We start from the raw sequence: 46,416 nt of genomic DNA, 5'->3' as shown, positions 1-46,416 counted from the left end.
CTTGACATGGGTGCCAGTTTAAAGTGGACATTGCTTTTTTAGTCTACTAAAGGCATTTTATTTTCATCGAGTGTGAAACCTTCTCCATGGACATCATGGACAATTGTGATGGAGACAAATGCATGGGGATCAACGGAAGTAATTACATTTTTCAAACGGACTATTTCATTTTTTGCGACAACACAATATAAGACTTCACGCTCACTTTTAGTGTAAGAGCCGTATCCCTTTAGGACTGTTACTCCTCGGTCCATTTCTTCCATAATCTTAGAGGCAATTTGCTCGTTCTTTTCCGAAATAATCATAGCTCCTCGCGCTGAATAAGCACCTTCTAACATGAAATCAATTACTCTAGCGCCAATAAACACAGCTACGAGTGTGTACATTGCTTGTTTATAATTTAAGTATGTTACCAAAGATAAAGCGATAACACATGCATCAAACAAGAACATTGTTTTTCCCATATTCCAGCCTGCATATTTTTGGACAAGCCTAGCAATAATATCGACTCCTCCTGTAGTTCCTCCATAACGGAAGATCACGCCTAAACCAATGCCTGTAAAAACTCCTGCAAATAATGCAGCTAATGTTAAATCACTTTGAAGTGGCATATCAATGGAATAGCGTTGAAATATCCATAAAAAAATGGACACCCCGACTGTCCCTAATATCGTATATAAAAATGTATTACGTCCTAACAATTTCCACCCAATAAAAAAAAGTGGAATATTTAAGAATAGATTTGAATAGGATGGATCCCATTTAAACAAGAAATAAAATAGAAGTGCGATGCCTGTGAAGCCGCCTTCTGCCAGTTTGTTTTGCATATTAAAATTGACAAGGCCAAACGACATTATCGCTGCTCCCAATAGGATAAATAATATGTTTTTTACTTTAAGACCATGTAACATTAATAACCCCCCTCTACCATAAATTCTCTTATATGGCGGTTTTTATTATATCGAATAAAAAATGTTAGAGCAATGAGTAGAGAAAAAGAGGGTAATATAAATGAAAACATTTGTAAATCGGCGTTAATTTAGCTAACATAAACAATAGAATAGGGATATGAACATAATTAGCAGTCTTATTGATGAGGTGATATACATGGCCAAAGAAAAGACGATGAAAGACCTTCAGCAAGAAGTAGATTTGTACATTAGTCAATTTAAAGAGGGGTATTTCAGTCCGCTTGCGATGCTAGCAAGACTTACAGAAGAACTAGGGGAATTTGCTAGAGAAGTAAACCATTATTATGGTGAGAAACCCAAAAAAACAAGTGAAACTGAAAAAGCCATCGAAGAAGAACTTGGTGATCTTTTATTTGTATTAATTTGTTTTGCTAACTCTTTAAATATCAGCTTAGAAGATGCACATAATTATGTAATGGAAAAATTTAAGACAAGAGACCAAAATCGGTGGACAAGAATTAATGAAGAAAAAATGGAGTGAACTTTATGGAACAAATTAAAATTATCATCGCTGGTCCCCGCGGCCGAATGGGCAGTGAAGCAGTGAAGTTAGTAACGAATATTGATCATTTTGAACTTTTAGCTGTTGTGGATCATAAATATGATGGAATGATGCTTAGCGACTTGGAAGGCTTTCATTCAATACATAACGTACCCGTTTATACAAATATCGAAACATGCCTGGAAAATGTCCATGCAGATGTCTTGATTGATCTAACCACACCTGAGGTGGGCATGCATCACGCAAAAACTGCACTCACAAACAATGTTCGACCGGTGGTTGGAACAACAGGTTTTACTGCAAGAGATTTAGAGGAATTAGAACAAATTTGTCATGAGAAAAAACTGGGATGTATTATTGCTCCGAATTTTGCCATTGGTGCTGTGTTAATGATGAAATTCTCACAAATGGCTGCAAAATATTTTAACGATATAGAAATTATTGAATTGCATCACGATCAAAAACTGGATGCTCCTTCAGGAACAGCTGTAAAAACAGCAGAAATGATTTCTGCAGTTCGTGAGGAAAAAAATCAGGGGCACCCAAATGAAAAAGAAACGATTCAAGGTGCGCGGGGTGCAACGTTCGATGGAATGCATATTCACTCGGTACGCTTGCCTGGACTTGTTGCCCACCAACAGGTGTTATTTGGTTCTGATGGTCAGACTCTAACAATAAGGCATGATTCATACCATCGCGGCTCTTTTATGTCGGGTGTAAAAGTGGCAGTAGAAACTGTAATGACACATAATACTTTTGTTTATGGACTAGAAAATATTTTAGAATAGGGAGTAAATATATGAATATCGCCTTAATAGCTCATGATAAAAAGAAAAATGATTTGGTTCAGTTCGCGACTGCTTATCAAAATATATTTTCGAAGCATACATTATTCGCGACTGGTACAACTGGACAGCGAATTAGTGAGGCAACGGGTCTAAGTATAACTCGTTTTCAATCTGGACCCCTTGGTGGTGACCAGCAAATCGGAGCAATGATTGCCCAAAATAAAATGGATGCTGTTTTCTTCTTCCGTGACCCATTAACATCACAGCCACATGAACCAGATGTAACAGCATTGGTTAGACTATGTGATGTATACTCGATTCCACTTGCTACTAATATGGGAACTGCAGAATTATTAATAAGAGGCCTAGAACTGGGGCTTATTGAGTGGAGAAATCTAAATAAAGAGAATGGTGCAATCAATGATTAATCAGCACCTTCATGTCCTTGCATTTGGCGCACATGCGGACGATGTCGAGATTGGCATGGCTGGAACGATTGCTAAATTGACCTCCCAAGGGAAACAAGTTGGTATCTGTGACTTAACAGATGCCGACCTTTCTTCAAATGGGAATGTACCCCTAAGAAAAGAGGAGGCGGCAAAGGCTGCAGGGATATTAAACGTCTCTATGCGTACATCACTGGGTTTTCCAGATAGAGGATTATTTCTTAAAGACGAGTACATAAGAGAGATTGCAAGGATTATTAGAACATACAAGCCTCAGATTGTGTTTGCACCTTATTTTGAAGACCGCCATCCTGACCATGGTCATTGTGCTAGTTTAGTGGAGGAAGCTGTTTTTTCATCTGCCATAAGAAAATATGTAACAGAAGGTAATGAACCTGCACATCGGGTGGAAAGAGTTTATTTTTATATGATTAATGGTTTTCATAAACCAGATTTCACCATTGATATTACTCAATATATGGATAAAAAACTCCAAGCATTGAGGGAGTACAAAAGCCAATTCGAGCAAACAGAAGAAAGCTATAGTACTCCGCTTGTAAATGGGTATATTGAAACTGTTGAGTCAAGGGAAAGAATGTTTGGTAAGTTGGTTGGTGTTACATTTGCTGAAGGGTTCAAAACGAAAGTTCCAATCCTTTTGAATCGTGATTTGATAGGAGAATAAACATGAGGAAACTTAAAATTGGTATTACTTGCTATCCGACAGTAGGTGGTTCAGGTGTAGTAGCGACTGAATTAGGGAAAATGCTTGCTGAAAAGGGACATGAAATTCATTTCATCTCATCAAGTATCCCATTTAGATTAAATAAAATGTACCATAATATCTATTATCATCAGGTTGAAGTGAATCAATATTCCGTATTTCAGTACCCACCTTACGATATTGCCTTAGCAAGTAAAATGGCGGAAGTGGCTAATCGGGAAAAATTAGATCTGCTCCACGTCCACTATGCTATTCCTCACGCTGTATGTGCAATACTAGCAAAGCAAATGAGCCATCGAGATATTAAAATTGTCACGACATTACATGGTACCGATATAACGGTTTTGGGTTATGATCCATCTTTGACAGATGCGATTAAATTTGGAATTGAAAAATCAGATGTTGTAACAGCAGTTTCCAAGGCTCTAGTGGACCAGACGTATGAGTTAATCAATCCAGATAAACAAATTGAAACAGTGTATAACTTTATTGATGACCGCATTTATAAAAAAAGTGATGCACGTGCTTTAAAGTCAGAATTTGAGATAAAAGAAGATGAAAAGGTAATTATTCACGTTTCCAATTTCCGTCCGGTAAAACGGGTACAAGATGTGGTAAAGTCCTTTGCAAAGATTGCATCTGTAATGCCAGCCAAGCTACTATTGGTCGGTGATGGCCCTGAAATGACCATCATCTGTAAACTTGTCAGAGAGTTTGGACTAGAAGATCAAGTCATTTTCTTAGGTAAACAAGAGAGCCTGGAGGAATTGTACTCCATCAGTGATTTAATGCTGTTATTATCGGAAAAGGAAAGCTTTGGACTTGTTGCATTAGAGGCGATGGCATGTGGAGTTCCTTGTGTCGGTACGAATGTTGGTGGTGTACCAGAAGTTATTAATCATGGAATGAATGGATTTATTTGTGAAGTAGGCGACATCGACGATATCTCTAATAAGTCATTAGCCATTTTAGTTGATCAGGACCTTTATCAGCAATTTTCCAAACAATCTGTGGAGACAGCAAAAACTAAATTTAAGGCTGACCAAATTGTTGAACAATATGAACAAATATATTTTAATTTACTGAATTAAGGTGAAGTAAATGATTGACCCATTTTTAGCAGCAAGTCCTGTATTAAAAAAACTGGAGGATGCTGGCTTTGAAGCCTATTTTGTTGGTGGCTCCGTTAGAGATTTTTTGTTAAAACGAGAGATTAATGACGTTGATATTGCAACAAGCGCAACCCCCGATGAAGTGAAAAGGATTTTTCCGAAAACAGTGGATATTGGAATCGAACATGGAACAGTTCTCGTTCTTGTAAATGATGGAGGATATGAAATTACCACCTTTAGGACCGAATCAGACTATCAAGATTATCGAAGACCCAAAGAGGTTACCTTTATCCGCAACTTAAACGAGGATTTACAGCGCAGAGATTTTACAATGAATGCTATCGCGATGGACAGAAATAGAAAATTAATTGACCCATTTAATGGATTTATAGCCATTCAAGATAGAATAATTCAAACAGTTGGAAGTCCGAATGACCGATTCCAAGAAGACGCCTTAAGAATGATGAGAGCAGTTAGGTTTGTAAGCCAACTCTCTTTTCAAATCGAAAGCGGTACGGTTCAAGCATTAGCAAAGCTTGTTCACTTGCTTGATAACATTGCTGTAGAGAGAAAAAGAGCGGAGTTTGAGAAACTCTTAATTGGTAAAAATAAGACTAAAGCGTTGAATATTCTCCTTGAAGCAAATATTTATTCTTATTTACCAGGTTTGAAAGGAAAGAGGCAGCAATTAGAGGAGTTCCGTAGTTTTAACAGTGGGAATCTTAATAAAAATGAAATGTGGTCACTCTTAATTTTCTGTATAAATTTAAAAGAAAAAGAGATAGAGTTATTTTTAAAAGAGTGGCGGCTTGCACTTAAGGAAATAAGAGAGATTCAACAAGTTGTTCATTTCCTTACAAAAAGACTTGAACAAGATTGGACCATATATGACCTATATTCTGCTGGTCGTGATCATATCCTATCAACGGAAAAGCTCTACCATGTTATTAATGGGACCAACGAAGTTGAATCGATTGAACATTGGATTAAACTGTATGAAACCCTGCCGATAAAAGACCGTTCAGAAATGAATGTGACTGGAAATGACGTAATGGATTGGTTCAATAAAAGAGGTGGACCATGGCTTAAGGAGACGCTTTTAACCATTGAAGAAAATATCCTAGCCGGAAATCTAGATAACGACAAAGAAAAGATCAAGGAGTGGCTAATGAAGTGCAATCAGAAATAAGAAAAGAATTACTTGATGCCTTTACAACTGCAGGTGACACCTTTTTATCAGGGCAGCATCTAGCAGAACTCATTGGCTGCTCAAGGACGGCAGTATGGAAGCATATTGAGGAATTAAGGAAGGAAGGATTTGAATTAGAAGCCGTTAGAAACAAAGGTTACCGGATTCTAAAAACTCCTGAAAAAGTGACTGCAGATGAGGTAAGGTTTGGCTTAACCACAAACTTTATAGGGAGAAATATCCATTATGTAGAAAGTGTGGAGTCTACCCAAAAGCTTGCCCATCACTTTGCTTCAGAAGATGCCCCGGAAGGCACGGTCATCATCGCTGAAGAGCAGTTGTCTGGCAGGGGTAGAATGGCCCGAAAATGGCATTCGCCAAAATATACAGGTATATGGATGAGTATGATTATACGTCCAAATATACCCCTAAGCAATGCGCCACAATTGACATTGCTCGCAGCAGTTGCGATTGTTCAAGCCATTGAAGAAATGACAGACCTTATTCCGGAAATAAAATGGCCGAATGATATTCTTATTAACGGAAAGAAAGTAACGGGAATATTAACGGAATTACAAGCGGAGGCCGACCTTATTCATTCAATTATCATAGGAATTGGTATAAATGTGAATCAGAAGAAAGAAGATTTCCCGTTAGAACTTCAAGAAATAGCTACTTCCCTATTTATCGAGGATGGAGAAACTGTCTCGAGAGCAGAGTTAATTAGATCTATTTTCAAACACTTTGAAAAATTATATACGCTGTATCTAGAACAAGGATTTCTTCCAATAAAGCTTTTATGGGAGGGTTATGCCGGCAATATCGGTAAATACATAAAAGCTAGAACACTTACGAATACGATTGAAGGAAAAGCACTAGGAATAACCAATGATGGAGTGCTGCAGTTAGAGGATTTGACCGGTACGATTCATCATATCTATTCTGCGGATATTGAGTTTTAAAAGCTTGAACTTTTCGTAGAATTTGTTATAATTCTATCCAATGGGCAGTATCCACTGAGAACTGCACCTTTACGAAACTAACAATTAATAAGGTTTCTGCCTAGATCCGTATAGCGGACCGGGACAGAGGGATGAAGCATGTTAAAAGTGTAACTGGGATCCTCTGCCTTCAGAAGGATCTTTTTATTTGCTCTTTTAAAATCTTTTTATCCCCTCTCCCATATAAAAGGAGGGAAAATTGATGAAGCAAACATCAGATTTCTTGAAAATGAAGGAAAATAATGAAAAAATCGTTATGTTAACCGCGTATGATTACCCTTCGGCTAAGCAAGCTGAAGAGGGCGGAGTTGACGTTATATTGGTGGGAGACTCTCTTGGGATGGTAGTCCTTGGTTATGACTCAACCATACCAGTAACGCTTGACGACATGATACATCATACAAAAGCTGTAAAACGTGGAGCAAAAGATACCTTTATTCTCGCTGATATGCCGTTTCTAACTTATCATTTATCCGTTCGGGATACATTATTAAATGCTGCCAGACTAATACAAGAAACGGGTGCACATGCGGTTAAACTAGAAGGTGCAGATGATGTTATTGAAAAAATTACTGCTTTAACTAGAGCCGGTATTCCTGTCTGTGCCCATTTGGGGTTAACCCCTCAATCTGTAGGTGTATTAGGTGGATATAGAGTGCAAGGGAAAGATGCCCAAGCAGCAAGGAAATTGCTCCAAGATGCAAAGAAATGTGAAGAAGCCGGTGCCTTTGCTATCGTTCTTGAATGTGTACCAAAACAACTGGCCGAGGAAGTTGCCCATATGATTTCTATTCCAGTTATTGGTATTGGGGCCGGAGTTGCTGTCGATGGTCAAGTTCTCGTTTATCATGATATTCTAGGCTATGGCGTTAATCGCGTACCGAAGTTCGTCAAACAATATCATGCTGTCAATCCATTTATGATTGAATCAATTCAAGCCTATGCAGCTGACGTTAAAAATGAACGGTTTCCTGAAGAAAAACATTCTTTCACAATGAAGGAACAGGAACTGAAAGGGCTTTATGGAGGTACGAAATGAAGGTAATCACAACCATTATGGAAATGCAGGCAATAATAAATAAACATAAGCTCCAAGAAAAATCGATTGGCTTTGTACCAACAATGGGATTTCTGCATGAAGGTCATTTAACACTTTTAAATAGAGCAAGACAAGATAATGATATCGTTGTCCTAAGCATTTTTGTTAACCCATTACAATTTGGACCAAAAGAGGATTATGCTGAATACCCGCGTGATCTTGATCGTGATCGCGCCTTGGCTGAAAGTGAAATGGTCGATTTTCTTTTCCATCCATCCGTTGAGGAAATGTATCCAAACGAACCTTCGGTAAAAGTTAACGTCCGTGATCGCACGGATGTTTTATGTGGGAAATCACGCCCAGGCCATTTTGATGGCGTCGCTACAGTAATAACAAAACTCTTTAACATTATCATGCCAACAAGAGCTTATTTTGGAAAAAAAGATGCCCAGCAGGTGGCAGTTCTTGAGGGGTTAGTTTCTGATTTTAATATTCCTGTGGAACTTATTGCAGTCGATATCGTTCGTGAAAATGACGGACTTGCTAAGAGTTCTCGGAATGTTAATCTTCTGCCAAAGGAAAGACAAGAAGCTCCTGTTCTGTATCATAGCCTTCAAGCTGCAGTGGCAGCAATTAATGAAGGTGAGCGGAATTCAGCGAAATTAATTAGTATGATTAGTGAAATGATTACCAATGAATCAACGGGTACAATTGATTATGTCCAAATCTACTCCTATCCACAATTAAAGCAACTGGAAAAATTAGAGGGTACAATTATTATTGCACTGGCTGTAAAATTTACGAAGGTACGATTAATAGACAATTACATTACGAATATAGATTGATAGAAAAAAGAGAACGGGGGAGGAATATAATGTTTCGCAACATGATGAACGGAAAAATCCATCGAGCAACTGTTACAGAGGCTAATCTAAATTATGTAGGCAGTATCACGATTGATGAAGACTTATTAGATGCAGTTGGAATGATTGCAAATGAAAAGGTGCAAATTGTTAACAATAACAATGGTGCGCGTCTAGAGACCTATATTATTCCTGGCGAGAGAGGTAGTGGTGTCATTTGTTTAAATGGTGCAGCTGCCCGCTTGGTTCAAAAAGGTGATATCGTTATTATCATTTCCTACGCCCTTATTGCTGAAGAAAAGGTAGCAACACATAAACCTAAAGTAGCGATCATGGATGAAGACAATCGGATTAAAGAACTGATCAATGCAGAACCAGCCCTAACCATCATGTAATCCCCAATTTCGGGGATTTTTTTTTTTTACGACTGTTTTATATAATAAATATAAAAAAGATCGTAAAGATAATGGTAGAATGGGAAGCATCCTAGTAGTGTTTACTTTTTCTTTTGAAGATAATGTGATACCGTTTTAATGAACGAAGGTTTGGGGTGTTAATGAAATGATAAATAAATTCGTCGTAATTGATTTGGAAACAACGGGAAACATTCCAAAAAAGGGTGACAAAATCATCCAATTTGCTGCTGTGGTCATTGAAAATGGAAAAATCACAGAAAAATTTTCGTCATTAATAAATCCGAAAAAATCCATTCCAATATTTATTGAAGAATTGACCGGCTTAAATGATGACATGGTGAAGGATGCTCCCCTATTTTCGGAAATAGCAGAAAAGGTCATGACTTTACTGGATGGGGCTTATTTTGTTGCACATAATGTGTTATTTGACTTGTCTTTTCTTCAGGAAGAATTAATCCAATCGGGTCAAGAAGGGTTCTTTGGCCCTGTTCTTGATACGGTGGAAATGGCAAGAATACTTTATCCGACAGCTGATGGTTATAAGTTATCTGATTTAGCAGAGAAAGAAAATCTTAATCATGATCGCCCCCACCAAGCTGATAGTGATGCCCAGGTAACTGCTGAGCTTTTCTTAATTCTTTTAGATCGTTTGACATCCTTACCTAGAGTAACGCTAAAACAGCTTGCACATCTTTCTGGCGGTCTCAAAAGTGATCTACAGCAGTTTCTTGATGAAATACTCGTAAACAAAGATGACACGATTGAACAATTTTCGGAGTCGTTCGAGATTTTTAAGGGGATAGCCTTAAAAAGGCTTCCTGAGCAGTCAGGAACGATGGATGAAGGTAAAGAATATCAATATCCTGCAAGTGAGGATGAAAAAACCGAGTTGGTAAAACAAGCCTTTGCAGCCTTTGAGAAGAGGACAGGCCAATTTACCATGATGGATACTGTGTATCAATCCTTTCAAAATGAAAATCATACATTGATTGAAGCTGGAACCGGTGTCGGAAAATCACTTGGGTACCTGCTGCCGATTGCCTACTTTTCAAAGCAAAAGGAGCTTCCTATTGTTGTAAGCACGCATACCATTCATTTACAAGAACAAATTCTAAAAAATGAAATCCCGATCTTAGATAAAATTTTGCCCTTTAAGCTTAACTCTGTTCTCCTAAAGGGGAGGAATCATTATATTAGTTTAGAAAAGTTTAATCAGACACTTGTAGATGATAATGATAATTACGATACAGGGTTAACCAAAATGCAAATTCTTGTTTGGCTGATTGAAACTGAAACAGGTGATCGGGATGAGTTAAACCTATCAAGCGGCGGGCAAATATTCTGGAATAAAATTAAGAACGAACCCGCTATGTTTATGCAGAACCAAGCTTGGCAAGAAAGAGATTTTTATTTGAAGGCCAAAAGAAATGCGCAAACTGCCGATATAATTATTACCAATCACTCTTTGCTATTAAGTGATATTAAAGGAGAAGGCACAATTTTGCCCGATTTTTCTTTCGCTATCATTGATGAAGGACATCATTTTGAAAAAGTAGCAAGTCAGTTTTTTGGTCATACATTAGATTACTTATCCACCCGGCTCTTATTGGGTCAATTTGGTGTTTTAGAACAAAAACAGCTCTTTTATGAATTGGAGAAGCTAATTGCTTCTGTACCAAGGAAACCTGAGATGATGGCACCTGCAACTAAGTTAAATCAAATAAATGTTGACCTTGCTTTTGAAACAGACGAATTTTTTCAATTGATTGCTATTTTTGCAAAAGCCAAGCTTACAAATAAAAGAGGAATTAACCGTGCCAAGGTGCGCTTTTCTCTTCAAGACGAGGTAAAAGAAAAAAAGGCACTTGTACACAGTGCAGAAAGGTTTGCCTTTTTACTTAAGGATCTTCATTCAGTCATTATTGAACGACTCGAATGGATCAAAAGGGAAAGTAATTCGTTAACACGTTCCCAAGAAAATAAAATGGAAGAAATCCAAACCTTTCTAAATGATCTATCGGAATTAAGAGACACGGTTATTCATTCCTTTATTAAAAAAACGAATGATGTAAAATGGATTGAAATAGATATTCGTTCACCGCAAAATGTTACAACCTTTATAGCTCAGCCAGCATCTGTGGCCGACCAACTAAAAGCACAATTTTTTCAACTTAAAAAAGCGGTAGTAATCACTTCTGCTACTTTGACTGTGAATAAATCATTTGACTATATCATGAAGGAAATTGGACTTGATCCCGTTTCAACGATACAGTTGAACATTCCTTCGCCATTTGAATATAATCAACAGGTTCAACTCTTAATACCAGAAGACCTACCAGAAATAAACACGGTATCGTTAGAAGATTATGTCATTTCAATTACTGAGCATATCATCACAATTGCAGAGGCAACAAAAGGAAGAATGCTGATTCTATTTACCGCCTATGACATGCTAAAGAAAACCTATGAACTAATTAAAGAAAGTGGTTTTTTGCATGACTATGCAATGATTGCCCAAGGGATAACCAGTGGCAGCCGAACTAGGCTAACTAGAAATTTCCAGAGATATGATAAGGCATTATTGCTAGGGACAAGCAGTTTCTGGGAAGGGGTAGATATACCTGGTGAGGACTTATCGTGCCTTGTAATTGTTAGGCTACCATTTAGCCCCCCTGATGAACCTTTAACAGAGGCAAAATGTCAGTTAATCGAAAAACGCGGGGGAAATGCTTTTTCTGAATACTCTCTACCAGAAGCGGTCCTTAGATTTAAACAAGGATTTGGTCGGTTAATTCGTACGGAAAATGACCGTGGAATTATTGTGGTTTTTGATAAAAGAATTGTAACGACCAAGTATGGTAAGGCCTTTTTGAAATCAATTCCCAATGTTCCCATAAAAAAGGGTAAGATGGATGATTTAGCTGAAATTATTGACTCTTGGTTATAATAAATCAGTCAGACCAATTGTTTAATATACTGGATAATATTTGGTAAAAAACACATCCTATATTATGGGAGGTGTGTCATGAGAACCTTACTATTATTACTGTCCATATTCATTCAAACGACACTCATGGTTGAGGCATCAAAGACGACTACTTTAAATAATATTGAAAACATTGACTTAAATATTAAGGATCATGAAGTTGCTGTTACTTTTTTAGGCCTGTCTGAAGGTGATTCAACCCTTATTCAAGGCTCAAATGGTGAAAATATCTTGGTAAATGCCGGCGGGAAAGAGACGGATGCAGAATTGGAAGGATGGCTTTATCTTTATGATGTGAAGAAAATTTCGAAGCTAATTCTTACAAAGAACGAACTAGAGCTTTCAGAAAAACAAATCAATAGGCTAATAACGAAGTATAGTATAAAAGAAATTATCACAACACCGGAGTTATCTGCCCAAATAACAAACAAACTAAGCTTACTAAATAAACCTGCAGTCGTCACCTGGGGTGAGGGCACAAAAAAAACCATTCTTCCGGAGTTGACTGCAGTGGTCCAATTTGTTGGAAATGAACCCAATGAGGGCATGGATTTGACACTGGATTTTTTTAATCACCGCATTTTCCTGATGACTTCGTTTACACCACATGCGGAGGAAACCTTGATGAAGAAGAATTTGGAAAATATTAATGTTTTTAAGATTCCTAATTGTGCAATGGAGGACTCTTTATCTGAAAAATTAATCCAGTATTTAAATCCGCAAATTTCGATTCTATTTGCACCAGAAGAAGAGGAGCATGACCCAGATATTCTTGTCGATCTCCATGAAACTTGGTCAGAAATCTATACTACCAAAAAACATGGTACCGTCACGATAAAATTCACCGATTCAAACTATGAAGTTATAACGATCCCTGTCGAAGAGGATAACTAAGAAAAAATTAGAAAAATTCATATAATCACAGACCCACTTTTTGCTTCCACCTGTTATAATAATGGTTGAGATTTATCAATTATTGTAGAGAAATAGGCAAATATTGGAGGAAAACGGATGGAAAGTAAAATTGAAGTGTTATCAACAGTAAAAATCCAGCACAGTCCGGATTTGTATAAAATTGTTGATGCTCTTAATCGAACCTTGAAGCAAAAAGATCTTATGTTTGGATTGGCACTTGATCAAGAAGATAAAAATACAGCGATTTTTACCATTTATCGTACATAAAGAAGTGAGTGCTTATGAAAAAGTGGATTATATTTATAGTAATATTTATAGTAGTGATTTTTGGTTTATTAATAAAAGTGTATTTCACATCTGTGGAACCTGTTAAATCTGCAGAGAAAAAAGCGGTTGCACTAGCCAACAAGGAAATATCTATAAAAGAAGTTGAGGATTTTCATATATATAATGGCATAGAAACTGTAAATGTCATTGAGGGAAAAAGTAATAAAGGTGAAAAAATTATTGTTTGGATTCCTGAAAAAAGTAAAAAAGTTTACGTGGAAAAAGCAAAGGATGGTTTATCGAAAGAAGAAGCCATTCAGAAACTTTTACAAGAAAAAAGTCCTAAAAAGGTTATTTCAGTGAGACTTGGCATGGAAAAAAATATCCCTTTGTGGGAAATATATTATCGTTCTAATAATAATTTAATAAATTATTACTATGTTCACTTTGACACAGGTGAATGGCTAAAGAAAATCGAAAACCTATAGATGTAATGGAGAATGGAGGAAATATTTATGGTAGTGGAATTAGCAAATCGAGTGAAGGCACTTACACCTTCAACAACATTAGCAATTACTGCAAAAGCAAAGGAATTAAAGGAACAAGGTGAAGACGTTATCGGTTTGGGAGCAGGTGAACCTGACTTTAATACTCCACAATATATTTTAGATGCTGCGTCACAATCCATGAATGAAGGGCATACGAAGTATACCCCATCAGCAGGCTTACCTGCATTAAAAAAAGCAATTATTAAGAAATTTGAAGCGGACCAAGGGTTAACATATAAACTGAATGAAATCATTGTAGGAAATGGAGCTAAACACGTTCTTTATACATTATTTCAAGTCCTATTAAATGATGGTGATGAGGTTATAATCCCTACTCCATATTGGGTCAGCTATCCAGAGCAAGTCAAATTAGCAGGCGGCGTTCCTGTGTATATCGAAGGATTAGAGCAAAATCAATTTAAAGTAACCCCAGAGCAATTAAAGAGCGCCATTACGAAAAATACGAAAGCTGTTATAATAAATTCACCTAGCAATCCAACGGGTGTGTTGTATACAGCAGAAGAACTTTATGAGTTAGGCAAAGTTTGTCTTGAGGAAAATATTCTCATTGTTTCAGATGAAATTTATGAAAAGCTAGTTTATGGGGAAAATAAACATGTTTCGATCGCACAACTTTCTCCTGAACATAAAGACCAAACCATTGTAATTAATGGCGTTTCTAAATCACATTCGATGACAGGTTGGAGAATCGGGTACGCGGCTGGAAATAAAGTAATTATTGATGCGATGACAAACCTCGCAAGTCATAGTACATCTAATCCGACAACAACAGCCCAGTATGCAGCAATCGCTGCTTACAATGGCTCTCAACAGCCAGTAGAAGATATGCGCCAGGCATTTGAAAAAAGATTATCAATTATTTTTGATAAACTAGTAGCGATTCCCGGTGTAACATGTGTGAAACCGCAAGGAGCATTTTACCTTTATCCAAATGTAAGGAAAGCTGCTGAATTGACAGGATATCAAAATGTTGATGCTTTTGTTGAAGCCTTGCTGGTCGATGCTAAAGTCGCTGTTATCCCAGGTTCAGGCTTTGGAACTCCTGACAATATTCGACTCTCCTATGCAACTTCTTTAGAATTATTGGAAAAAGCAGTGGTGAGAATCCACCAATTTGTTACATCCAAATCAAGCATTGTCAATAATTAAAAACGTAAAAAGTCTGCTAAGGTCTGCAGGCTTTTTGCTTTTAGTTACCAAAGATGGATGCCTAAAACTCTTACTCGGATAATTTGTTCGTGGTATACTTAACTGGAGGTGTCCTAATGATGAAAACAAACTTTTTAGCATGGATTCAAGAAGGTAATATCACCGTTCCAACATTATTATTTTCTGAATACCGTAATCTAAATTTAAATGAATATGAACTTGTTCTTTTATTAAATATACTAACCTTTTTAGAAAAGGGGCATGAATTCCCTACACCAGATGAGTTATCGGCACGAATGACGATTTCCATTTCGGAATGTAATGAAATGCTTAGAAGGTTGATTCAAAGAGGTTTTATCGAAATTACCGATGAATATACGAATGAAGGTATCCGATATGAAAAGTATTCTGTCATCCCTTTATGGGAAAGACTTGTTGAACATTTCTTGACAAATATTAAAAGTAATAAGGAATCAGATAAGAAAGCAGACGAAACCGATCTTTATACTTGTTTTGAGAAGGAATTTGGCCGACCGTTATCTCCATTTGAATGTGAATCCCTAGCCATGTGGATGGATGATGATCATCACGACCCAATCATTATCAAAGCAGCTTTACGGGAAGCGGTAATGTCTGGAAAATTAAACTTCCGGTATATTGATAGAATTCTTTTTGAGTGGAAGAAAAATGGGATAAAAACGATAGAGCAAGCGAAAACCCATGGACTTAAATTTCGTCAAAAGCAAACACCTAAAGGAACTGTGAAGGGTGAAACACATCAACCAACTGTGCCCTTTTACAATTGGTTAGAACAATAGTCTTGATTAACGAGGGAGTTATCTCTCGTTTTATTCATTTTAATAGTAGTAGGTGATAGATATGTTGAATAATACCCAAATCCGTTATTGCCTTGATCAAATGGGTGCGATGTTTCCAGAGGCACACTGTGAATTAAATCATTCAAATCCATTCGAACTAGTCATTGCTGTGGCCTTATCGGCACAATGTACCGATGTGCTCGTAAATAAAGTGACTAAATCGTTATTTGAAAAATACAAAACACCTGAGGATTATCTTGAGGTTTCACTAGAAGAATTACAAAACGACATACGTTCGATTGGCCTTTACCGAAATAAAGCTAAAAACATTCAAAGCCTTTCCCGAATGGTATTAGAAGAGTATAAAGGTGAAATCCCAATGGATCGTGATGAGTTAACAAAGCTGCCTGGTGTGGGCAGGAAAACAGCAAATGTAGTTGTGTCCGTTGCTTTTAATGTACCTGCTATAGCAGTAGATACTCACGTTGAAAGAGTGAGTAAGCGTCTAGGGATTTGCCGTTGGAAGGATTCTGTACTCGAAGTGGAAAAAACATTAATGAGGAAGATTCCAAAAGACGAATGGTCAGTTACACATCATCGCTTGATATTTTTCGGCCGCTATCATTGTAAAGCCCAAAATCCACAATGTCCAAGCTGCCCACTAGTAGGGCTATGCAGGGAGGGTAAAAAGCGGATGAAAGGTCAGGTATCTATCAATGGATAAAAAGGTTGAGAACATTTCCAGCCTACTGAAGGAATGGGAAAATAGTAAGGTCCAACTCGAAGCATTATTTCGTGAACGAGACTATGAAAACGCAAAAGTGCTGATGGAAAAGGGAATTTTAATGTTTATTCAGTTCATGTCTTGGTCAAATGAATTGCCTGCAACTCTGGATGAACCTTTTAACTCTAAACAATTTGAGTTTAAACCTGTCAATGTGGAAGAACGGTTAGGTTTTATCATGTCTAGACCAAATCTATATCATTCATATCGCCAGTTATCAGAGTTAATGGTTGAGCAAGAAAAGCTGTATTCGAAAAGAAGTATACTAAAAAAAGCGTCTAAACCTAAAGGTTAGACGCTTTTTTACTATTCATTTTAGTTAGGGTAATGTTGTAGTTGTACCTGAATTTGCTCCATTAACTGTCCCATTGTCGACTGGGGTATCTGGTGGAGTAGTAACGCCGTCATCTTGGTTGTCAGTACCTGTGCCATTACCAGTACCGTTACCATCGCTAGTACCAGTACCAGTACCAGTACCAGTACCAGTACCAGTACCAGTACCAGTACCAGTACCAGTACCAGTACCAGTACCGTTGCCATTACCATTCCCATTTCCATTTCCATTACCTGGATTAGTACCATTACCTGGATTAGTACCATTACCTGGATTAGTATTACCTGGGTTTTCTTCTTGAATAGGTAGTGGTATGTCAATTGCAGCAGTTGCTGGATTACTAGTTCGATCACCACTGATTGCCACAATCGTGAAAGAATATTTAGTACCAGGTACTGCAGGTATGCTTAAAGCTGTTTCTGCTTGATTATATTGCTTTTGACCGGTCCCGCTATTTACCGTTACGGAGAAAGTAACATTTGCCTCTTTGGAATTATTGTAATCCCATGTTAAGGTAATATTTTTATTTACTTCATCATATTTGGCATTTAGTTTTTTCGGAGCATTCAGTTTGTCATACCTTTGGGAGACACGTTTAGGTGCATGACCTTTCACAGCATACTCAGTAATAACTTGACTTCCAGGGGTATATTTACTTGCCAATACCGGCGGCATCGAACCTCTTTCAATACTTACTTCTTGAACGCTGTTTGGCATAGTAAAGTCAGGTGTATCGATATCCTTTGATACATGTTCCATTAAGTTTTTAAAAATTAATTGGGCTAAACGTTGATTATTTCCGACCGCGTTGATAGGTGTACTTCGGTTTTTGTATCCTGTCCAAATAGACGCAGTGTAATTAGTTGTATATCCAGTAAACCAGGCATCAGGAACGGACCTGCTGCTCGGAATACCCCATTTTTGTATTTCCTCATCTGTATAATTCGTTGTACCGGTCTTGCCGGCGATTGGAAGTCCGGGAACTTTCGCCCTTGTTCCTGTCCCAGGAGATACGAGGACACTTTTTAACATATCGGTAATCATAAAAGCGGTCGAATCTTTCATCACCACTTTTGGTTCAGGTTCTGTGCTAATAAAGGTTCCATCACGCAACTTGATTTTTCTAATAGCATGTGGTTTTGTATAAATGCCATTATTGCCAAAGGCGCTATAGGCACCAGCCATTTCAAGTGGGGAAACCCCCGTTTTAAAACCGCCAATTGCGTAGGATTCAAAAATTTCTTTTAAAGGAATACCTAAACCAACTGCAAAGTCTTTCGCTTTATCAAGACCAACTTGCTGTAGAGCCTGAACGGCTGGTGAGTTTCGTGATAATTGCAGTGCGGTTCTAATTGTCATCGGTCCTTTATAGCTTTGGTCCCAGTTCCCAAACTTTTTCCCGGATGAATAGGTTATTGGTTTATCCTCAATCATTTCAAAGGTTCCCCAATTTAAATATTCAATCGCGGGACCATAATCAAGCACAGGCTTGATTGTTGAACCTGGTTGACGTTGTGTATCGATGGCATAGTTAAACCCACGTTTTACTTTTTGGTTCCTTCCGCCTCCAATTGCCCGAATTTCTCCAGTTTTTGTATCAAGGAGAGCAACCCCAGCTTGAAATTCATCATCTGGATAATCAATAATGTCTGATTTATTAAGAATGTCTTCTACATATGATTGCGCATCTGGATCTAGAGTCGTATGGATTGTTAAACCATCTGTAAAGATATCAAAATCAGATGTTTCTTTCACTTCATCAATAACTGCATCCACAAATGAATCAAAGGGTTTTTCATTAACTTTACGTTGTTGTTCATTTAGAACGGTCGACTTAACTGAAACCTTTTTCGCATCTTCCATCTCTTGCTTAGAAATAAAACCATGCTGGTGCATTAACGTCAGGACAATATTTCGTCTCTCCTCAGCTAAATCAGGATGATCGAATGGGTTATAATTATTAGGACTTTGCGGCATCCCAGCAATTTGGGCAGCCTCTGATAATGTTAAATCTTTTAATTCTTTTCCATAATAAATTTTTGCGGCAGTTGCAATACCATGGCTATTTTCAGAAACATAAACCTTATTTACATACATCTCGAAAATCTGGTGTTTAGTATATTGCTGTTCAAGCTGATAAGAGAGCCAGGCTTCTTCGACTTTTCGCTTTAAGGTTTTTTCAGGAGTTAAAAATGAGTTTTTAACCACTTGTTGTGTGATGGTGCTGGCACCTTCAGAACCAAATCCATGTTGGATATTTGCTAACACAGCACCGCCTAATCTAATCGGGTCAATACCATGGTGTTTGTAGAAACGGTAATCCTCGGTTGCCAAAATGGCATTTTCAACTACTTGTGGTATGTCTTTATAATTTACATATTCCCGATTAACTGCACCTACTTCAGTAATCAACTTGTCATCTTTATCTAAAATCTTCGAAGGGATTGGATCTTTTAATAATTTTGGGTCAAGTACGGGAGCATCCTTTACTAAGTAGGCGAAAGTCCCCACTCCCGAAAGTATTCCAATAATACCAAGGGCCACTAAGGTTAGAAAAATTTTCTTTATTAATCCACCCGATTTTTTCTTGGTTTTTGGTTTACCTTTGGTTTGGAGTTTCTTTCGGCGCTCCTCTCTTGATTGGTACTGTTCTGACATGGTAATATTCCTTCCTTTCAAGCCTTTTCTCAATTATGAAGCTTATCTATAATTTTAATATAGTCAATTCGCGGTTGAAAACCAAGTGGGATCTGATGTCCTTGTTGTTCCACTTCCTCTTTGGTTATCGATTTTCTGCCGCCATTATTCATTCGTTTCCAAAATGTTAACAAGTGTTTTGCTTCGAGTAAAAAAACCTGCTCATATCTTGTAAAACGAAGGATAACAAAACAAATACCTCCTTGATCCAGTACTTCTTCCATATGCTGTATCTGGTGTTGATGGAAATTCTTTAATGGAAAAGAGGTAGGGTTCTGTGTTTCTTTAGCTTCGAAATCAATATACTTTCCTTTATAAACACCATTATAATCCGTGGTGGAGGCTAGTTTGAAATATGCCTCTTTAATTACAGCAGCACTGCGGTTTGGATAATCAACCTGGACAATTTGGACCGGCGTTGGTTTTTTATGAATAACAGCTACTTTTCTGGCACGGTAATATTCATTTGTCTCATTTAAGTCTTCCTCAAGTGTCATTCCTCTGTTACTATAAGAGCCATTTGTCTTTTTTTTATTGATATTTTCTGTGTTCTGTTCTCTTGGTACGTACCTTTTTCCGTTTGGATAGTTAAAGTTCACGTTTTACACCTCTCAAACTCTTCCTTATCATATCAAATCTTGACGAGAATGGGGTGTATAAAATACATTTGCATACACACTCTAATAACAATTGTACTGTGATTGCTAAATTTATACATGATGCATTTCTCATAAAAGGATTTAAACTCAATCATAGTACTAATAATCTATTAAAAAAACTTAAGGGAAGATGAATATGAATCATCTTACAATACAGGAACGAACAATCATTCGTCAAATTCAAGAGGAAACCAATAAAAAAAATGTCGATAATATCTCAAGGACTGAAGCATACTTTTCTTTTTTTAAAAAACATCCAGATATCATTTGGTCTTTCTTAGCAAGCATGGTATCTAGGAATGGGGGGTGGAATATGTGTGACCTCCAAGGGTCAATATTTCCTCAATTATTAACGGACATGACGAGAAAGCAGCTTTTCCTTACCTATGAGCGGGCAAATTGGTTGATTTTCCATGATGTCTATCCCCAGTTATTGGTCTACCAATATTCGACGAAATTAAATCGAAAAATGTTTCATTTACTCCCTTATTTTCATGTTTCTACGTTTATCCAAAAAGAATGGTTTCGATATTGGAAAGAAAATGATAAGAACAGACTAACCACTTCCTTAATCATAAATGAACAAAATGTCATTCAAACACCGGTTATTGATCACCCTCTATATAAGAAAAAGGTTTTCCATTCGAAGCTTTTTTCTTTTCAAGATTGGTTTCATTTCAGTTGTGTACTATTTCCAACCTGTGGGGGAGAAGTATATGGGGCAAGTGCAAATGGTTTCAAATCACTTTCAAAAAGAATCAACTTGGGTAAAAGACTAGCCAGCATACTTTTTCATCCACGGCTATTTCCTTATTTTTATGAATTCGCTGAAAAAACGCCGCATACTGGTTCAAGAAATGATTATGAACAATATTTTAAAATAAAAACTGGCCTGAAAACCCCGATTTTGCGAGTGAGTTTCCCAGTTATAAAGCATAATCAACATAAATATGAGGATTGGAGTTCGCAACGCAGGGTATCCCCCTTCTGGTTGTATCTTCCCGCACGACATCGTCACCCTATTCACCTTACTGATTGGTACTTTGCTAAATCAAACCAACTTCAATTAATGTTGGCCCTCCAAAAGACCTTGCAGCTAAAAAAATGGAAATAAAAAAGCAGGGGAAGTGTCCCTTGCTTTTTGGTTGGTTGTTATTCGGCAGGTCGATTTTCTCCCACAAGCTTTTTATCACCGTAGCCTGTTTTTGTTGCTGCATCTGATTGAACTGTTTGCTGCTTTTTGTTTTGTTTATTATTTTTTGACATTAAAAAACACCTCCAACAATAGCTTGTGCGCTTTTTTATTTTTTCATGCAGGATTTAATTGATGTCGAATTACATGGGGGAAAATGCCATTTTACCACTACCTTTGACGAATAGCTTCTAGTTTTGTCAGGGTAGAAGGAAGCCGAAAAAAGAAAGAGAATAATTATACTTAATAGAAAATGCTGGGAGGGTTTAATAGATGAATAAGCCATTGTCCGATAAGGAAAAGTTGATTTCAATGCTGTCAGTAATATACGATCAATTAGAAGAATTGGAAGTGGTGCTTGAAGCATCCTTCTCAGACCTGCGCAAAAGTTTAGACAAGAAAGAGCAGGCTAAGTTAATCGTATCAAAACAAAAACTAATGGGACTTGAACGGAGTATTGATAAAGTTAACTCCATTTCTAATTTAGAGATTGCCTGTGCCAATCCAAATCATGTGTCTAGAGCCCTACAACTTGAATTGGGCTATTAATTGCCTATAAAATAATAGTAACGATTAAAGTAGCATAAAGATCTTTGCTACTTTTTATTTTTTAGAGAAAGGGTTTATTAAAAAGATGTCTGAAGAAATTATCCAATTAACGGAAAAACTTTTAGCTTATAATAGTTTATTCATGAAGTACTATCTAGAGGGAAGGGAGTCAGGGCTCAAGCATGATTTTCATGAAGTGATTAAGCCATTTGCAAATGAAGTTAAGGAAATAAATGACCAATGGAAACATGCCATGAAGAAATGGCTGTCTGAAACGGACCATAAACATCTTCATTTAAAGCAAATCGACACGACATCTGAACATATTGACCAGTTGTCAATTCAATCCTTTTTCCCGGAAACTAGCAAAACGAGATTTTTAAATGCAAATCGTACGGTTGAATTTTTCCTTTTGGAAATATTAAAAGAGGTTAAAAAATAGAAAAGAGATGCAGCTGCATCTCTTTAATTATTATTAAGAATGTTCGATGAGGGAGTTTTCATTATCCGTTTCAGGTATTACCGCGCCTTGTTTTTCAAGTTCACGGACAAGAAGACGATATTCTTTAATGTTAATATCGTTTTGAATATACGCTTTCTTAGCAAAATCCATTAATGTATTAACATCATCTGGTGTATAATCCCGACTTTGAATAAATTTGCTTTTTAATTCGCGAATGTCCATATCTATTAGCTCCTCCTTCATCCTTTTTTCTATCGTATCATGAAAATAAAGGATTCCTAGTTTTTAAAATATTTAAACTTCAGACAAAATTCTCGTCATTTTGACATTATTATTCTTTTTCAAAAGAATCACCTTTCCTCTCTCTCCTTCATAATGTGTAGTAGATAAAAAAACGGAGGAGATGTTTGCCCATGTTTGGCAAAAAAAGGCCAGCTAATTACCTCAATTATGAATACTCGGGGCAAATGATGCAGCAAGGTCCAGTTGGTCAGATCAGGAATCAGCAGATTTTTAATAGTAATCAACCCTTCCATTACCAAGCTCAGCCCCAAAACTATGATTGGACCGCTTATCAACAACCCAATCAACAAATTCCTTATTACCCGCCAGTGTACCAGCAATATGAGCAAAACTATCAACATGGCTACGTTCCTCAAAATACGCCATACAATAGCCAGCCATTTTCGCAAAAAGATTCGCAATTCCTATTCCAGAACCCTTTACAGCCACAGGAAGAAATAGTTCAAAAACCACAGTATATGCCCATGAATGGTTATCCAGTGATGAACCCTTATCCTAAGCAAAGTGCAACCCCAAAACAGCCAGGAGGAGTCCAAACGTTTATGAATTCCTTCAAGTCCCAAGATGGATCAGTGGATATAAATAAAATGGTGAATACAGCAGGTCAAATGATGAATGCTGTAAGTCAAGTATCATCACTTGTAAAGGGATTTGGTGGAATATTTAAGGCTTAATAAAAAGCCCAGTTGATTGGAGCGGAAGGCGCGAAGACTCCTGCGGGAGGACGGGGCAGGGGAGAACCCACAGGCGCTTAGCGCCGAGGAGGCTCCCCGGACCGCCCGCGAACCGCAAGCGCCTGGAGTGGAAATCAACAGCTAAGTTTTAACAGCAAAAAGACGGCCTTTTTACTAGCCGTCTTTTCATATGGAAGGGAAATGGAATTTAGTCTTCGATATCTATAATTTTCCCCTTTTCCTGTGGAATGCGGATTTTTAATAAACCATCACGATAGGATGCTTTCACTTTCTCTTCATTAATCGTATGCGGAAGTGAAACCGTTCTTGATGATTTTTGGCGTAAGTATTTACGTCGATATAAATGATTGATTTCGTCTTCCTCGGTTTCAAGTTCGTTATTTTCCACAGAAATAGTTAAATAATTTCCAGAAATGTTTAAATGAATTTGCTCTCTTTTTATCCCTGGCAGTTCTGCAGAGATGATGTATTCTCCACCTGTTTCAATCGTGTCAACATGAAAGCTCGATCCAGATGGAAATGGACTTTTAAAAAAATCATCGATTGATTGTAGAAAGCCTTTGATTGGTTTTTCATTGAAAAAGTCGTTCATCGATTTCATTAACTCACCAAAAGCTTCTGTTTTCGGCTTTTTAGGGTCATTCTTATCACTCGGTACCTTAGATGACATTAAGTTCCCCTCGCTTTCCAGTATTTCACTCGCTATTATATGCTGGCTAAACTGGGTAGGTGCCGTCATCGTATGGCAATAATTTTATGAACGATTTATTACAGTTGCTTTAAATATGATGTATATCACATTAAATATTTAGGTCGATTAGTATAGTAAAGCAGAAATAAAATCGAAAGTGAGGAACTAAAATGTTCTGTTATCAATGTGAACAAACTCCATCTGGCGGCTGTAATGTCATCGGTGTGTGTGGTAAAGATGAAACCATTGCTAGCTTACAAGACACGATTATTTTTGCATTAAAAGGAATTGCGGCCTATCGAACCCATGCTAATCAATTAGGATATACAGATCCTTTTGTCGATGCCACCACCCATGAAGCCCTTTATTTGACTTTAACGAATTCAAATTTTAATGTTCAAGAACATATCGACATGGCGATGAAAGTTGGCCAATCAGCAGTCCGCGTAATGGAAATGCTAGATGAAGCTCATACAAAGCGTTTAGGCATCCCTGAGCCAATCCGGGTCAGCCAAAACAAAATTGAAGGAAAATGTATTATTGTTACAGGTCACAACTTATTTGCTTTAGAGGAACTATTAAAGCAAACAGAGGGAAAGGGTATCAATATCTATACGCACTCTGAAATGCTACCGGCGCACGGCTATCCAGCATTGAAGAAATATACTCATCTAAAAGGGAATATCGGAAAAGCTTGGTACGACCAGCGACGACTTTTTGAAAATTTCCCTGGAGCGATTCTAGCAACGACCAACTGTGTAATGCCAATTAAAGGGTCATATGCAGACAGGATGTATACATATGAAGTAGCAGGTCTTGAAAATGTAGAGAAAATTATTAATGATGATTTTACACCATTAATTAACCGAGCTTTAGAGCTTCATGAAGCTGCAATTGATTCCGAAGAAACATTGTTAACAGGGTTCCATCATGAAACGGTTCTAGGCTTAACACCTGAATTAATTGATGCAGTCAAAGCTGGTAAAATCAAGCGTTTCTTTGTTATCGCAGGCTGTGATGCACCGGGACCTGGCGGAAATTATTATCGTGAACTTGCCACTTCACTACCGCCAGAGACTGTTATATTAACAACCTCTTGTGGAAAATTCCGCTTTAATGACGTGGATTATGGTGTGGTGCCGGGAACCAATATTCCACGGTATATAGATTTAGGTCAATGCAATAACTCTGGATCAACTGTTAAGATTGCTTTAGCACTTGCAGATGCATTTGGATGTGAAGTGAATGAACTGCCGGTCAGCATCGTGTTATCTTGGTTTGAACAAAAAGCAGTTGCTATTTTGCTTGGTTTATTTAGCTTAGGGATCCAGGATATCCGCATTGGCCCGAAGCCGCCTGAATTTATCTCTGAAAGGGTATTACAGGTCCTTCAGGACCCCTTTAATCTAAAATTGATTGGAACAGCTAAAGAAGACATGGAAGACATGCTACAGCTCTCAATTAAATAAATATAATAAAACCGCAGCATAGATTTGCTGCGGTTTTTAATGTTTTAGATTAGATTAATTTCTTCCATTAGAATTTCAACATCTACGATCATGTTGCCTTCTTCATCTACTTCTATTAATTCATCTTTTTTCATTTTTGTTAGCGTCCTGCTTATGGTTTCTCTTGTCGTGCCGATCATATTGGCAAGATCCTTATTCGTGAATTCGGACTTTAAAAGGATCGTACCATCTTCTTGTTCTTTACCATGCTTCTGGGCGAGCCGAATCAGTAGTTTAATAATTTGTTCGTATGTGTTATTGAGAATCTGTTCTTCTAAACGATTTTGCAAATCAACGATTTTTTCTCCTAATACTTTAAAAACTTTAATACATAGTTCAGGGTTTTCAATCAGTACAGTTTCAAATTTTGAAATTGGAACAGCAATAAGAGTTGAGGACTCAAGTACTTCTGCATAGGCTGGGTAATCGCCTTTTCTGAAAAAACCTACATGGGGAAACATCTCACCTTTTTTAGCAATGGCGACGATTTGTTCTTTGCCATTAATGTCACTTTTATAAATTTTAATTTTTCCGTCATAAATAAAATAGACATTTTCAAGCGGGTCACCTTGGAGAAACACATGACTATGTTTTTTCCATTCCCTAGCTATAGCGATGTCAGAGATTTTTGTTATTTCAAAATCATTTAATTCACGAAAAAGGGTAAAATCAGCGAGCACCCTTTTAATTTCTTCAATTTTCATCCAATCACCTTCAAATATAGATTCCGTTACTATCTATTGTAACAAAAATTCTAGCAATAGTTTAATGTTATTGATATTTATTGGTTAAGTAGAATTTAAAGTTATTCTTACGCTTGGAAAAAAGTACTAGGCATATAAGAAATAAAAAAGTCGTTTTTTCTTTTGTTGCGAACGTTCATTCGTTAAAATAGAAGTAATGAGGTGAGGAAGCATGAAGTTAAGAAAAAGCCTGCAAGAAATTTTGTCAGACTTAAAAATAAATGATCAATTTAAGGAAAATATCGTTACATGGCACACCATCGAGGAAAAGCCGGCCCAAACAGTCCCGATGCCAAGAGACCTTCATCCGGTTTTAAAGTCTGCTCTAAAGAGCAAGGGAATTGAACAACTTTATACACATCAAAAATCAGCCTATGAAAAAATTATTGAGGGAAAAAGTATTGTTGCTGTTACCCCTACAGCTTCAGGAAAAACCCTTTGCTATAACCTTCCAGTTTTACAATCGATTCTAGCAAATCCAAGTACACGAGCTCTTTATATGTTTCCTACAAAAGCACTTGCTCAGGATCAAAAGAGTGAAATCAATGAAATTATTCAAGCGGCTGGCGTAGAGATTAACAGCTATACGTACGACGGGGATACACCAGCTAATATTCGTCAACGAGTAAGACAGGCAGGGCATGTGGTTATTACTAACCCAGATATGCTCCACTCAGCCATACTGCCACATCATACAAAATGGGTTTCTTTGTTTGAGAACCTTAAATTTGTTGTCATCGATGAACTTCATACCTATCGAGGTGTTTTTGGCAGTCATGTGGCCAATGTGATCAGAAGGTTGAAGCGTATTTGTAAGTATTATGGGAGTAACCCTGTATTTATTTGCACGTCAGCAACCATTGCTAATCCACTTGAACTCGCAGAAACCCTAACAGAAGAAAAGATGAACCTGATTGATAATAATGGGGCCCCTAGTGGTACAAAGCATTTTCTATTCTATAATCCACCTATTGTAAACAAACCATTAAACATTAGAAGAAGTGCCACACTTGAGGTTCGGAAAATTGCGGGTGAACTTTTAAAAAATAAAATTCAAACCATCGTTTTTGCGAGAAGCAGAGTTAGAGTCGAAATCATTTTGACCTATTTGCAGGAATTAGTAAAGAATCAGTTGGGAGCAAAATCCATAATGGGCTATCGGGGCGGGTATCTCCCAACCGAACGAAGGAAGATTGAAAAAGGGCTTCGTTCAGGTGATATATACGGTGTGGTCAGTACGAATGCACTTGAACTAGGAGTGGATATTGGGCAGTTGCAAGTGTGTATCATGACAGGCTACCCTGGTACGATATCCAGCGCATGGCAGCAGGCTGGAAGAGCGGGAAGAAGGCATGGAGAAGCCCTAGTCATTATGGTTGCAAGCTCCAGTCCCCTAGATCAATACATCATCCAGAATCCGGATTACTTTTTTAACAAAAGCCCTGAAACAGCAAGGATTAATCCTGATAATTTAATTATTTTAATCGATCATATGAAATGTGCTGCCTATGAACTCCCTTTTAAAGCGGGTGAGCATTTTGGAAGTGTAGAAACAGAGGAACTACTAGAATATTTAACAGAAGAACGTGTCCTTTATCATAATGGCGGGAAATGGTATTGGATGAATGATTCTTTTCCAGCACATAACATTAGTTTAAGGTCTGCATCACAAGAGAACGTGATTATCGTTGATCAGTCAGATGTTGCGAATGTAAAAGTAATTGGAGAAATGGATCGTTTTTCAGCGATGACACTTCTCCATGATGAAGCAATTTATTTACATCAAGGGACTCAATTCCAGGTAGAAAAGCTTGATTGGGAAGAGAAAAAGGCGTTCGTTAGGGAAGTCGATGTAGACTATTTTACTGATGCCAATTTAGCGGTTCAATTAAAAGTACTGGAAGTAGACAAACTTGAATCAATAGATGATGCTGAATTCGGTTATGGGGATGTTAGTGTAAGGGCGATGGCCACAATTTTTAAGAAAATTAAATTCGAAACCCATGAAAATATAGGGTCTGGACCGATTCATTTACCGGAAGAGGAGCTTCATACAAATGCGGCCTGGATTTCCTTAAACCATCCGATATCAGAAATGGGCCATGAGCGACTCGAACAGGGACTTGTCGGGACTGCGCATGCACTAAACCATATAGCTCCCTTATTCGTAATGGCCGACCCTCAGGATATTCATGTCATTCCGCAAGTAAAGGCAGACCATAACGAAAAGCCAACCATTTTCTTTTATGATCGCTACCCAGGTGGGATAGGATTAAGCGAGAAAATACACACAGGTATGTCGGAAGTATTTGAGGAAACAAAGAAAATGATTACTCGCTGTCAATGCGGATCCGGCTGCCCGTCATGTATTGGTACAGACACCGTTAGTGATACAGCAAAAAATGATACCTTAAAAATTATTGAAGCCTTTTTAAAACCCTCAATATAGGAGAAGGAAGATTAGCGATGTCGTTAAAAAATAAATTAAATCGTTTAAAACCACATCTTTCTGTTGGCGTTCAATCTGAAAAAATTAGTATTCCTCCTTTAGCGGTTAACATTGAGGTTCCTTTCAAGGAACAATGGGAGCAGGAAAACGTTTTTCCGTATTTTATGGATCAAAATTACTGTTTAATCAGAGAAGTGAAATATCCACTCTCATATCAGCATGGTCATTACTGTTTTCGTGATTTTCTAACCGCAGTAGATATATGGAACAAACAGCCCATAAATCATCCTTTATCAGCAGAAGGGCATCAATCGGAAGAATTATTCTTTTTTGATACTGAAACGACTGGACTTGGCGGTGGGGTCGGAAACACGATTTTTTTACTCGGCTATGCGAGCATTTCTGGTGATTCCCTTATCTTAAGACAACATATTTTACCGAATCCGGGGGCAGAGGTCCCTTTATATCAAAGCTTTCTAGAAAATGTGAATTATAAAACGCTGGTTACCTATAATGGGAAGTCATTTGATTGGCCGCAGGTAAAAACAAGGCATACGCTCGTAAGAGAACATGTGCCAAAGCTGCCGCAGTTTGGGCATTTCGATTTATTTCATGCGGCTAGAAGGCTATGGAAGCATAAATTAGACCGTTTAAAGTTAGCTGTTGTGGAGAAAGAGGTCCTTGGGGTAGAAAGGGTAGATGATATTCCTGGCTTTTTGGCCCCGATGATTTACTTTGAGTTTATTGATAGTAAACAGCCTGATGGAATGCTTGGTATTCTAAAACATAATGAAATTGATATTTTATCGCTTGTTACCTTGTATACACATATAACCTTTCAACTATGTGGAACAGATACTTCTCAAACCAGACCCGAGTCCTTTGAGGTAGGGCGCTGGTTTGCTTCATTAGGAGAACAAAATGAAGCAGAAAAAGTTTTGACCAAGCTTGCAAATGGAAGTGATTTTACTTCCTATCAAGCAAAGCATGCTTTAGCTATACAACACAAAAAAGAACGCGACTGGGAAAGAGCACGGAAATTGTTTTCGGATGTTGTTGATTCGGGTGATAAACCAATGATGTTAGATGCATGCCTGGAGCTAACCAAGATCCATGAACATAGGCTAAAAGATTATCAACTTGCGTTGGATTATTGTCAAAAGGCGATTATGATCGTATCACAATTTGAAAAACCACCTAAAATTACAGATCAAAAAAGCTTAGAAAAACTTAAATTTCGTTTAAGCCGGTTAGAGCGAAAAAATGCAAAATAACCTGTCTGACTATTGTTTTTTGTAAAGTTCATCTAATTGCCACAAAATCAGTGAAAATTAATTTAAAAAACCAGCATTTCCATATTGTTTATCATAGTTGAAAGAGGTAAAATTTGAAATTAGATTGAGAAAAAAACGACTAACAAAAAATTTGGAGCTGGTAACATGTATAAAGCGATTTTATTCTTATTTTTTATTGTCGTTTGTTTGACTGCAGTTATTTTTACGAGTTTAAAAGATAGCTTTTATTCTTTTTTATAGATGAAACATATGTCTAGGGTGGGCAGCCCTTTTTTGAGCAAAACTAGGCATATCTGAACATATATAAATATTGAAAACATAGCAATGAACGTATTAAACCAAAAAAATAGGTATTTTCATTAGTACAAGAGTAATCCCTTCAACATAGGCTGTAATGTAAACAAATAATTGAAGGGAGACTATTATATGTATCTTGGAACTAATTTTATGCCGCCAGTCATTCATCCGACTAAACAAATTGTGAACCATACGTTTTCAACGACAGTGGTTCCCCATATTCACCCTGTCCACACAACCACGGTAAATCACCATTTGTATCAACATAAACATTACTGTCCGCAAACTGCTTCTTGCGCTGAAGAGGTATGCAATCAGCAAATTAACTGCTGTAACCCATGTGCACCTGCTGCAATGCCAGCAGCTATGCCTGCTGCAAATGCTTTACCAAATGCTATGCCAGGAATGGGTGGTCCAGGCTTTGGACCAGGAGGCCCAGGCTTTGGACCAGGAGGCCCAGGCTTTGGACCAGGAGGCCCAGGCTTTGGACCAGGGGGCCCAGGCTTTGGACCAGGAGGCCCAGGCTTTGGACCAGGGGGCCCAGGTTTTGGACCAGGGGGCCCAGGCTTTGCACCAGGACCATTCATGGGTCCTAGACGTTAACTGAAGTAATGTCTTTTGCAGGGGCTTTTTAGCCCTTGTTTTTTAATTTTTATTTACTAATATGATATGCTTGTTTCATTCAAATGTTTGTCCATTTTAAAAAAAATTCTTGGTGAGGAGAACATTCATTATGAAAGTTCTGGCCATTTCAGGTTATAAACCCTATGAATTAGGAATTTTTAAAAATGACCATCCATCGGTATTATTTCTCAAGGCTGCTATTAAAAAATCACTTATTCCAATGATAGACGAAGGATTAGAGTGGGTGCTGATAAGTGGACAATTAGGTGTGGAACTGTGGGCTGCTGAGGTTGTATTTGAACTACAATTGGAATTTCCAGATCTAAAACTAGCAGTAATAACGCCTTTTTTAGATCAGCAAGCGTCTTGGAAGGAAAATAATCAGGAATGGTATGAGTCAGTCCTTGCACAAGCTGATTTCATTGATTCTGTTACAAAAAAGGGATATGAAAAGCCATGGCAATTTAGGCTGAAAAATCAATTTTTTGTAGAAAAAAGTGAGGGACTCCTCCTCCTTTACGATCAGGAAAGGGATGGGAGCCCAAAATATCTATATGAAATGGCTCTTGAGTACCAAAAAAAACATCTATATCCGATTGAGCTGATTACATTTTATGATTTGCAGATGATTGTCGAGGAAGAACAAATGAAACTCGCTGACTTTTAACCTTATTAGTCATTTTTTTAAGTACAAATTCATATATTGAAATGATTTATCAAATCAAAAATTTAGCAAAACAAATGAAAATTGACAAAACTACATATTTTTGAAAAAATAATAGGTAGTGATTGGCGAATACTGAGGTGAATAGAATGCTGTCAGATAAAGTGAAATTAACAGCTAAGGATATTTTAGAAAAAGAGTTTAAGACTGGTGTACGAGGCTATAAACAAGAAGATGTTGATAAGTTTTTGGATTTAATCATTAAAGATTATGGAACATTTCATCAGGAGGTTGAAGATCTTCAACAGGAAAATCTTCGACTTCGGAAACAGCTTGAAGAAACTTCAAAAAGACAGCCGGCGGCACAACCTGCAGGTACAACAAATTTTGATATCTTGAAGCGATTATCCAATCTTGAAAAACATGTTTTTGGTAACAAGCTCTACGATTAACAGAATGTATTAAAATTTCCTAATAATAACCATTGAATTACCAGCGTGAAATACATATAATAAATTGTATTCATTAATAACGTTCGGGTAATCGCTGTAAGAAGCATTTGCATTCTTGCAGAGGAAAGTCCATGCTCGCACGAGCTGAGATGCTCGTAGTGTTCGTGCCTAGTGAATTCATAAGCTAGGGCAGCTGGGGCTAGCATCCAGTTGACGGCCGGGAAAATACCTAAGTCCTTTTGGGGATATGGTATGAATACCTATAAAAGTGCCACAGTGACGTAGCCTTTCCAGAAATGGAAAGGGTGGAACGGGTAAACCCCACGAGCGAGAAACCCAAATAATGGTAGGGGCACTTTCTCTGAGGAATTGAACAAGGAGAAGGACAGGTTCAAATCTGAGCCTGTAGATAGATGATTACCACCTAAGTACGAGACACACCCGTGTCGTTTGTAGTACACTGGTACAGAACATGGCTTACAGAACGTTATTAATGGGAAAGTATGCTGGATATTAAATGGCTCTCCTGATAAGGAGAGCTTTTTATTATTACTAGACATATTGCATTCGTTGTCGACTTTTTGTCAATAATGAAAGCGAATTAAGATTATTTTTATTAAACATAAACATACATACAAATGAATTAAGGGTGAAAAAATGGGAAATTATCAATTAATAGCTACAGCGGCAATGGGACTTGAAGCTTTAGTTGCCAAAGAAGTACGATCATTAGGATATGACTGTGAAGTTGAAAATGGCAAAGTTACCTACACTGGTGATGAATATGCGATAGCCCGCAGTAATTTATGGCTCCGAACAGCGGACAGAATTAAGATCAAGGTCGGAGAATTTAAGGCATATACCTTTGATGAATTATTCGAGAAAACCAAGGCACTCCCGTGGGAAAAATTCTTACCTGAAGACGCGGAATTTCCTGTGATAGGTAAATCTGTAAAGTCAAAGCTCTTTAGTGTTTCTGATTGCCAGGCAATTGTTAAAAAAGCAGTGGTAGAACGAATGAAACAACATTATAAACGAAGTACCTGGTTTGAGGAAACCGGTGCTTATTTTCGCATCGAAGTGGCACTATTAAAAGATGTTGCTACGATCACCATTGACACTAGTGGTCAAGGGCTTCATAAACGCGGCTATCGTCTCGATCAGGGGGAGGCACCCCTAAAGGAAACACTTGCTGCTGCACTTGTCTTACTCACCAATTGGAAGGCAGACCGTCCTTTTATGGATCCTTTCTGCGGCTCGGGGACAATTCCCATTGAAGCGGCAATGATAGGGCAAAATATCGCTCCAGGTTTTAACAGAGAATTTGTTTCTGAGCGTTGGAATTGGTTTTCTGCAAAGGTTTGGGAGGACGCTAGAAATGAAGCAGAGGACCTTGCAAATTATGATCAACCATTAGACATATTAGGCACTGATATCGACCATAGAATGGTGAAAATTGCCCAAGAAAACGCCTTTGAAGCTGGATTCGCTGACTTAATTCATTTCAAGCAAATGCAGGTTAAAGATATTTCTACCAATAAACAGTACGGTGTCATAGTCGGAAATCCACCTTATGGTGAAAGACTAGGGGATAAAAAAGCGGTCGAACACATGTATAAAGAAATGGGTGAAGCATTCAATGCGCTTGATACATGGTCAATTTATATCCTGACTTCTAATGAACAGTTCGAACAATTTTATGGAAAGTCAGCGACTAGGAAGAGAAAGCTATTTAATGGCTTTATTCGTACTGACCTTTATCAATATTGGGGAAAGAAACCTCCTCGTCAAAATGAATTGAATCTAGAATAATCAATCGATTAATATACTTATGTTTGTGGTAACACATGAAAGTTTTTTGGGGAGGGTACTATGCAAAAACGCATGCCATTTGAGATTGCAAAAACTGAATCCTTTTATGATAAATTAGGTGAATGGATTGGTGACTTATTTTATGATATTTTGCCTGAAGCCGGATTCGAACTGAGAGATGAACAGATATTTATGGCTTTTCAACTTGAAAATGCCTACAAGGATAAAAAAGTAATGTTTGCAGAAGCAGGGGTTGGAACAGGGAAAACCATTGTATATTTGCTTTATGCGATTATGTATGCACGTTATACTAATCGTCCGGCTGTTATTGCTTGTGCGGATGAGACTTTAATTGAGCAGTTGGTTAAAAAAGAGGGAGATATCGCAAAGCTGGAGAAAATTCTTGGACTAGATATCGATGTCCGCTTGGCAAAATCGCGAGATCAATACCTGTGTTTAAAAAAGCTAGATCTGACCAGGAATACTGATTTTTCAGATGAAATTTCAGATATTTATGAAAAACTGCCTGATTTTGTTCATTCTGTTGGCTCCATGCAAACATTTGAAAGATATGGTGACAGAAGAGATTATCCAGCTTTATCAGATGAAAAATGGAGTGAACTTAATTGGGATGCTGTCCAAGATTGTTTTTCTTGTGAAAAGCGTCATCGCTGTGGGCTGACTTTGCACCGTGATTATTATCGACATTCAGAGGATTTAATTATCTGTTCCCATGATTTTTATATGGAGCATATCTGGACAAAGGAATCAAGAAAGCGAGAAGGGCAGCTTCCGCTTTTACCTGAGCATTCTTCCGTTGTTTTTGATGAAGGACACCTGCTTGAATATGCAGCGCAAAAAGCATTGAGCTACCGGTTTACTGATTATACATTAGAAACCCTGCTCACGAGGTTAATGGAAAATGAAGTACGTGAGAAGACCTTGTATACGATTGATGAGGCTTTATTAGATAACGAGGCATTTTTTGATGCGATTTCACAATTCTCCTCACTTTCACAAGGTTCTGAAAAACAAATGATTACGAAGCATCCATTAGTATTAAAAACATGCAGAAAGTTACTTTCAACCCTTCAAGAATTAGAGGAGGAATTAGTGTTTGAAAGTGAGTTATATGTCATTAATGAGTACGATCTGAAAATTGTCGAGGAATATTTGGAGCAAATCACCTATTCGTTATCACTTTTTCTTCAGGAATTAAACGGAATCACTTGGTTCGAGGAAAAAGGGGGAGAACGCACACTGGTTATTATGCCCAAAATGGTCGAGGAAGTAATGCGGGAAGAAGTTTTCACTCAGAAAAAGCCGTTTATTTTCTCATCTGCGACGCTAGCAAATCAAAAGTCGTTCGACTATATTGCTTCTAGTATTGGGGTTGATGACTACTTATCTTTTTCAGTGACATCTCCTTTTGATTATGATGATAGGATGGAGCTTTACCTTCCAAAATTTAAAGATGCTGATATTGAAGGGAAATTAGAATATATTTTAGAGGAAATTCGCAAATCAGAGGGACGTGCATTAGTTCTATTAAATAATAAAGAGGAATTGGCTCAACTAAAGAAAAAGCTATCAGGAGCAGTCCCGTATCCAGTTTATTTTGAAGGCGATGAAGAAATAAGCACACTTGTTTCTAAATTTCAGAATGAAGAACATGCGATACTTTGTTCACTTCATCTATGGGAAGGTCTTGATATTCCGGGAAGATCACTTGAAAATGTCTTGATATTTTCACTTCCTTTTCCACCTAATGATCCTGTCTTTACCGCAAAAAAGGCCGGTGTAGATAACCCATTTACGGAAGTTGACTTGCCGTATATGCTTCTCCGCTTACGTCAAGGCGTTGGCCGCTTGATCAGGAGTGAAAAGGATCAAGGAACGGTTCATATTTTAATTGATGAAGATATCGACACAATTGTCTTACAGAAAATTAAAGAAGTATTGCCAACAGAGGCTAAAGATTGATAATCATGAAGAATAAACAAAAGCGGAAGGACCTATTGAGGGTTCTTCCGCTTTGTGTTTTATCTACCTAATAATCGTAGGCCTTCAGCTGTCATGTTTTCTGGTGACCAGGCTGGCTCCCAGACAAGATTTACTTCAACTTTTTTAGTTTCTTCCATTCCTTCCACACAATAACGTACCCCGCTGGTTATGCTGTCATGGAGTGGGCAGCCGGGTGTTGTTAACGTCATGGTAATAGTAACATCAGCGGTTTCTGTTACCTCTACATTATAAATTAAGCCTAGGTCAACGACATTTATATTTAATTCAGGGTCGTAAACACTCTTTAACTCAGTTAGGATCTTTTCTTTTATATTCATCATAAACACCTCACTATTTTTTTAAAACGCTTAGGATATTAATTGCAATGATAATAAAAACAATCGAAAGTACGGACTGTCCAACATTAAAGAGAATAGCAATATGAAAAGCTAGAGCGCAGAAAACTATCAGTATAGCGACGATAAATAAAGAAAATAACGGCATAACCATTTTTTCATTCATCATCTCTTTTAATGAAGGGACCTTATTTTTCCCGATTTCCTTACTGTATTTGTAAGTCCACCAAAGGAATGGAACTATTTTATATAAATAACTAACAATACTTAAGACAATCCAAAGTAATAAATAGGCATAGATAAGTGGGCCAGTAAAAGTGTTAACATCATGATTCCAAAGCATAATAAAAGCTGCAAAATGAATTACATTTCCAAATCCAATAGCCACTAGTGCAAACGTAAAAGGTTTATCTAATGTTTTCTTCAATCTTTTTTTGATGATTATTCTAATATGCCAGCTGAAAATGGAAAATCCTATTAAAAGCAGCAAGAAACCAATTTTCAAAAGGGTATTGTTATTAGTAAAGAAGGAAACCAGCGATACGACAAGACCAGAAAGGTAAAAAACATAAACATATTTAGCTTGAATCATCGGAAAACCATGAGATAGAGAAAACATTGGCACCATCTTATATGAAAATCCAAAAATTAACAATGTAAACCAACCAGTAACTCCCATTAATAAATGGGCTTTAAAAATCGATTGATAATATTCACCGGCAAATCCTGTTTTTAAGCAATAAATCAATGTAATCCCTAAAGAAATCGTAATAAATAAACAAACAAGGGACGAACCGACGAAAGCTGTAAGAATAGTTGGTTTTGCTTGTTTTTTTAGTGTCATAAACATTTGGAATAAAAACATTAAGATGCCGAGTAAAGTAAGAACACCAGGAATCATTGCATTTTGAGGTGACCAATATAACATCGTTGAAAATGATTTTATACCGATCGCAGTAAGAAAAAATTGTATAAAACCAAATCTTTCATTCCATATTTTAGTTAGGAATGCAACAGGTACAAGCTGATACATCGCTCCCATTGCTGCCATTAATGCCCAGCCTAGAATTAATAAATGAACTGAAGACCAAATTACTGGGATTCTAAAGCTCCCATCCGCCATCAATTGACCATTTACTAAAAGAAGAATTTGCGATAACACCAAGGCAATTAAACTAAACAAGATAAATGAAAATGGAAGCTTAATATTCGTTTCACTTCCCATATTTTGAGGAAGCATGACATTTCACCCTCTTACCGGAAGATTTCAATTTTAAAACTTCCGTCATTTTGTTGTTCTGTACGCTGCTGATAGCCTAATTCTTCTAATTGCTCATAAAGGAACATCGGCCTGCGGTCATTAATTATTGTTAAAACCTCATTTTCCCCAAGGGGTTCCAAGGCGGCTAAGGTTCTCATCATTGGCTGTGGCGGTTCTAAACCTCGATTATCCAAAATCATGTTTATTAACCCCTTCTTCCATTAAGCTTTCTTTGTGAAAGTTACTTTCCAATGTTTACTCTCAATTTCTTCTTCTTCATGAGTAAAGCCTTTTGCTTTTAAAACCGCGAATAGTGGTACTGGTTTAAAGGGGGCATGAAGGATAAATATATCATTATCCTTTACTTCCTTAATCGCCTCCATTATTTTTTGAAAGGGTTCAATTTTATTCTTTAAATCCTCGCGTACATCAAGTTCGATAATTCGTTGTTCCATCGTAGTTACAACTCCTCTTATATTTTATAAATCAAAGCCTGCTAAATTAATAGAATAATTCCCGCTGAAGTGCTTCCCTGTCAATTAGGTAAAAACCATCCTCATCCAAGGCAACATAGTCTTTCTTTTTCACATGATTGATCGTCCTACTGACAGTTTCTCTTGAAGTGCCAATCATATTGGCTAATTCGCGATTGGTGAACTGCGTTGTTAGCTTATAGCGCTCGCCAACCATCTCGCCATTTGATTTACAGAGCCTAATAAGTAGTAAAATTATTTGTTCAAAAGTGTTATGGAGAACTTGTGCTTCTAATCTTCCCTGCAAATCTACTATTTTTTCTCCTAATACTTTGAATAACTTGATGCAAAGCTCTGGATAGGAAATAAGTATTTCTTCAAACTTATCTATGGGAATAACAATCAGATTTGTATCTTCCATCACTTCCGCATGAGCTGGGAAATTTCCTTTTCTGAAAAATCCTGCATGTGGAAACATTTCACCAGGTTCAAGCACGGATATTAGTTGTTCTTTCCCTGATTGGTCTGTTTTGCAGATCTTTATTTTTCCACTATGAATAAAGAAAACTCGGTCAAGTGGATCGTCCTGCATAAAAATATACATCTTATGTTTATAAAAACGAGTTTGTGCAATCTTCACGATGGGTTCTAATTCTTCTGCCGATAATTCTTTGAAGATTGGGACCTCAGATAATCTTTTTACTATGTCCTCTTGCTTCATTAACATCACCTTCGTATTAGTAATTCTGTTTGACTAAATTGTAGCAGTGTTTTCACTGTAATTATGTGACCTCCGTCATAGATAACTCGTTTTCATGAAAATAATTCTCAGTCGGATCTGTGTTGTGGGAAATATCACAGGAGTACGATGAGTTGCTTCACTGTGTGACGGTCTTGTGAAAGTTACAATACGATTTGTGACAAAATATGAAAGGGTGAATTTGGAATGGAAATACAACGGGGAACACCAACAAAAAAAGTGGTGAAGACAAATAAAAATGCAATGCTTAAATCAATATTAGTTATAACCATTTTACTGAGCTTCACGGTATTACTAGTAGGTGGCTATTGGATCTTTAAGGAGCAGGCACCAAGACCTGTAGAGGTTACCAATGAAAAGGGTGACGTTTTATTTACAAAAGATACAATTATGGGGGGACAGGCCGTTTTTCAAAAGTACGGTTTAATGGATTATGGTACCATTTTAGGTCACGGTTCTTATATGGGTCCCGATTATACAGCGGAAGCTTTAAAGCTCTATACTGAAGGAATGCAAGATTTTAAAGCAAATGATGAATTCGGTAAAGATTATGCTTCATTAAATGAAGATCAAAAATCTGTTATAAAAAATAAAGTAATAAAAGAAATGCGTAAAAATCGTTATGATAGCAATAGCGATACAATGAAACTAACAAATGCTCAAGCGTTTGGACTTGAAAAAGTAAGAGAGTACTATAAAAAGATATTTACTAAAGGCGACGGTTGGGGGTTAAAGGCAAACCTTATTAAAGAAGGGGACATGCCTAAAGACGATCGAGCTTATGTTGCAAAAGGGGATCAAATCACCCAAATATCTGATTTCTTTTTCTGGACTGCATGGCTTTCAAGTACAGTCCGTGAAGGAGATAAAATCACGTATACTAATAATTGGCCTTACTATGAAGACGCAGGAAACCAATTATCCTTTTCTGCTATTTGGTGGAGCGGTGCTAGCATAACATTATTTGTATTAATGGTTGGAGTTATCCTATTTGTTTTCTACCGTTATCAATTTGGTATGCAGGAAGCCTATAAAGAAGGTAATTTCCCACGAATTGATTTACGGAAAGTGCCGGTGACGAGCTCTCAGGTGAAAACAGGAAAATACTTCGTCATTGTGGCAGCATTATTCTTTGTCCAGTGTATGTTTGGGGCGTTACTAGCTCACTATTATATCGAACCTGATAGTTTCTTTGGTATGAAGTGGATTCACGATATTCTTCCATTTAATATTACAAAAGGTTACCACCTACAGCTTGCTATCTTCTGGATCGCAACGGCATGGCTTGGAATGGGAATATATGTAGCGCCGCTAGTTGGAGGTTATGAGCCTAAGAAACAAGGTTTATTAGTAGATATTTTATTCTGGGCACTGGTTGTCCTTGTTGTCGGAAGTATGGTCGGAGAATGGCTAGGTGCAAATGGCTACTTAGGAAACAACTGGTTCTTATTTGGTCATACTGGCTGGGAGTACATTGAGCTTGGACGTATCTGGCAGCTTATTTTGATTGTAGGTATGCTAATTTGGCTGTTTATCGTTTATTGAGGTGTCAGGGCTGGTCTGAAGAGAGAGAATGATAAAGGCGGACTAATTCACCTATTATTCTACTCAGCAATCGCGGTGCCAGCATTCTATATCTTTGCCTTGTTTATCAACCCAGGTACAAGCTTCACATTTGCAGATTACTGGCGCTGGTGGATTATTCACTTATGGGTAGAAGGTATTTTTGAGGTTTTTGCGGTTGTTGTTATTGGTTTCTTATTGGTTCAACTCGGTCTTGTAACGAAAAAATCTACAGTAAGACAACTTTATTTCCAATTGATCCTGCTCTTAGGCAGTGGGGTAATTGGAATTGGTCACCACTACTACTATAATGGTTCAGCAGAAGTTTGGCTGGCTCTTGGAGCAGTATTCTCAGCATTAGAAGTAATTCCGTTAACATTGTTGATCCTTGAAGCATATGAGCAATATAAGATGATGCGTGAGGGTGGGGTAGATTTTCCTTACAAAGGAACGTTCTGGTTCTTAATCTCTTTTGCTATTTGGAACTTAGTTGGCGCAGGTGTGCTTGGATTCTTAATTAACTTACCAGCAGTCAGCTATTTTGAACACGGACAATTCTTAACACCTGCTCACGGTCATGGATCCATGATGGGTGTGTACGGAATGTTTGCATGTGCAGTATTACTTTACTCATTGAGAAACATTGTAAAACCAGAGGCATGGAATGATAAGTGGATTAAATTTAGCTGTATCATGTTAAACGTTGGACTTGCAGGAATGGTTTTCCTATCCTTGCTTCCTGTTGGTTTCATCCAAATCAAAGAAGCCTTTAATCATGGTTATGCTGCTTCTCGTTCAGCATCATTCCTACAAAAGGATATTGTTGAAACATTATTAACATGGCGTGCGGTGCCTGACACCATTTTCTTAATCGGTGTGGTAGTATTATTGTTATTCTGTATTAAAGCAATCTTTAATTTACGGAAGCCAACCCACAAAGAAGGAGAAAAACTTCCTGTTAAAGATCTTTCAATTGACGAGGATTAATAGAAAAATCCGCAAAGGTCAGCTTTGCGGATTTTCTTTGTTCAAAATCAATATTTCGTGGCATTCAAAACAATAAATCTCTTTCTCCTCGGTATGGATACCGTTAAAAAAGCCATCTAAGCAATAAATTTCTTTACTGCAGCACTTACAATTTCCAATTAGTTCCTTCATTGGTCATACCCCCTGTATTAACAAAATCATCTTATTGGTGTGATACCACTCACTAAGTTTTAGACCAAGTTTCCTTATAATAAAAAAGAAGTTAACAAACTAATGGGAGTGATAATAATGCAAACTTACGCAAAAGTCATTAATGTACCAGATCTTGGGAGTACCTTGAGGAAGGTCCTGAAACATGGAGAGTAGCCATTGCTAAGAAGTAATCGTTGAAAAAAGTGACTTCTTAACAATCCCAGTTGTTTAACCATTTCGTAGTGCTTTATTTAGTTATTTTCCATCTAACATCCTCTTTTCCCTATAAATTTATTTTACAACAGAAATTCATTCTGTTGTTTTTTTATTCACTTGTGAACAGTATTTTGCATACTTTTCAGAATAATGTGTTAAAATTTAATGGGAAATAAAAGGGGGGGATTGCATTGAAATATGAACTATTAGAAAAAGAATTTCTAGATTATATGAAAAAGATGTCTGCCTACAACGAAGCACTTGGATTAGTTTATTGGGATCTAAGAACTGGGGCCCCGAAGCAAGGGGTGGAACAACGGTCCGAGGTAATTGGGATGTTATCGTCCGAAGTATTTAAAATGTCTACTTCTGAAGAGATGGCAGCATACATAGCTAATTTATCAAAACAATCACTGTCAGAAAAGACACGCAAAATCCTCGAAGAATGTAAAAAAGAATATGAAAGAAATAAAAAAATCCCAGCTGAAGAATACAAGGAATTTGTGATTCTCCAGTCAAAGGCAGAGAGTGTGTGGGAGGAAGCGAAGGGAAATTCAAATTTTGCCTTATTTAGTCCTTACTTAGAAAAGCTTGTCGCGATGACAAAAAAGTTTATCACTTATTGGGGTCATGAAGATAATAAATATGATGTGTTATTAGATATGTACGAACCTGGCATCACAATGAACGTTTTAGATCAAGTATTTGGTGAATTAAGAGATAAAATAGTTCCTTTGGTTAAACAAATTTCAAAATCTCCACATAAACCAAAAACGGATTTTCTATTTGAAAAATTTCCAAAGGAAAAACAACGTGAATTTAGTTTGAAGATCCTTGACAAAATAGGTTATAACTTTCAAGCAGGAAGAATGGATGAAACCGTTCATCCTTTTGCAATTGGGTTAAATCCTGGCGATGTCCGCGTTACCACCAAATATGATGAAAACGACTTTCGGACAGCAGTTTTTGGTACGATTCATGAAGGCGGTCATGCTTTATATGAACAGAATGTTTCTAAAGACTTGATTGGGACTCCTCTTTGTTCAGGAACATCAACTGGAATTCACGAATCTCAGTCTCTTTTTTATGAGAACATCCTTGGACGAAGTTTACCATTTTGGAAAAATAACTACGATCTTCTAAAAGAATATGCAAATGGTCAATTTAACCAAGTAGAAATTGAAGAATTCTATCGGGCTATAAACGAATCTAAACCGTCATTCATTAGAATTGAAGCAGATGAATTAACATACCCGCTCCATGTTATAATCCGCTATGAAATTGAAAAAGGCTTATTCAATGATGAGATCGATGTGAAGGATTTACCGACTATTTGGAATGACAAGTACGAAGAATACTTAGGAATTCGTCCTGAAAATGATGCACAGGGAGTTCTTCAAGATGTCCATTGGGCAGGAGGCAGCTTTGGTTATTTCCCATCTTATGCCTTAGGCTACATGTATGCAGCACAATTTAAGCATAAAATGATGGATGATCTTCCAAATTTTGATCAATTAGTCGAAGACGGTACCATTCTGCCGATAAAAGAATGGCTGACCGAAAATATCCACCAATATGGAAAAATGAAAAAACCGCTTGAAATCTTACAGGATGTTACAGGAGAAGGCCTAAATCCTAAATATTTAATTTATTATCTTTATGAGAAATATAGAAAGATTTATTTGTTAAATGAAAAAGGCTCATTGTGATTAAAGCAATGTAACAATGAAACAAAAAAGGCTTCAATCGATGAGATTGAAGCCTTTTTCAGCGCCCAGCGGCGTATGGACTTTTCTTATTACTATTTACTCCAAGTCTGAAATCCTTTTGAACCTGGAGGGGCATTTTGAATAATATCGATAAACGGAATCGTGTAAGCAAAAAGAATAAGGGCTGCTGCAATTCCAAGCCACAATTTCCAGTTTTCAAATACCATTGGTGCTTTTTCTTCAAGATTTTCTGCAACAGCAACAGGGAATTCCTCTTCCCCTTTTGGAGCAAAGAAGGCAAGATTGATAAATATGATAATAACCAGAATAATTCCTAGGAATAAAATGGTCCCACCGACTGCTTGAGCGATTTGATAAGGAATCCATTCTGCTGCTTGCTTTGCCCCGCCGTAGGTTGAGAAAGCGGAACGTCTTGGACCGCCAAGGAGACCTTGGAAGTGCATTGCACCTGACATGAATGCCATTCCAATAAACCAAACCCATGCTTGGATTATTCCTAATTTATTCATTGCTTTTGTCAATTTACGTCCAGTTAAATGTGGTACCAACCAATAGGAGATCCCAAAGAACGTTAATACAACCGATGTTGCAGCAGTTAAATGGAAGGGACCTGTCACCCAAATAGTATTATGAACTACCTGGTCCATTTGGTTGGATGCATTGATAATACCACCAGCTCCAGCAGGAATAAATGATGCCATACCAATAAATGGAACTGTGAAACGAGCATCTCCCCATGGCAGAACCTTAAACCAGCCAAACAGGCCTTTTGCTCCTTTTGAGCGACCATATCTCTCGAAGGTTGCAAAAAGAGAGAAGGCAGTCATTAACGATGGAATAATAACCATGAATGTTAAGATAACCTGTAAGAACTTCCAGGCAGGGTCAATACCTGGCTCTGTTAATTGATGGTGAAAACCAACCGGAATCGAGAATAGCAGGAACAAAATAAATGACAAACGTGCTAATGAATCAGAGAAAATTTTCCCACCAATAATTTTCGGGATAATCGCATACCAACACATATATGCAGGCAATAACCAGAAATAAACAAGTGGATGCCCAAAATACCAGAATAAAGTCCGACTTACTAACACATCAACAGTATCAACTAATCCAAGCGACCAAGGAAGTAATTGGAATAATACGGCTGCTGCAACTCCAAGAGTAGCGATAATCCACATGACTGTATTTATAACAGCCATAAAGCTTAATAACGGACTTGGCTGTCCAGGATGATTCTTCCTCCATTTTGCATAGGTCATGATTTGTGAGGCACCATCAATCCAGCTTCCTATAACGACGAAGGTTAAGCCTAAGTAAAATATCCAATGGGCTTTAAGTGGTGCATAAAAAGTGTAAAGTACGGATGCTTCCTTAAGTAAAACCATGGTAGCTGCCATTAAGGTACCGACTAACATGATCCAAAAACCGATCCAGCCAGTGCGGCGAGCAGCATTTGAATGACCGCCAGTGGTTCTGCTTACGGCAGCATACTGAAATCCCATAATAAAAAATGTCGTTAAAACCAATCCCATTAAAACACCATGGACGGTTAAGATTTGGTAGTAATCAATACCCCATGGAAGTTCCCATTTACCGGAACGGACAAGGGTTTGTAATAGCCCCATTAAACCACCAAGTGCAAGTGCAGAGAAGGCAACAAAAAAGTGGGCCATTGAAAGCTTTGCATCACGAGGATCAACTTTTACTTTTGCTGCTGTCGAGTTAGCCATTATTTTACCACCTCAATCATCGAACTCATTAAATGGTGACCAGCACCACAATATTCATTACAAACAATTAAATATTCACCAGCTTTATCAAACGTGGTTGTATATTCGCTGACATAACCAGGTTCAAGCATCATGTTAATATTTGTTCCAGCTACTTCAAACCCGTGGACAACATCTTTGGTTGTAGCAATAACTTTTACCTTTGCCCCAACCGGTAACTCTACTTTCACTGGATTATAGGAGAAAGCTGCAGCTACATATACTAATTCATAGTCCCAATCTTTACCTTCAACCTTATGTAATCCTGGTTTATCAAATGGTTTTGTTTGATCGACCTTATCCACATTAATCGTAGTTAAACAACTTGGCGGCTTGTTACCAAGATAGAATGCGCTTACACCCACAACTGTCAAAAATACTACCAGTGCACTAATTCCGAAAGTTAGCCAAATCTTCTCGAACTTATGCATATGCATAATTCTTTCCCCCTTCAATTATTAAAAGCGTTCAACAAATAGGTAATAGACACTTACCCAAGTGACAACAATAAAAGCTCCCAAAAAGAAAACGGACGCTAATGTCCCTTTAAGAGAAGAGCTGTCTTCTATTTCTGTTTTTTGGTTTGTTTTAAGTTCCGCCTTCGCCATCCCCCTGCACTCCCTTCAGAGTAGTTAAAATAAATGATTAGTTCTCTTTCATAATACAAAACAATTGTGAAGAAAAAATATCAAAATTAGCAGTTCACAAAATGTTCATTCCTTAGATATCTACTATGTTAATATTATAAAATTGATGTAACAGTGATTTATATCACAATCATCAGGGGGTATTTGTGACTAAAATGTGAACTATCACACTTTACTTGTGATAAAAGTAATTGAATAATCCTCCATACATGAATATAAACAACTTTTTGGAATGAATGTCACACTTTGGATACCTATAAATATGATATTAAGAAATTCATATTTTCCTTCAGAAAAGAGTGTGTTTTTGTGGAAAAATATTATTGTGATCGTTGCCGCCTTTTGTATGACCAGGTAGAAATCTGTAAAATCTGCGGAACATTAGTGAAAAATAAAATTAAAATTGAAGTTCAAAAACAACCCGATAAAAAATAAGTCGCAAAAACATTTTATAAGCAATTTACTTGCTTCAGACTGTCGACAAAT

46 protein-coding genes, 1 other RNA gene and 1 pseudogene are annotated in these 46,416 nt (G+C 37.4%); 33 read left to right on the top strand and 15 right to left on the bottom strand.

Translation table 11 applies throughout. The features are described 5' to 3' along the window. Positions 1-38: 38 nt before the first annotated feature. Positions 39-911 carry a YitT family protein gene (locus J7E67_RS25975; protein ID WP_214712080.1) on the bottom strand — a complete coding sequence of 291 codons (873 nt, stop codon included), beginning with the start codon at positions 909-911 and terminating at the stop codon, positions 39-41. A gap of 196 nt (positions 912-1,107) precedes the next feature. Here J7E67_RS25975 and J7E67_RS25970 point away from each other — a divergent pair, with 196 nt between their 5' ends. The 18 genes from J7E67_RS25970 (at position 1,108) to J7E67_RS25885 (ending at position 16,834) form a co-directional block, all read left to right on the top strand. Continuing rightward, entirely contained in the window at positions 1,108-1,452 is a 345-nt protein-coding gene (locus J7E67_RS25970; RefSeq protein WP_098931636.1) for a nucleotide pyrophosphohydrolase, read from the top strand. A gap of 5 nt (positions 1,453-1,457) precedes the next feature. Beyond that, positions 1,458-2,261, top strand: coding sequence for a 4-hydroxy-tetrahydrodipicolinate reductase (dapB, locus tag J7E67_RS25965; protein ID WP_214712082.1), 804 nt, complete (start codon positions 1,458-1,460; stop codon positions 2,259-2,261). A gap of 11 nt (positions 2,262-2,272) precedes the next feature. Then, on the top strand, positions 2,273-2,689 hold the full coding sequence (gene mgsA, locus J7E67_RS25960; RefSeq protein WP_168244905.1) for a methylglyoxal synthase: 417 nt from the start codon (positions 2,273-2,275) through the stop codon (positions 2,687-2,689). Beyond that, on the top strand, positions 2,682-3,392 hold the full coding sequence (bshB1, locus tag J7E67_RS25955; protein ID WP_214712083.1) for a bacillithiol biosynthesis deacetylase BshB1: 711 nt from the start codon (positions 2,682-2,684) through the stop codon (positions 3,390-3,392). Before mgsA ends, bshB1 begins: the two co-directional genes overlap by 8 nt. Before the next feature lie 2 nt (positions 3,393-3,394). Next, a complete protein-coding gene (gene bshA, locus J7E67_RS25950; protein WP_214712085.1) occupies positions 3,395-4,522 on the top strand; it encodes an N-acetyl-alpha-D-glucosaminyl L-malate synthase BshA in 1,128 nt (375 codons plus the stop codon). Positions 4,523-4,532: 10 nt separating this feature from the next. Beyond that, positions 4,533-5,732: a CCA tRNA nucleotidyltransferase gene (locus J7E67_RS25945; protein ID WP_214712087.1), complete on the top strand. Its 1,200-nt coding sequence runs from the start codon at positions 4,533-4,535 to the stop codon at positions 5,730-5,732. Further along, positions 5,717-6,694 carry a biotin--[acetyl-CoA-carboxylase] ligase gene (locus J7E67_RS25940; RefSeq protein WP_214733093.1) on the top strand — a complete coding sequence of 326 codons (978 nt, stop codon included), beginning with the start codon at positions 5,717-5,719 and terminating at the stop codon, positions 6,692-6,694. The genes J7E67_RS25945 and J7E67_RS25940 overlap by 16 nt, the downstream gene beginning before the upstream one ends. Positions 6,695-6,935: 241 nt before the next feature. After that, complete coding sequence (gene panB, locus J7E67_RS25935) at positions 6,936-7,772, top strand: 3-methyl-2-oxobutanoate hydroxymethyltransferase (RefSeq protein WP_214712091.1); 837 nt, start codon at positions 6,936-6,938, stop codon at positions 7,770-7,772. After that, entirely contained in the window at positions 7,769-8,617 is an 849-nt protein-coding gene (gene panC, locus J7E67_RS25930) for a pantoate--beta-alanine ligase (RefSeq protein ID WP_214712093.1), read from the top strand. Before panB ends, panC begins: the two co-directional genes overlap by 4 nt. A gap of 29 nt (positions 8,618-8,646) precedes the next feature. Next, positions 8,647-9,030 carry an aspartate 1-decarboxylase gene (gene panD, locus J7E67_RS25925; RefSeq protein ID WP_214712095.1) on the top strand — a complete coding sequence of 128 codons (384 nt, stop codon included), beginning with the start codon at positions 8,647-8,649 and terminating at the stop codon, positions 9,028-9,030. Between the two features lie 166 nt (positions 9,031-9,196). Then, positions 9,197-11,998: an ATP-dependent DNA helicase DinG gene (dinG, locus tag J7E67_RS25920; RefSeq protein ID WP_214733092.1), complete on the top strand. Its 2,802-nt coding sequence runs from the start codon at positions 9,197-9,199 to the stop codon at positions 11,996-11,998. A 78-nt stretch (positions 11,999-12,076) separates the two neighbouring features. After that, positions 12,077-12,931, top strand: a complete 855-nt coding sequence (locus J7E67_RS25915; RefSeq protein ID WP_214712097.1) for a ComEC/Rec2 family competence protein — start codon at positions 12,077-12,079, stop codon at positions 12,929-12,931. A gap of 117 nt (positions 12,932-13,048) precedes the next feature. Then, on the top strand, positions 13,049-13,219 hold the full coding sequence (locus tag J7E67_RS25910; RefSeq protein ID WP_088088772.1) for a YpmA family protein: 171 nt from the start codon (positions 13,049-13,051) through the stop codon (positions 13,217-13,219). Positions 13,220-13,233: 14 nt separating this feature from the next. Next, the gene (locus J7E67_RS25905; RefSeq protein ID WP_214712098.1) at positions 13,234-13,707 is read left to right on the top strand and encodes a cell wall elongation regulator TseB-like domain-containing protein; all 474 of its coding nucleotides are present in this window, start codon (positions 13,234-13,236) and stop codon (positions 13,705-13,707) included. 33 nt (positions 13,708-13,740) lie between these two features. Next, entirely contained in the window at positions 13,741-14,937 is a 1,197-nt protein-coding gene (locus J7E67_RS25900; protein ID WP_214712129.1) for a pyridoxal phosphate-dependent aminotransferase, read from the top strand. A gap of 116 nt (positions 14,938-15,053) precedes the next feature. After that, positions 15,054-15,755, top strand: a complete 702-nt coding sequence (locus J7E67_RS25895) for a DnaD domain-containing protein (RefSeq protein ID WP_214712099.1) — start codon at positions 15,054-15,056, stop codon at positions 15,753-15,755. 61 nt (positions 15,756-15,816) lie between these two features. Continuing rightward, positions 15,817-16,479: an endonuclease III gene (gene nth / locus J7E67_RS25890; RefSeq protein ID WP_168244893.1), complete on the top strand. Its 663-nt coding sequence runs from the start codon at positions 15,817-15,819 to the stop codon at positions 16,477-16,479. Beyond that, positions 16,472-16,834: a YpoC family protein gene (locus J7E67_RS25885; protein WP_214712100.1), complete on the top strand. Its 363-nt coding sequence runs from the start codon at positions 16,472-16,474 to the stop codon at positions 16,832-16,834. The genes nth and J7E67_RS25885 overlap by 8 nt, the downstream gene beginning before the upstream one ends. 24 nt (positions 16,835-16,858) lie before the next feature. Here the strand turns inward: J7E67_RS25885 and J7E67_RS25880 are convergent, their stop codons facing one another. Continuing rightward, entirely contained in the window at positions 16,859-19,531 is a 2,673-nt protein-coding gene (locus J7E67_RS25880; RefSeq protein ID WP_214733091.1) for a transglycosylase domain-containing protein, read from the bottom strand. Between the two features lie 29 nt (positions 19,532-19,560). Further along, a complete protein-coding gene (recU, locus tag J7E67_RS25875; RefSeq protein WP_214712104.1) occupies positions 19,561-20,169 on the bottom strand; it encodes a Holliday junction resolvase RecU in 609 nt (202 codons plus the stop codon). Between the two features lie 196 nt (positions 20,170-20,365). Here recU and J7E67_RS25870 point away from each other — a divergent pair, with 196 nt between their 5' ends. The 3 genes from J7E67_RS25870 (at position 20,366) to J7E67_RS25860 (ending at position 22,412) form a co-directional block, all read left to right on the top strand. Continuing rightward, on the top strand, positions 20,366-21,343 hold the full coding sequence (locus J7E67_RS25870) for a DUF2515 domain-containing protein (protein WP_214712106.1): 978 nt from the start codon (positions 20,366-20,368) through the stop codon (positions 21,341-21,343). Positions 21,344-21,694: 351 nt separating this feature from the next. After that, positions 21,695-21,970 (top strand): hypothetical protein, encoded by a 276-nt coding sequence (locus J7E67_RS25865; RefSeq protein WP_214712108.1) that lies wholly within the window; start codon positions 21,695-21,697, stop codon positions 21,968-21,970. Between the two features lie 85 nt (positions 21,971-22,055). Then, positions 22,056-22,412 (top strand): DUF1798 family protein, encoded by a 357-nt coding sequence (locus J7E67_RS25860; protein ID WP_168244887.1) that lies wholly within the window; start codon positions 22,056-22,058, stop codon positions 22,410-22,412. A gap of 33 nt (positions 22,413-22,445) precedes the next feature. Here the strand turns inward: J7E67_RS25860 and yppF are convergent, their stop codons facing one another. Beyond that, positions 22,446-22,655 (bottom strand): YppF family protein, encoded by a 210-nt coding sequence (yppF, locus tag J7E67_RS25855; RefSeq protein WP_098931669.1) that lies wholly within the window; start codon positions 22,653-22,655, stop codon positions 22,446-22,448. A gap of 191 nt (positions 22,656-22,846) precedes the next feature. Between yppF and J7E67_RS25850 the strand changes: the two genes are divergently transcribed. Continuing rightward, entirely contained in the window at positions 22,847-23,410 is a 564-nt protein-coding gene (locus tag J7E67_RS25850; protein WP_214712109.1) for a YppG family protein, read from the top strand. 208 nt (positions 23,411-23,618) lie between these two features. Here the strand turns inward: J7E67_RS25850 and J7E67_RS25845 are convergent, their stop codons facing one another. Further along, on the bottom strand, positions 23,619-24,101 hold the full coding sequence (locus tag J7E67_RS25845) for an Hsp20/alpha crystallin family protein (protein WP_088088761.1): 483 nt from the start codon (positions 24,099-24,101) through the stop codon (positions 23,619-23,621). A 191-nt stretch (positions 24,102-24,292) separates the two neighbouring features. Between J7E67_RS25845 and hcp the strand changes: the two genes are divergently transcribed. Next, entirely contained in the window at positions 24,293-25,591 is a 1,299-nt protein-coding gene (gene hcp, locus J7E67_RS25840; protein WP_214733090.1) for a hydroxylamine reductase, read from the top strand. Between the two features lie 44 nt (positions 25,592-25,635). On the opposite strand, the gene J7E67_RS25835 is transcribed toward hcp, so the two are convergent. Further along, positions 25,636-26,334 carry a Crp/Fnr family transcriptional regulator gene (locus tag J7E67_RS25835; RefSeq protein WP_168244883.1) on the bottom strand — a complete coding sequence of 233 codons (699 nt, stop codon included), beginning with the start codon at positions 26,332-26,334 and terminating at the stop codon, positions 25,636-25,638. A 211-nt stretch (positions 26,335-26,545) separates the two neighbouring features. Between J7E67_RS25835 and J7E67_RS25830 the strand changes: the two genes are divergently transcribed. The 8 genes from J7E67_RS25830 to J7E67_RS25795 all read left to right on the top strand — a co-directional run bounded on the left by J7E67_RS25830 (position 26,546) and on the right by J7E67_RS25795 (position 35,949). Further along, positions 26,546-28,822: a DEAD/DEAH box helicase gene (locus tag J7E67_RS25830; protein WP_168244882.1), complete on the top strand. Its 2,277-nt coding sequence runs from the start codon at positions 26,546-26,548 to the stop codon at positions 28,820-28,822. 17 nt (positions 28,823-28,839) lie between these two features. Further along, positions 28,840-30,096 (top strand): ribonuclease H-like domain-containing protein, encoded by a 1,257-nt coding sequence (locus tag J7E67_RS25825; protein WP_214712112.1) that lies wholly within the window; start codon positions 28,840-28,842, stop codon positions 30,094-30,096. A 447-nt stretch (positions 30,097-30,543) separates the two neighbouring features. Continuing rightward, a complete protein-coding gene (locus J7E67_RS25820; protein WP_214712114.1) occupies positions 30,544-31,017 on the top strand; it encodes a CotD family spore coat protein in 474 nt (157 codons plus the stop codon). Between the two features lie 130 nt (positions 31,018-31,147). Then, positions 31,148-31,705 (top strand): SLOG family protein, encoded by a 558-nt coding sequence (locus tag J7E67_RS25815; protein ID WP_214712116.1) that lies wholly within the window; start codon positions 31,148-31,150, stop codon positions 31,703-31,705. A gap of 146 nt (positions 31,706-31,851) precedes the next feature. Further along, positions 31,852-32,154 carry a cell division regulator GpsB gene (gene gpsB / locus J7E67_RS25810; protein ID WP_066257064.1) on the top strand — a complete coding sequence of 101 codons (303 nt, stop codon included), beginning with the start codon at positions 31,852-31,854 and terminating at the stop codon, positions 32,152-32,154. 79 nt (positions 32,155-32,233) lie between these two features. Continuing rightward, an RNA gene (gene rnpB / locus J7E67_RS25805) (RNase P RNA component class B) lies at positions 32,234-32,639 on the top strand. 172 nt (positions 32,640-32,811) lie between these two features. After that, entirely contained in the window at positions 32,812-33,966 is a 1,155-nt protein-coding gene (locus J7E67_RS25800; protein ID WP_214712117.1) for a THUMP domain-containing class I SAM-dependent RNA methyltransferase, read from the top strand. A 60-nt stretch (positions 33,967-34,026) separates the two neighbouring features. Beyond that, positions 34,027-35,949 carry an ATP-dependent DNA helicase gene (locus J7E67_RS25795; protein ID WP_214733089.1) on the top strand — a complete coding sequence of 641 codons (1,923 nt, stop codon included), beginning with the start codon at positions 34,027-34,029 and terminating at the stop codon, positions 35,947-35,949. A 59-nt stretch (positions 35,950-36,008) separates the two neighbouring features. Here the strand turns inward: J7E67_RS25795 and J7E67_RS25790 are convergent, their stop codons facing one another. Genes J7E67_RS25790 through J7E67_RS25770 form a run of 5 tightly spaced genes read right to left on the bottom strand, consistent with a single transcriptional unit; the run spans position 36,009 to position 38,781 of the window. Beyond that, positions 36,009-36,308 carry a metal-sulfur cluster assembly factor gene (locus J7E67_RS25790; RefSeq protein WP_214712130.1) on the bottom strand — a complete coding sequence of 100 codons (300 nt, stop codon included), beginning with the start codon at positions 36,306-36,308 and terminating at the stop codon, positions 36,009-36,011. A 13-nt stretch (positions 36,309-36,321) separates the two neighbouring features. Then, positions 36,322-37,566, bottom strand: coding sequence for a hypothetical protein (locus tag J7E67_RS25785; RefSeq protein WP_214712119.1), 1,245 nt, complete (start codon positions 37,564-37,566; stop codon positions 36,322-36,324). 14 nt (positions 37,567-37,580) lie between these two features. Beyond that, the gene (locus tag J7E67_RS25780) at positions 37,581-37,787 is read right to left on the bottom strand and encodes a DUF2249 domain-containing protein (RefSeq protein ID WP_214712120.1); all 207 of its coding nucleotides are present in this window, start codon (positions 37,785-37,787) and stop codon (positions 37,581-37,583) included. Between the two features lie 21 nt (positions 37,788-37,808). Continuing rightward, a complete protein-coding gene (locus tag J7E67_RS25775) occupies positions 37,809-38,042 on the bottom strand; it encodes a DUF2249 domain-containing protein (RefSeq protein WP_066257048.1) in 234 nt (77 codons plus the stop codon). A gap of 46 nt (positions 38,043-38,088) precedes the next feature. Next, positions 38,089-38,781: a Crp/Fnr family transcriptional regulator gene (locus J7E67_RS25770; protein WP_098931685.1), complete on the bottom strand. Its 693-nt coding sequence runs from the start codon at positions 38,779-38,781 to the stop codon at positions 38,089-38,091. 225 nt (positions 38,782-39,006) lie between these two features. Between J7E67_RS25770 and J7E67_RS25765 the strand changes: the two are divergent. Continuing rightward, positions 39,007-41,370 (top strand): annotated as a pseudogene (locus tag J7E67_RS25765) (nitric-oxide reductase large subunit). A gap of 18 nt (positions 41,371-41,388) precedes the next feature. On the opposite strand, the gene J7E67_RS25760 reads toward J7E67_RS25765, so the two are convergent. Beyond that, positions 41,389-41,541: a hypothetical protein gene (locus J7E67_RS25760; protein ID WP_214712123.1), complete on the bottom strand. Its 153-nt coding sequence runs from the start codon at positions 41,539-41,541 to the stop codon at positions 41,389-41,391. 467 nt (positions 41,542-42,008) lie between these two features. Between J7E67_RS25760 and J7E67_RS25755 the strand changes: the two genes are divergently transcribed. Further along, positions 42,009-43,487: a carboxypeptidase M32 gene (locus tag J7E67_RS25755; RefSeq protein WP_214712131.1), complete on the top strand. Its 1,479-nt coding sequence runs from the start codon at positions 42,009-42,011 to the stop codon at positions 43,485-43,487. A gap of 92 nt (positions 43,488-43,579) precedes the next feature. Here J7E67_RS25755 and J7E67_RS25750 read toward each other — a convergent pair whose 3' ends face one another. The 3 genes from J7E67_RS25750 to J7E67_RS25740 are packed head-to-tail and all read right to left on the bottom strand — an operon-like array spanning position 43,580 to position 45,891. After that, positions 43,580-45,244 (bottom strand): b(o/a)3-type cytochrome-c oxidase subunit 1, encoded by a 1,665-nt coding sequence (locus J7E67_RS25750; protein ID WP_214733088.1) that lies wholly within the window; start codon positions 45,242-45,244, stop codon positions 43,580-43,582. Further along, a complete protein-coding gene (locus J7E67_RS25745; RefSeq protein ID WP_214712127.1) occupies positions 45,244-45,720 on the bottom strand; it encodes a cytochrome c oxidase subunit II in 477 nt (158 codons plus the stop codon). Before J7E67_RS25745 ends, J7E67_RS25750 begins: the two co-directional genes overlap by 1 nt. Positions 45,721-45,741: 21 nt before the next feature. After that, complete coding sequence (locus J7E67_RS25740) at positions 45,742-45,891, bottom strand: cytochrome c oxidase subunit 2A (RefSeq protein WP_168244867.1); 150 nt, start codon at positions 45,889-45,891, stop codon at positions 45,742-45,744. Positions 45,892-46,416 lie beyond the last annotated feature (525 nt).

The sequence above is a fragment of the Bacillus sp. ISL-46 genome (assembly GCF_018613205.1).
This window is presented reverse-complemented; position numbering and strand designations above follow the sequence as displayed.

Coding starts and splice junctions, on each gene's coding strand:
- J7E67_RS25880 (WP_214733091.1), bottom strand. CDS start 19,531: ATGTCAGAACAGTACCAATCAAGAGAGGAGCGCCGAAAGAAACTCCAA.
- panD (WP_214712095.1), top strand. CDS start 8,647: ATGTTTCGCAACATGATGAACGGAAAAATCCATCGAGCAACTGTTACA.
- panC (WP_214712093.1), top strand. CDS start 7,769: ATGAAGGTAATCACAACCATTATGGAAATGCAGGCAATAATAAATAAA.
- J7E67_RS25970 (WP_098931636.1), top strand. CDS start 1,108: ATGGCCAAAGAAAAGACGATGAAAGACCTTCAGCAAGAAGTAGATTTG.
- J7E67_RS25820 (WP_214712114.1), top strand. CDS start 30,544: ATGTATCTTGGAACTAATTTTATGCCGCCAGTCATTCATCCGACTAAA.
- J7E67_RS25815 (WP_214712116.1), top strand. CDS start 31,148: ATGAAAGTTCTGGCCATTTCAGGTTATAAACCCTATGAATTAGGAATT.
- J7E67_RS25770 (WP_098931685.1), bottom strand. CDS start 38,781: ATGAAGCAAGAGGACATAGTAAAAAGATTATCTGAGGTCCCAATCTTC.
- J7E67_RS25865 (WP_214712108.1), top strand. CDS start 21,695: ATGAATAAGCCATTGTCCGATAAGGAAAAGTTGATTTCAATGCTGTCA.
- J7E67_RS25740 (WP_168244867.1), bottom strand. CDS start 45,891: ATGGCGAAGGCGGAACTTAAAACAAACCAAAAAACAGAAATAGAAGAC.
- J7E67_RS25755 (WP_214712131.1), top strand. CDS start 42,009: ATGAAAAAGATGTCTGCCTACAACGAAGCACTTGGATTAGTTTATTGG.
- J7E67_RS25790 (WP_214712130.1), bottom strand. CDS start 36,308: ATGAATATAAAAGAAAAGATCCTAACTGAGTTAAAGAGTGTTTACGAC.
- bshA (WP_214712085.1), top strand. CDS start 3,395: ATGAGGAAACTTAAAATTGGTATTACTTGCTATCCGACAGTAGGTGGT.
- hcp (WP_214733090.1), top strand. CDS start 24,293: ATGTTCTGTTATCAATGTGAACAAACTCCATCTGGCGGCTGTAATGTC.
- J7E67_RS25830 (WP_168244882.1), top strand. CDS start 26,546: ATGAAGTTAAGAAAAAGCCTGCAAGAAATTTTGTCAGACTTAAAAATA.
- J7E67_RS25845 (WP_088088761.1), bottom strand. CDS start 24,101: ATGTCATCTAAGGTACCGAGTGATAAGAATGACCCTAAAAAGCCGAAA.
- J7E67_RS25885 (WP_214712100.1), top strand. CDS start 16,472: ATGGATAAAAAGGTTGAGAACATTTCCAGCCTACTGAAGGAATGGGAA.
- yppF (WP_098931669.1), bottom strand. CDS start 22,655: ATGGACATTCGCGAATTAAAAAGCAAATTTATTCAAAGTCGGGATTAT.
- gpsB (WP_066257064.1), top strand. CDS start 31,852: ATGCTGTCAGATAAAGTGAAATTAACAGCTAAGGATATTTTAGAAAAA.
- J7E67_RS25760 (WP_214712123.1), bottom strand. CDS start 41,541: ATGAAGGAACTAATTGGAAATTGTAAGTGCTGCAGTAAAGAAATTTAT.
- dapB (WP_214712082.1), top strand. CDS start 1,458: ATGGAACAAATTAAAATTATCATCGCTGGTCCCCGCGGCCGAATGGGC.
- mgsA (WP_168244905.1), top strand. CDS start 2,273: ATGAATATCGCCTTAATAGCTCATGATAAAAAGAAAAATGATTTGGTT.
- J7E67_RS25775 (WP_066257048.1), bottom strand. CDS start 38,042: ATGGAACAACGAATTATCGAACTTGATGTACGCGAGGATTTAAAGAAT.
- bshB1 (WP_214712083.1), top strand. CDS start 2,682: ATGATTAATCAGCACCTTCATGTCCTTGCATTTGGCGCACATGCGGAC.
- J7E67_RS25975 (WP_214712080.1), bottom strand. CDS start 911: ATGTTACATGGTCTTAAAGTAAAAAACATATTATTTATCCTATTGGGA.
- J7E67_RS25945 (WP_214712087.1), top strand. CDS start 4,533: ATGATTGACCCATTTTTAGCAGCAAGTCCTGTATTAAAAAAACTGGAG.
- dinG (WP_214733092.1), top strand. CDS start 9,197: ATGATAAATAAATTCGTCGTAATTGATTTGGAAACAACGGGAAACATT.
- J7E67_RS25850 (WP_214712109.1), top strand. CDS start 22,847: ATGTTTGGCAAAAAAAGGCCAGCTAATTACCTCAATTATGAATACTCG.
- J7E67_RS25870 (WP_214712106.1), top strand. CDS start 20,366: ATGAATCATCTTACAATACAGGAACGAACAATCATTCGTCAAATTCAA.
- J7E67_RS25795 (WP_214733089.1), top strand. CDS start 34,027: ATGCAAAAACGCATGCCATTTGAGATTGCAAAAACTGAATCCTTTTAT.
- J7E67_RS25825 (WP_214712112.1), top strand. CDS start 28,840: ATGTCGTTAAAAAATAAATTAAATCGTTTAAAACCACATCTTTCTGTT.
- panB (WP_214712091.1), top strand. CDS start 6,936: ATGAAGCAAACATCAGATTTCTTGAAAATGAAGGAAAATAATGAAAAA.
- J7E67_RS25895 (WP_214712099.1), top strand. CDS start 15,054: ATGATGAAAACAAACTTTTTAGCATGGATTCAAGAAGGTAATATCACC.
- J7E67_RS25860 (WP_168244887.1), top strand. CDS start 22,056: ATGTCTGAAGAAATTATCCAATTAACGGAAAAACTTTTAGCTTATAAT.
- J7E67_RS25835 (WP_168244883.1), bottom strand. CDS start 26,334: ATGAAAATTGAAGAAATTAAAAGGGTGCTCGCTGATTTTACCCTTTTT.
- J7E67_RS25785 (WP_214712119.1), bottom strand. CDS start 37,566: ATGCTTCCTCAAAATATGGGAAGTGAAACGAATATTAAGCTTCCATTT.
- J7E67_RS25800 (WP_214712117.1), top strand. CDS start 32,812: ATGGGAAATTATCAATTAATAGCTACAGCGGCAATGGGACTTGAAGCT.
- J7E67_RS25780 (WP_214712120.1), bottom strand. CDS start 37,787: ATGATTTTGGATAATCGAGGTTTAGAACCGCCACAGCCAATGATGAGA.
- J7E67_RS25745 (WP_214712127.1), bottom strand. CDS start 45,720: ATGCATATGCATAAGTTCGAGAAGATTTGGCTAACTTTCGGAATTAGT.
- J7E67_RS25915 (WP_214712097.1), top strand. CDS start 12,077: ATGAGAACCTTACTATTATTACTGTCCATATTCATTCAAACGACACTC.
- J7E67_RS25910 (WP_088088772.1), top strand. CDS start 13,049: ATGGAAAGTAAAATTGAAGTGTTATCAACAGTAAAAATCCAGCACAGT.
- J7E67_RS25905 (WP_214712098.1), top strand. CDS start 13,234: ATGAAAAAGTGGATTATATTTATAGTAATATTTATAGTAGTGATTTTT.
- J7E67_RS25750 (WP_214733088.1), bottom strand. CDS start 45,244: ATGGCTAACTCGACAGCAGCAAAAGTAAAAGTTGATCCTCGTGATGCA.
- nth (WP_168244893.1), top strand. CDS start 15,817: ATGTTGAATAATACCCAAATCCGTTATTGCCTTGATCAAATGGGTGCG.